Source organism: Cereibacter changlensis JA139 (genome assembly GCF_003034985.1).
GTDB lineage: Bacteria > Pseudomonadota > Alphaproteobacteria > Rhodobacterales > Rhodobacteraceae > Cereibacter > Cereibacter changlensis.
The window spans coordinates 1-55,632 of sequence record NZ_PZKG01000008.1 but is presented as its reverse complement, the minus strand read 5'-3'; the positions used below and the strand labels follow the sequence as shown (position 1 = coordinate 55,632).

Sequence of the window (55,632 nt, the reverse complement as noted above, 5' to 3'; positions counted from 1 at the left end):
CCGACGCAGGGCCGGATGTCGTCCTCGCGCCCCTCGATGACCTTGCGCACCAGATGCGGGTCGGCCATATGCGCCCGCGTCATCCCCACCATGTCGAGCTTGCCGCTGGCGATGGCGTGGCGTGCGGTCGCGACATCCGGGATGCGCGCGGCGTGGAAGACCGGGAAGTTGGTCGCGGCCCGGATCTCGCCCGCGAAGTCGAGATGCGGCGCGCTGCGCATGCCCTGGATCGGGATCAGGTCGGTGAGACCCGGATCGGTGTCGATATGGCCCTTCACCACGTTCAGGAAATCGACGAGGCCGCTGGCCTTCAGCTTCTGCGAGACCTCCATCCCCTCGGCCTTCGCCATGCCGCCCGGCAGGTCCTGATCGCCGGTGTAGCGCAGGCCGACGATGAACTCGTCGCCGCAGCGCTCGCGGATCGCGCGCAGCACGTCGAAGGTGAAGCGCAGCCGGTTGTCGAGGCTCCCGCCGTAAGGCGCTTCGAGGTCGTTGGTCAGCGGCGACCAGAACTGCTCGAGCAGGTGGCCGTAAGCCTCCAGCTCGATCCCGTCGACGCCTGCCGCCTTCATCCGCTCAGCCGCATCGGCGAAGTCGCCGATGATGCGGGCGATGTCCCAGTCCTCCATCCGCTTCGGGAAGGCGCGGTGCGCGGCCTCACGCTCGTGGCTCGGCGCCACCACCGGCAACCAGTCGGCCTTGTCCCAGCGGGTGCGGCGGCCGAGGTGCGTCAGCTGGATCATCACGGCCGCGCCGTGGTCGTGACACTCGTCCACCAGCTGCTTCATCCAGCCGACCACCTCGTCCTTCCAGACGAGGATGTTGTTGAACACCGGCGGGCTGTCTCTGGCGACCGAGGCCGATCCCGCGGTCATCGTCAGCGCCACGCCCGCCTTCGCCCGCTCCACGTGATAGGCTCGGTACCGCTCCTTCGGCATCCCGTCCTCGGGATAGGCCGGCTCGTGGCTGGTGATCATGATCCGGTTGCGAAGCGTCAGATGCTTGAGCTGATACGGCTGCAGGAGAGGATCGTTCGACATCGCATCTGCCTTTTCGGTGGAGCTTCACACCAATGTCATCGCGCAAAATGTTCACAGGTGTCAATTAAAATGTCGCAGGTGACCAGAGGCCATACATGCTTGAAATCTTGGCGATTGAAACGGGCATGGGAAGGCTCTATCCCCTGAGCATGAAAGCACGCGACAACACAGAGACCGGGTGGCGCGGATCGCGCGAGGGCTGGCTCGAGGCGGGCTATCGCGCGCTGGTCGAAAACGGCGTGGACGCCGTGAAGATTCAGATACTTGCCAAGCAGCTGGGCCTGTCGCGGACCAGCTTCTACTGGTTCTTCCAGGAGCGGGAGGAGCTGCTGGATGCCCTTCTGGAGATGTGGGAGACGCGCACGACCCAGCCGCTGATCGGCTCGGCCGCACAATATGCCGAAACCCGGGCCGAGGCGATGCTGAACGTCCTCAGCTGTTTCCTGTCGGACGGGTTCGATTCGCGGCTGGAATTCGCGGTGCGCAGCTGGGCGCTGCAGAACGCGGCGGTGGCGGCCCGGATCGAGAGCGCCGACGCCGCCCGCCTCGCCGCGCTTCAGGCGATGCTCGTGCGCTGGGGCCACGCCCCCGGCGAGGCCGACGTGCGCGCCCGCACGATCTATCTCGTTCAGATCGGCTATATCTCGATGCAGGCCAACGAGACGATCGAGACCCGCCTGCTGCGCATCCCGACCTATGTCGAGATCTACACCGGCGCCGCCCCCACCGACCGCGAAATGGCCCGTTTCCGCGCCCGGTTTTCCTGAGGGACCAGCCGAACGCGATGGCGGGGCTGCCGCCGTCACCGATCTTCTCGAACCGGTCATCCTGGCCTGCCCGTCGCACCATTGCCCCGCTCAGCGCCCGGATCTGCGGATCGCGACACCTGTGCGGGCTTTGCCGGGGCAAGTCGCTTCAGAGACCGGCATGGCTTGCACGGCAGCGCCCTGATCGGCGCTGCGGGCAAGGTTCCTGGTCACCGGCGCGGGGCGCAGGCCCCGAAGACATGGCCGGCAGCGCCGGCGGGAGCCAGTTCTCTGTCGCGCAGGATCAGGCTTGCCGGACGATCCGGATCGGCGCAGGCATCGGCAAAGCTTCCGCGCAGGTCATCCGCATATTCGATGCCCAGCACCTGCCCCGCCCCGTAGATGTCCGTATAGGCCGCACATTCCCCCCAACGATGACATTCCTCGACCATGGTGAAGCCGAACCCGACCTCGTCCCTGCCCCTTCTGCCCAGCTCCGGGGTGTTCTTCTGGCCCGAAGCCAGCCCAAGGCCGCGCGCCGCGCTGACGAGAAGCGAAGCAAAGGACAGCGCGTCGTCCAGCGACAGTCTCCCTTCCGCCCGCGTATAGCTGTCCAGATTGTCGAACTCGATGGCGTCGAACCCCTTGTCCGCGCAGGCCCTTATCGCAGGCAGGACCAGATCAAGGTTCGCCGCCCTGCCCTCATCAGTCGAGATGTCGAGGAGGAACTCATCAGGCCAGCCCGGATCGGCCAGCGGCGCCCCGCCCGGTCCCGGGACCAGAAGATCGACCGGCCAATCAACCCCCGGCTGGGTCTGGAAGCCATTGACATAGCAGATGCTGAAATAGCCGGGCGCTGGCTGATCGGTACTGTCGCGCACGACGACGGTGACGCCGGCAGGCGGCGGATAGCCGCCCCCGAGTTGGTAGTCGGCCAAGGCCCCGGCAGGCAAAGGACCGCCATGCGCCAGCGAAGGCTGCAGCAGAACGGCAAGGATCACGGTTACGATACGCATGGCGTCCTGTTGTGTACCTGATGGTATCAATAGCGAAAGATGCGCCACCGCATCAGCAATGAAGTTCGTACGCTTTCAGCGCTCAGGTGACCTTGCCAGTTCGGGGTTGTATCCAACCGGCATCCTATTGGCAGCCGTCGTGAGGGCCGTGAACCGACGCACACATTCGGCTGCGCTCCGTTCGAGCGGAAGCCAAGGCGGGAGCAGGAGACCGGCAAGCGCCATTCTGACGAAACGATTGCAGCGCCTGACGACGCACCCAGGCGGCCGCCTGATGGCTTTTCACATCGGTCGTGGCAGGTGCAGTCGCCAAGCGCCGGACCGCCTCCGTCCCGATCGCAGTGCGTCATCTGAAACGACGCACTGCCGAGCCCTCTCTGCTGCCGCTCTGGCTCAGCTCTTTCTAGACGTCGAAGTTGCTGGGCAGCACGATCATGTCGCGGATGGTCACGTTGCGCGGGCGCGTCAGCATGTACATGAGCGCGTCGGCAACCTCGACCGGTTCCATCAGTGCGCCGGCGTCCTTCATGCGCTGCAGCCGGTCCGGCTCCCAATCGGCCAGCAGGGCCGAGATCACCGGGCCCGGCGAGACCTGCCCGACGCGGACGCCCTGGCCCATCAGCTGGCGGCGCATGGTTTGGACGAAGCAGGTCACCGCCCATTTCGAGGCGGAATAGACCGGCTCGACATGGATCGGCGCATGGCCGGCGATGGAGCTGGTGACGATGATGTCGCCCGAGCCGCGCGCGGTCATATGCGGCGCGACCGCGTGGACGTTCTTCATCACCGCATTCACGTTCAGGTTCAGCATCCGGTCGATGGCGGCGGGATTGGTATCGACCAGATCGCCGCCGATATAGCTGCCCGCGTTGCAGATGAGGATGTCGATCTGGCCGACCTTCTCCAGGATCTCGGGCACCATCGCATTGCAGCTGTCGGCGTCCAGCAGGTCGGTCACCTGCGCCACGGCGTTCGGACCCAGCTCGCTGGTCAGACCGGCCAATGCGTCGGCATTGCGGTCCACCAGCACCACGCGGGCGCCCGCCGCCAGCAGAGCGCGCGTGGCCGCCAGCCCGATGCCCGAGGCGGCCCCGGTGATAGCGGCAACCTTGCCATGCAGATCTTGCGACATCGTATTCTCCTTGGGTGTATGTATCGTCAGACGGCCAGGAAGCCGCCGTCGAGGGGCAGGGCCGCCCCGGTGATCATGGCCGCATCGTCCGACAGCAGCAGCGCGATGGCGCGGGCGACATCTTCGGCCTCGGCGAAGCGGCCCATCGGGTGGCGGGCCATCATCGGGTCGCGCCGGGTCGGTTCGCTCCAGGCGGCGGCTGCCAGTTCGGTGAGGGTGACGGTCGGGGCGATGGCCACGGCGCGGATGCCGTGCGGGCCCAGCTCGCGCGCCATGACCCGGGTTGCGCCTTCCAGCCCGGCCTTGGAGGCCGCATAGACGACATGGTCGGGAAAGCCGCGATGGCCCGCGATGCTGGTCACGTTGACGATGGCGCCGCCACCGCCCGCCGCGATCCGGGCGCGCGCGAATTCCTGCGCGCAGATCAGAGCGCTGCGCAGGTTGATGCCCATCACGGCGTCATAGCCAGCGTCGGACATGTCCAGCAGGCTTTCCAGCACGTTGGTGCCGGCGCAATTCACCAGAAAATCGCAGGTTCCCGCCTGCGCCATCGCGGCCCGCGCGGCTGCCGGATCGGAGAGATCGGCAACGATGGCCTCGGCTGCCGGCAGGCTGTCCAGATCGGATTGCGTGCGGCTGATGGCGACGACGCGCGCGCCGCGTTCGGCCAGCAGAATGGCGGTCGCCCGACCGATGCCCTTGCCTGCGCCGGTGATGATGACGGATTTACCCGTGAACGGCATCTTGGTCTCCTTTCAATGCGGCGTCCACCACGCCTCGCAGGTCACGCGCGGTGGCCTGGAGCGTCAGGAACGCCTGATAGCGTGCGGCGTGCAGCGCCCGACTGTCGGGCGCGGGATGATGCGTGGTCTGCACGCTCGACATGGCGGGCATCGCCGCTTCCAGATCGGAGAAGATGCCACCGGCCACGGCGCCCAGCATGGCGGCCCCCAGCAGGACGGGCTCTTCGCTGCTCGCGGCGTCCACGGGCAAGCCGGTTGCGTCGGCCAGCAGCTGTCGGATCAGCGGATGGCGCCCGGCGCCGCCGCTGATGGCGATCCGCCGGACCTCGGCGCCATGCGCGGCCTGCGTCGCGATGATCTGGCGCAGGCCATACCCCAACCCGCAGATCCCCGCGACATACAGCGCCACCAGGGACGGCAGGCCCGTCTCCATCCCCTGCCCGCTGAGGATGGCGCGGGCCTGCGGTTCGGCGAAGGGGGCGCGGTTGCCGAGGAACTCCGGCACGACATGCAGGTGGGCTGCCTCCCGCACGGTCTCGGGGCTTGCCTGGTCTGCCAGCCATTCCGGCAAGGACAGGCCCTGCGCCTGCGCCAGTGCGACAGCCTGATCATGCGCCGGATGCAGCCGCAGCAGATGGTCGATGGCCGCGCCCGCCACCGATTGCCCGCCCTCGTTCAGCCACATGCCGGGCATCATCGCCGAGAAATACGGCCCCCAGACGCCGGGCACGAAGGCCGCTTCGCGTGTCGTCGTCATGGTGCAGGACGAGGTGCCGAAGACATAGCCGAGCGTCGCCACCGGCTCGCCAGCGGCGGCCACAGTGCCCACGCCTCCCGCATGCGCGTCGATCAACCCGGCGCCGACGGCGATGCCGGAGGGCAGGCCCATGGCGCACGCGGCGTCCGGGGACAGGCCCTGCTGCAAGGGGGTCGCGGGAGGAACGACCTCCGTGCCGATGCGGGCGAAGCCCTCCTCCGCCAGAACGCCCAGCCCGATCGCGCGGAAGTAGTCGGCGTCCCAGCGGGCCTCATGCGCAAGATAGGTCCATTTGCAGGTCACGGTGCAGGTGGATCGCGCCGTGCTGCCCGTGGCCTTCCAGGTCAGGAAATCGGTCAGGTCGAAGAAGTGCCGGGCCGCGGCAAAGACCTCCGGGCGGTTCTCTTGGAGCCAGAGCAGCTTGGGCGTCTCCATCTCCGGGGAGATGCGGCCACCGACATAGCGCAGCACCGCGTGGCCGCCCGCGTTGATCCGTGCAGCCTGATCCACGGCGCGGTGGTCCATCCAGACGATGATGTCGCGCTCTGGGTGGTCCGGATCGCCGACGCCCAGGGGCGCATCGCCCACCACGACCAGCGAACAGGTCGCATCGAACCCGATGCCCGCGACGCTGGCCGGGTCGATCCCCGCCTGCGCCAGCGCCTTGCGCGTCGCCGCGCAGACCGCATCCCAGACCTGCGCGCTGGACTGCTCGGCGATGCGCCCGTCGGGGCGGTGCATGGCGATGTCGCATTTCCCCGTGCCGAGCAGCGCGCCCCGCGCGTCGAAGACGCCTGCGCGGGCCGATCCGGTGCCGACATCGATGCCGATGACGTGACGATCCATCAGCGCCACTCACGCCCGATGTAGATCGCCAGCAGGATGATCAGGCCCTTGATGACGTCCTGCAGATAGGGGTTGATGCCCATCAGGTTCAGGCCGTTGTTCAGGATGCCCAAGAGCACCGCCCCGATCAGCGTGCCGAGGATCAGCCCGCGTCCGCCGGCAATGGCCGTCCCGCCCAGCACGACGGCGGCAATGGCGTCCAGCTCGAAACCCACGCCCGCATTGGGCTGGCCGCTCATGAGACGGCCGGTCAGCACGATGGCCGCCAGGGAGGCCGTCAGCCCCGAGATTGCATAGACCGCCAGCTTCACCTGCCGCGTGCGCACGCCGGACAGGCGGGCCGCGGTCTCGTTGCCGCCGATGGCATAGACATGGCGACCGAAGGACGTGCCCTGAAGCAGCACCCAGGCCAGCGCATAGACGATGATCATGATGATGACCGGCACCGGGATGATGCCGATGCGGCCCACGCCGAACCACGACACCCAGCCCGGCAGCCCGCTGATCGGATAGCCGCCCGAATAGATCAGCCCCAGACCGCGGGCGATGCCCATCGTCGCCAGCGTCACGATGATCGCGGGCATCTTGCCCCAGGCCACCAGCGCGCCGTTGAACAGGCCCAGGCCGACCCCGACCAGCAGAGCGGCGGCGATGCCGAGACCGCCGTGCAGGCCCATGTTCACCATCACGCCGGCCGCGGCCGTCCCAGCCAGGGCCATGACCGCGCCGACCGACAGGTCGATGCCGCCGGTCAGGATGACGAAAGTCATGCCTACCGCCAGAATGCCCACGACCGACACTTGCCGCAGCACGTTCAGGACGTTGTCAACGGTGAAGAAATTGTCGCTGGCGAAGGTCATCAGGACCGATACGACGATCAGGCCGACCAGCGGCAGCGCCAGCGGCGAATGCAGCAGCCAGTCGAGGGCGCGATGCCTTGCGGTGCTTGCGACAGTGGCGTCATGCGACATGGTGAACCTTCCCCGTGGTGGCGTGTGTCATGATCTGTTCGGAGGTGATCGCGCTGCCCTCGACCGTCGCGACGATTCCGCCGGAGCGGAAGACGCAGACGCGATCGGCCATGCCGATGATTTCAGGCAGCTCGGACGAGATCATGATGATGGCGTATCCCTGCGCGGTGAAGTCGCGCATCAGTTGATAGATTTCGGCCTTGGCGCCGACATCGATGCCCCGCGTGGGCTCGTCGAAGATCAGCACGCGCATGTCGTGGTTCAGCCAGCGGGCGATCACGACCTTCTGCTGGTTGCCGCCCGACAGCGTGTCGACGCGGGCGCGCGGCCCCTGCGCCTTGACGCGGACCTGATCCATCGCCGTCTGCGTGCAGGCCAGTTCCTTCTTGAAGTCGATGAACCAGTGGCCCCGCTGGTACTTGCCGTAATTGTTCAGGGACACGTTCTGCAGGATGGAGAAGGCGGTGATCAGCCCCTGATCCTTGCGGCTCTCGGGCAAGAGGCCGATGCCATGCGCCAGCCCGTCTGCAGCGTCGCGCAGGCGTCTTTCGGCTCCGTCGACGCGAACCGTGCAGCGCGCCGCCGCATATTCGCCGAGGATCGACAGCACCGTCTCGGTGCGGCCCGATCCGACCAGACCGGCGAAGCCCAGGATCTCGCCCGCGCGCAGCTGGAAGGAGGATACCGGGCCGCCGCGACGCAGCTGCACCTCCACGGCCTCGAGCACGATGCGGGCGGCGGGCTCCAGAGTGGGCTTGGGGGGAAAGCTGTTCTCGATCCGCCGACCGACCATCATCTCGACCAACTGGTCGACGGTCACGTCAGCCACATCGGTGCTGCCGACATACTGGCCGTCGCGCAGCACGGTGATCCGGTCGCAGATCTCGAAGATCTCGTCCAGGTGGTGCGAGATGAAGACGATCGCCACGCCGGAGGCGCGCAACTCGCGCATGACCTTGAACAGGTGTTCGGTTTCCGACGGGGTGAGGGTCGCGGTCGGCTCATCCAGCACGAGGATGCGCGCCTCCAGCGACAGGGCCTTGGCGATCTCCACGAATTGCTGTTCGGCGACCGACAGCCGGGCGATCGGCACGTCCAGCGGCAGATCGACTTCCAGCTTCTTCAGGATCGCCTGCGCCCGGGTGCGCATCGCCTTGCGGTCCAGCAGGCCGAAAGCGTTGCGCTTCTCCCGCCCCAGGAACATGTTCTCGACCGCGTTCAAGCCGGGGATCAGGCTGAATTCCTGAAAGACGATACCGATGCCGGCTGCAATCGCCGCGTCATAGGTCGGAAAATGCCGGGGCTGCCCGTCGATCAGGATCTGCCCCTCGCTAGGCTGAATGATGCCGCTGACGATCTTCATCAGGGTCGATTTGCCCGCACCGTTCTCGCCCAGCAGGGCGTGAACCTCGCCGGCGCGGACCTGCAGATCGACGCCATGCAGGACCTCGATCCGGCCGAAGCTTTTGCGTATTCCCCTGAGTTCCAGCATCACGTCTCCCCTGTGGCTGGCCGCGCCCCGCAAAGGGGCGCGGCCGGGTTCTTACCAGCTGAAGTCAGCGGCGTTTTCGGCGTCAACGGTGCGCACGTCGATCGGCACCTCGGTGGGAACCACGCGGGCGCCCCAGTATTGCGCCAGCGCCATGCCGAGACCCACGCGAACCTGGTCGCGCGGGAATTGCGCGGTGGTCTGGATGAAGGCCGTGCCGTCGGCGATGGCCTTCACCGCCTCGGGAGCGCCGTCGACCGAGGTCAGCTTGATGTCGCGCCCCGAGCCCTGGATGGCCGCCAGCGCGCCCATGGCGCCGCCGTCGTTGACCGAGAAGATGCCGGCCAGGTTCGGATGCGACTGGATCATGTTCTCGACCACGCCGAGAGCGACCGAGCGGTCCTGACGACCGTTCTGCGTGTCGACCAGGGTGATGCCCTCATGTTCCGCGAGGGCTGCCTTGCAGCCTTCGACGCGCTGCAGGATCGGCACGACCGGGATGCCGTCCAGGATCGCGACCTCGCCCTTGCCCTCCAAGGCCTCCGCCATGTAGGCGCAGGACTGGTAGCCTGCATCCCGGTTCTTCGACCCGACGAAGGTGTCGACCGGGCCGTTGGCATTGGCGTCGACCGCCACCACGATCACGCCCTGATCCTTGGCCATGCGCACCGCGGATTCCACACCGGCGCTGTCGGTCGGGTTCAGCAACAGGATGTCGATGCCCTGCTGCAGCATGTCCTCGACGTCGGAGATCTGCTTGGCCACGTCATGGCCCGCATCGGTCACGATCACCCGGGCGCCGATCTGCGCGGCGGCCTCGTTCAGGGCCTCCTGCATGGAGACGAAATAGGGGTTGTTCATCTCCTGGAACGTCATGCCGATGGTCAGCTGATCGTCCTGGGCTGCGGCCATGCCGCCCGTTGCGGCCAACGCCAAAGCAGCGACGGATGCGGTCTTGAGCAAGGTCTTCATGTTAGTCCTCCCGTTGAGTTGTGCAGTCGGTAGTCCCCCTCCGGTCGCAGGCCGAAGAGCCTGCGGGGTCGAAGGGTATGGGGTGGGGCGCCGATCCTAGCCAGCCATGCGGATCGTCTGGTTGGCGGCGAAGGTCGCGCGGAACTCCGATGGCGCCATCTTCTTCAGCTTGAGGAAATGGCGGTTGAAGTTCGACAGGTTCGAGAACCCGACGTCGAAGCAGATGTCGGCGACCTTGGCCTCAGGGTCCGACAGCAGCATGTGGCAGGCAAGGTCGATCCGCATCTGGTTGCGGTAGCGCACCAGCGTCGTGCCGGTATGGCGCTTGAAGGATCGCGAAAATGCGCTCTGGCTCTGCCCGGTCAGGTCGGCCAGCTCGGTTTCGCTGACCGGCTCGAGCAGGTTTTCACGCAGATGCCCGAGAGCGCGGTTCATGTCCGAGTCGCCCGAGCGCTGCAGATCCAGCACGAAGCTGAGGCTCGCCAGGGTCTGCGACTTCGGCGCGTTCGCCAGAAGGTCCAAGATCTGGAAGAACAGCCCCAGCCTGCGCACCCCCCGAGCCTCGATCAGCAGGCTCATGAGCGGCCGCACGGCGCGGGACGTCACATCATCGAACAGGATGCCCCGGCGGCTGCGCTCCAGCAGGCTCCGGACGCCCTCCATCTCGGGGAAGGCGCAGGCCCGGTCGACGAAGCTCTCGGGGAACTGGATGACCTCGGTGCGACAGGGCACGATCTCGCCGGGACTGATGTCGCTGATCCAGTTCTGCGGCAGGTTCGGGCCGGTCATGATCAACTGGCCGGGACCGAAGTCGCCGACGTGATCGCCGATGTAGAACTTGCCGGAGGTCGCAACGACCAGGTGGATCTCGTATTCGGGGTGGAAATGCCAGCGCACGGTCCGGAAGGGATAGCCGTGCTTCCAGGCCGCGAAGGACTCGCCCTTGCGTATATGAACCAGCTCCAGATCAGGCTGCATATCCTCCCCCTTTCCGCGCCAGCACGGGTCGTCAAGACGACGCCGGCTCCTCCAGGCACTGCCCTACAATTAACATGGATCAGCGGGTGCAGCCACGACGGCACGGGAAAAGTTCTGATACTTTTTTGACGCCGGACGCGTGATATTCATCAACGGCCAGCACCGGCCCGCCGTCAACACGAAGCCAGATTGCTGCCATGCAGCATAGCAGGCTGAAGCTCCGCGGGGAATGACGGAAAAGGCCGCATCCGAAGCGGATGCGGCCTTCCATAATCAGCCCAGTGCGGGCCTATACTTTTCGCTCACCCGCGATCAGCTCTCGGGCATCTCGATCTGGATCTTGACGTCGGTGTCCCGCGCCTCGACGGCGCGATCGAATGCCGCGATGCTGTCTGCAAACGGCAGCGTGGCGGAGATCAGCGGCTTCAGATCCACCTTGCCCGCCGCGATCAGCGCGATCGCCCGGTCGTACATGTTGGCGTAGCGGAAAACGGTTTCGATCCGCAGCTCCTTCGCCTGAAGCCCGACGATATCGACCGGGACCGGATCGACCGGCATGCCGACCAGAACCACCGCGCCGCCCGGACGGGCCAGCTGGGGCAGACCCAGAATGGCAGGCGCCGCGCCCGAGCATTCGAACACCACATCCGCTCCCCAGCCGCCCGTCGCATCGGCGATGGCCGTCGCGGCGGAGGTATTGCGGATGTTGATCGTCTCAATCCCCGGATAGGCGCCGATGATGTCGAGCTTGGGCTGCGCCAGGTCCGACACGAAGACCTTCGCGCAGCCCCCGGCCAGCGCCGCAAGCGCGGTCATCATCCCGATGGGGCCGGCCCCGGTCACAAGCGCGATGTCGCCCGGCTGGATGCGGGCGCGGGAGGCGGCCTGCATGCCGATGGCAAAGGGCTCGACCATGGCCCCTTCGGCAAAGGACACGGACTCGGGCAGCACATAGGTGAATGCCGCCGGATGGACGACCTCAGGCGTCAGACAGCCATGGATCGGCGGGGTCGCCCAGAACCGCACCGAGGGATCGACGTTGTAGATCCCCAGCTTGGAGGCGCGGGACGTCGGATCCGGTATGCCGGGCTCCATGCAGACGCGGTCGCCGACCTTCAGATGGGTCACGTCACGACCGACCGCGATGACGACACCCGAGGCCTCATGGCCCAACACCATCGGCTGCTCCACCACGAAGGGGCCGATCTTGCCGTGGGTGTAATAATGGACATCCGATCCGCATATTCCCACGGTCCTGACCGCGATACGGACGTCCGTCGCGGTCAGCTCCGGGACCGCATCGATGGAGCGAAGCGCCAAGCAGCCCTTCTTCTCCAGTACCAGTGACATTGCCATGATGGTTCCTCGACCCGACATTCCCAACAGATCACGATCAACACGCCGCAATGGGCAATGTAAATCCCTTGCCGCAGGCACATCGAAAAATTCCCCGGGAGCAGAAAAAACATACCACTTCTGATCGCCATCCTGCGCAGCGTCCTGCAGGGGGATGCCGCGACATTCCCGCTTCCCGCACGGCAGTTCCCTGCGGTGTTTTGTCAGCGGAACATCGACCGACGCGGGTTCTCCAGCAGCCTGCTGAAGAGGTCTGCGGGCTGAGGCCCCGATCCGAGGCGGTGGGCGCACTCCTGCATGCGCCCCTCGCCCCCTCCCAAAGCCACAACGCCTTACCAGTCCAGCGTCTTCGCCAGCGAGATGTGGAACGACCGGCCGGTCGCGTTGTCCTGCACCAGATTGTTGCGGTAGGTCGCGTCGAACAGGTTGTCGATGCCCGCGTTCAGGGAGAAGCCGCCGAAGGCGCCGTCCTCGGGCGTCCAGGTCAGGAAGACGTCATGCGTGTCGTAGCTGCCTGCGCTGGTCGCCGCCGAGGAGGTGGTGATTGCGTCGAAATAGCTCGCCCGCCAGGCAAGGGTCAGGTTCCGCGCCGGAAGCTTGCGGCCAAGGGTGATGGCCACATTCTCTGCGGGCGTGTCGGCCAAGGTCAGGCCGGTCTCGCCGTCGCGCGAATGGACATTGGAATAGGCCAGCTGCGCGAACCACGCCTCGGCGTCATAGGCGGCCTCCAGTTCCGCCCCCCAGATCTCGGCTTCATCGACGTTGGAGTAATAGGCCACCGATCCCGGCGTGCCGACCGGCACGATGGGGCGGTCGGTCGTGGCGATCAGGTTGGTCACATCGTTGCGGAAGGCGGTCGCCTTCAGCTTCAGGCTGTCGTCGCCGGAAATCAGCCCGTCGCGCTGGAAGGTGAAGCCGAGCTCGATGGTCTCGGCCTCCTCCTTCTCCAGATCGAGGCTGGCGGTGCGCGGCACGGCGATCAGACCGGGGCCGCGGGAAGCCGGGCCTTCGGTGGAATAGAGCTCGTCCAGCGTCGGCATCCGCTCGGTCCGCGCCAGCGATCCGAAGATCGACCAGCTGTCGTCGATCCGGTACATCGCCGCCAGCTTCGGCGAGACAGAGGTCTCCGACTGGTTCCTGCCTCCGGCGGCCGCCGCCGCGTCGCTCGGGGTGATGTCGCCCATGTCGATGCGCAGGCCGGGGATCAGCGTCAGCCGGTTGTTCCAGGTGAACTCGCCCTGCGCATAGAGGCCCAGCCGCCGGTCCGTGCCCTCGGGGTGGAAGGCCAGCGCGCCCTGCGACGAGGTGGCGACGCGTTCCTGCTCCGACAGTTGCAGGCCGGTGGTCACGTAATTCTCCCAGACGCCGCTGCTGAGGTCGGAGGTGTTCTCGAGCTTCACCCCCTTGGTGCGATAGGCGAAATCCGACTCGCACAGCACCTGGGTCTGCCCCGGGGCGCAGAGGAAGCCGAAGGAGAAGTCGTCCTTCTTCACCTCGGTATCGGTCCAGAACGCCGTCGCGGTGATATCGAGCAGCGGATTGGCGGCGAAGCCGTGCCGATAGGTCAGGGTGAACGTGTCGTCGAGCGTGTGGAGATCAGCGGTGCCGAAGCCCGCCGCCGCCGCCCCGCCGGTCTGCGCGACGATGGTGTCGTCGAGATCGCTGTCGCTGCGCGAGACCGACAGGCTCAACGACTGCTCGCCCTCGTCGCCGAAGCTGAAGCTGCCCTTGGCGAGCCCCGACCAGCGGTCATAGGCGGTGCCGGCGATGTCGGTGCCGTCGCCGTCCTGCTGGTCCTGCCCGGTAGACCAGTTCAACGCACCGAGGAGTTCGGCGTTCTCGGTCGGTCGGGTGGCATAGATCACCCCTGCCCGCTTGCCGTTGCCGTTGCTGTCGTAGCCGGTCTTGAACCGGAGCGCCGTGGTCTTGCCCGGGGCGAGGAAATCCGACGCGTCCTTGGTGGTGAAGTTCACCGCGCCGCCGATGGCGCCCGAGCCGTAGAGCGTCGAGGAGGCGGGGCCGCGCAGCACCTCGACCCGCTTGAACAGCTCCAGATCGCCGAAGAACGACCCCATGCGGTATTGCTCGAAGAACTTCGGCGCGCCGTCCACCGTGACGGCGATGCGGGCTTCGCTGGCGGTCTGTTCGGTGTTGCCGATGCCGCGGATGTTGAAGGCCTGACCCGCAATGCGCGCCGAGGCGCCGGCTGCCTGCACCCCGGGAACCGAGGCGAAGAGGTCGCCGATGGTCAGCGGCTGCTCGCGGTCGAGGTCTTCCTGCTCGATCACGGTGACGGCCTGCGGCGTGTCGATAGCGACGCGCTCGGTCCCGGCGCCGAAGATGAGACGGGCAAGCAGGGTGATGGGGCCCTCGCCCTCCTGCGCCGCGGCAGGGCCGGCGCAGGCGAGGATCACGGCGGTGGACAGGAAGAGGCGCGCGCGGGGCGCGGGGAGAAGACCAGTGGACATGCGGAACCCTTGGGCAGGAGCACGGGCGCTGGCAGTCTCGCTGGCGATGCGGTTGAGGCTTGATCGACGATGCGGAAGGCGATACTTAACCTGACAGATAGAGTCAACAATCTCCGTGCTTCCGCACAACGCCGCCAGCCGGGGCCCTCGCCCGCAGCGCCAGTCACGCGTCTTTAATCCCCCGGGTCGCACCGACCCGCCGTGAAAGGACCGACCATGGCCGAGCGTTTCAGCCCCTCCCATATCCGGGCGCTCCGCGCCGAAGACCCCAAGGCCCGGCCCCGCGATTTCGCCGAAGCGCGGGGCCTGACCGAGGCCGATCTGGTCGCGGCCCATGTCGGCCATGGCGCGACGGCCATCGTCTCGGAGCCCGACCGGCTGATGCCGCTGATCGGCGATCTGGGCGACGTGCTGGCGCTGACCCGCAACGATCATTGCGTCCACGAGCGGCGCGGGACCTACAGCGACTTCCACAGCGGCGGCCACGCCGCGATGGTGCTGGGGGCGGAGATCGACCTGCGCATTTTCCCCGCCCACTGGCGCCACGCCTTCGCGCTGGAAGAGGGCGACAGGCGCAGCCTGCAGATCTTCGACGCGCAGGGCGACGCGGTGCACAAGGTGCATCTGACGCCGGAGTCGGATGTGACCGCCTTTGGGCGGCTGGTCGCGGCGCTTGCGCTTCCCGAACAGCAGGAGGATCTGCGGCTGTCGCCCCGCCTGCCTGTGGAGCCCGCAAAGGCCGATCCGGCCCGCGCGTCGCAGCTGCGGCAGGAGTGGGAGGCGATGACCGACACGCATCAGTTCCTGAAGCTGACCCGCAAGCTGAAGATGAACCGGCTCGGCGCCTATCGCATCGTCGGCGCGCCACACGCCCGGCTGCTTGCCCCGGAGGCGGTGACCCGGGTGCTGGAGGCGGCGGCGGCGCAGGCCGTGCCGCTGATGATCTTCGTCGGCAATCTGGGCTGCATCCAGATCCACGGCGGGCCCATCGAACGGATCGTGCCGATGGGGCCCTGGATCAACGTGATGGACCCGCGCTTCAACCTGCATCTGCGCGCCGACCGGATCGCCGAGGTCTGGGCGGTGGCCAAGCCGACCCAGCGCGGGATGGCGATCAGCGTCGAGGCTTTCGATGCGGCGGGCGGGTTGATCCTGCAGATCTTCGGTCAGCGCACCGAGGCCGGGCTGGATAACTGGAACGGGCTCGTCGCGGGGCTGGCCGCGTTGCAGGCCGTGCCGGCATGATCCGCGCGCTGATGCTTGCGGCGCTGCTGCCGTTTCCGGCCCTGTCGGCCGAGCGGGTCGTCGTGCTGGGCGGCTCGGTCGCCGAGATCGTCGCGGCCCTTGGCCGAACCGGCTCACTGGTCGCGCGCGACTCCACCTCCACCTTCCCGCCCGAGGTGACGGCCCTGCCCGATGTCGGCTATGTCCGGGCGCTGTCGGCGGAAGGCGTGCTGTCGGTCGCGCCGGATCTGATCTTGGCCGAGCAAGGCGCCGGTCCGCGCGAGGCGGTGGCCGTGCTGCAGGCGGCGGGCGTCGACTATGTGACCGTGCCCGAGAACCACACGCCGGCGGGTGTGCTGGACAAGATCAGGGTGGTCGCCGCGGCGCTGGACGAGGAGGACGCGGGCGAAGCGCTGGCGCAGCGCGTGGCCGAGGGGCTGGCGAGCGCCGAGGCCCGGGCGGCCAGTGTCCCGCAGCGCAAGCGGGTGCTCTTCATCCTGTCGCTGACCGGCGGGCGGGTCACGGCGGGCGCGGCGGAGACCGCGGCGGAGGGCATCCTCGAACTGGCGGGGGCCATCAACGCGGCGGAAGGCTTTTCCGGCTACAAGCAGATGACCGACGAGGCGGTGCTGGCGGCGGCGCCCGATGCGATCCTGATGATGGACCGTGAGGGCGACCGCAGCGTCACCGATGCGCAGATCACCGCCCACCCGGCGCTGTCGGCGACGCCTGCCGTGAAGACGGGCGACATCCTCCGCATGGACGGGCTGTTGATGCTCGGCTTCGGCCCGCGCACACCCGAGGCCGCGGCGCAGCTTCATGCCGCCCTCTATGGCGCGCGCTGAGATGACCGGGGGTCTTCTCACCCGCCACGCCCCTGCCGGCGACCGCAGCGGGCGGGCGACCACTACGCTCGGCCTGCTCCTGCTGCTCGTTGCGGCGATGTCGATACTGTCGATCGGCAGCGGCGCCTCCGGGGTGTCGCTGCCGCATGTGCTGCAGGATCTGCTGCGCGGGCAGGAGATCGAGGCGCGTGACCGGCTGATCCTCTGGGGCATCCGGCTGCCGCGGCTGGCGATGGGGCTTCTGGTGGGGGCGGCGCTCGCCGTGTCGGGCGTGCTGATGCAGGGGCTGTTCCGCAACCCGCTGGCCGATCCGGGCATCGTCGGTGTCGGCTCCGGCGCCGGGCTGGGCGCGGCGCTGGCCATCGTGCTGGGGCCGTGGCTGCCGGCCGTCCTGCCGACGCTCTGGCTGGTGCCGCTCGCGGCCTTCGCGGGCGGATGGGCGATGACGGTGCTGCTCTACCGCACGGCGACGCGAGGGGGACAGACCTCGGTCGCGACCATGCTGCTGGGCGGGCTGGCCTTCGGCGCGCTGGCTGAGGCGGCGCGGGGCCTCCTGACCTATCTTGCCGATGACCAGCAACTGCGCGATCTGACCTTCTGGTCGATGGGCTCGCTGGCCGGGGCCAGCTGGCGGAAGGTCGGCGCGGCGCTGCCCCTGATCCTGCCGGTGCTGCTTCTGGCGCCGCTGATGGCGCGGGGGCTGAACGCGCTGGCGCTTGGCGAGGCCGCGGCGCGGCATCTGGGCATCCCGGTGCAGCGGGTGAAGCGGCTGGCCGTGCTGGGCGTCGCCTCGGCCACTGGCGCGTCGGTGGCGATGGCGGGCGGGATCGGCTTCATCGGCATCGTCGTGCCGCATCTGTTGCGGCTGGCGACCGGGCCGGACCACCGCTTCCTGTTGCCGAACGCGGCGCTGCTCGGGGCGGCGCTGCTGGTGGGCGCGGATGTGGTGGCGCGGCTGATCGTGGCCCCCGCCGAAATGCCGATCGGCATCCTGACGGCGGTGATCGGCGCGCCGGTCTTCCTGTGGATCCTGCTGCGACAGGGCTACGGGCTGGATCTGCAATGATCGAGACCCGGGATTTCTGCGTCTCATTGGGCCGCCGCCCGGTGCTGCACGACATCCGCCTCCTCGCCCCAGCCGGAGAGCTGACGGCCATCGTCGGCCCGAACGGGTCGGGCAAGACCACCCTGCTGCGGGCGCTGGCGGGCGATCTGCCCTATGCCGGAAGCGCCACGCTGGACGGGCAGGAGATCGCCGGGATCCCCGTAGCCGAGCTGGCGCTGCGCCGGGGCGTGTTGCAGCAGGCGACCAGCCTGTCCTTTCCCTTCACGGTTCTGGAGGTCGTCCGGCTGGGACTCCTGCGCAGGGAAGACGCTTCGCTGGCGCATCAAGCGCTGCGGCAGGTCGATCTGGAGGGCTATGCCGGGCGGCTCTATCAGGAACTGTCCGGCGGGGAGCAGCAGCGGGTGCATCTCGCCCGGATGCTTGCCCAGGTCGGCGCGCCCGCGGGCCCCGAAGGCCAGCGCTGGCTCTTCCTCGACGAGCCGGTCTCGAGCCTCGACATCGGCCATCAGCTGCAGGTCATGCAGCTGGCGCAGGGCTTCGCCGCCTCTGGCGGCGGGGTGCTGGCCGTGATGCACGACCTGAACCTGACGGCGATGTTCGCGCAGCAGGTGGTGCTGATGTCGCGCGGGCGGGTGGCGGGCGCAGGGAGTCCGGCGCAGGTGTTCGACGACGGGCTGCTGTCGCAGGTCTACGGCCTGCCGCTGCGAGTGAACACGGCGCCGCGCGACCTGCCCTATGTGCTGCCGCAGACGGCGTTGACGTTTTCGGACCGGTAGCGGCGAGCTCACCCACTGCCGGCGGCCGCCCTCCCCCCGGCATGCGGCGGGACGAGGTGCAGACCCGGCACGGGCGACATGGCGGCGCTGCAGCGCAACCTTGCCCGGATGCGGGCTTTTGTCGATGAGCGCGGGCTGTGCCTGCGCCCCGATGCCAAGGCCCCTCGGCCAGTCTCGTGCGGCGGCAGATCGAGACCGACTTCAGGGGCGGCGGCGTCTGGCCATGGACCGGCCATGCAGCCCCTGCATACCCGGTCTGCCGATCCCGCCTGACGCGGCATCCCCGGTTGTGGTCGGCGCGCGGCGCTTCCACAGTCGCGCGACTGCGGAGGATTCTAGAGGAGGATGAGTGTGACCATCAATGCAGACGAGCGCATCCGGCATCCGGGACTGCGGCAGCGGGTGGTTTCGGCGGAGGCGGCGGCGGCCCATATCCGTGACGGCATGGTGGTTGGGATGAGCGGCTTCACCCGGGCGGGCGAAGCCAAGGCGGTGCCGATGGCGCTGGCCGAACGGGCGAAGACCGAGCCGCTGAAGATCACGCTGATGACCGGGGCGAGCCTCGGCAACGATCTCGACAAGACGCTGGCCGAGGCGCATGTGCTGTCGCGACGCATCCCGTTCCAGTCCGATCCGGCGCTGCGCCGCGCGATCAACGCCGGCGAGGTGATGTTCATCGACCAACACCTGTCGGAGACGGTGGAGCAACTGCGCACCCGGCAGATCCCGGCGGTGGATGTGGCGGTGATCGAGGCCGTGGCGATCACCGAGACCGGCGGCATCGTGCCCACCACCTCGGTCGGCAACTCGGCCAGTTTCGCCATCCTCGCCGAGAAGGTGATCGTCGAGATCAACCTGAACCAGCCTGCCGGGCTGGAGGGCCTGCACGACATCTACATCCCGACCTACCGGCCGAACCGGATGCCGATTCCCGTGGTGACCCCGGAAAGCCGGATCGGCCTGCCGTTCATCCCGATCCCGCCGGAGAAGATCGCCGCCATCGTGGTGACGGAAAAGCTCGACAGCTCCTCCACCATCCTCGATCCCGATGCCGACACCCGGGCCATCGCCGGGCATCTGAGCGAGTTCCTGCTGCACGAGGTGGCGCAGGGCCGGCTGGACCACACGCTGCAACCCTTGCAGGCCGGGATCGGCACCATCGCCAATGCGGTGCTGCACGGTTTTCTCGACACGCCGTTCCACGGGCTGAAGATGTATTCCGAGGTGCTGCAGGATTCGACCTTCGACCTGATCGATTCCGGCAAGATGACCTTCGCCTCGGGCTCGTCGATCACCCTGTCGGCGGAGAAGTACCGGCAGGTGCTGCCACGGCTGGCGGAGTACAAGCCGAAGCTGATCCTGCGGCCGCAGGAGATCTCGAACCATCCGGAAGTGGTGCGGCGGCTCGGCCTCATCTGCATCAACACGGCGCTGGAGTTCGACATCTACGGCAACGTGAACTCGACGCATGTTATGGGCACGAACATGATGAACGGCATCGGAGGATCGGGCGACTTCGCCCGCAACGCCTATCTGTCGGTCTTCGTGACGAAATCGGTGGCCAAGCACGGGCATGTCTCGTCGGTGGTGCCGATGGTGAGCCATGTCGACCATACCGAGCATGACGTGGATATCCTGGTGACCGAGATCGGCCTCGCCGACCTGCGCGGCCTCGCTCCGCGCGAGCGGGCTGCGGTGATCATCGCCAACTGCGTTCACCCGCAGTATCGCGACGCCTTGCAGGATTACTACCAGCGCGCCGTGCAGCGCGGTGGCCACACCCCGCATGTGCTGGAAGAAGCGCTATCTTGGCACATCCGCCTGCGGGAAACCGGCCGGATGGATTGAGGCGCGCGCCGTCAGGCGCAGTTTCGTCGCGGCGTCCGACAGAGGTCGCCAGAGAATGCCGAACCCCGGGAGATCGGCGCCCTCCCGGGGTCTCGCCCCGCCGCCGGATCGCCGCCAGCACCTCATAGCCGTCCTGCCCCGGCAGCTTGATGTCCAGAACCACGAGATCGGGGGGCAGGCGCTGGTGATGGGCGAGCCCGGTCGAGCCATCGCGGGCGCAGATCACCCGGAACCCCTCGCGGGCGAAGTAGGTCTGCGGCGACGTCATCCGCGCGGCGCGGAATGACCTGCATCGCAGCGCCATCGATGATGCGGTTGCCGATCGGGTCGCCGAGGCCTACGTCGCGGCGGCGCGCCTCGCCCTGATCGGAGACCACGACGACCTGCCCCGCACCGTCTCAGTGGCGCAGGACGGCATCCTCGGGCAGGAGCAGGGCGTCGGGCACGACGCCGCGCGCCAGCCGGGTGCGGACGAACATGCCGGGCAGCAGCTCACTTGACCCCGCGCGGAACAAGAAAGGCAAAGAGGCCGACGCGTGCTGGGTGTCCTCGCCTTCGGGGCGCCCCTCGCTTTCCCCCGGGGCGAGGCCGCCGATGCGCTCACCCCGCGGTCCAGCCCCCGTCCAGCATCAGGGCGCTGCCCGTCATCAGCGCGGAGGCGTCGGAGGCCAGGAAGACCGCCGCCCCGATGATGTCATCCGCCACGCCGAGCCGGCCGAGCTTGATCTTGGAGAGCACCTCGTCGCGGAAGGCGGGGTCGGCGAAATAGGGTCGCGTCAGCGGGGTGTCGATGAAGGTCGGGCAGATCGTGTTGACGCGGATGCCGCGCGGGCCGAGCTCGATCGCCGCGGCCTTGGTGAAGCCCTCCAGCCCCCATTTCGAGGCGCAGTAGAGCGAGCGGTTCGCGGCGCCGACATGGCCCATCTGGCTGGACATGTTGATGACCGACCCGGCAAGGCCCTCGGCCAGCATCCGGCCGGTCACCGCCTTGACCACGAAGATGGCGGCGCGCAGGTTCAGCCCCAGGATCAGGTCGCAGTCCTCCGGGGTGATCTCCGACAGCGGCCGGGGGCGGTTGGTGCCGGCGTTGTTCACCAGGACGTGGAAGGCCGGGCGCGCCTCGATCTGCGCGGCGAAGCCCGCGATATCGGTGACATCCGCCACCAGGGCCTCCGCCGCCAGCCCGCGGCCGCGCAGCTCGTCCACCGCCGCCGTCAGCTCGTCGGCGCTGCGGGCGCAGAGCGTCACCTCGGCGCCACGCTCGGCATAGGCCCGGGCGATCGCGAGGCCGATGCCGCGCCCCGCGCCGGTGACCAGAGCCCGCTTGCCGTCGAGCCGGAACAGACTGTCGCTCATTCCGCCGCCCCTCCGTATGGCAGGTTGCGCCCGCCGTAGCGGCGCACCCGGATGTTGCATTGCTCGGCATGGCCGACGAAGCCTTCCAGCAGGCACAGGCGCGAACCATAGGCGCCGATCGAGGCCGCGGCCTCGTCCGTGGTGATCCGCTGGTAGCTGTGGGTCTTGAGGAACTTGCCGACCCAGAGCCCGCCGGTGTAGCGCCCGGCCCGCTTCGTCGGCAGCGTGTGGTTGGTGCCGATCACCTTGTCGCCATTGGCGACATTGGTCCGCGCCCCGAGGAACAGCGCGCCGTAGGAGTGCATGTTCTGCAGATACCAGTCGTCCCGGTCGGTCATCACCTGCATATGCTCGCTGGCGATGTCGTTGGCGACCGCCAGCATCTCGTCATGCGTGTCGCAGAGGATCACCTCGCCGTAATCCTCCCAGCTGCGCCGCGCCGTCTCGGCGGTGGGCAGGATCCGCAGCAGGCGCTCGATCTCGGCCAGCGTTCCCTCGGCGAGGGCGCGGCTGTTGGTGACGAGCACCGCCGGGGAGTTGTAGCCGTGCTCGGCCTGGCCCAGCAGGTCGGTAGCGCAGAGCTCGGCGTCGACGGTGTCGTCGGCGATCACCATCGTCTCGGTGGGGCCTGCGAAGAGGTCGATGCCGACCCGCCCGTAGAGCTGCCGCTTGGCCTCGGCGACGAAGGCGTTGCCGGGGCCGACCAGCATGTCGACCGGGCTGATCGTCTCGGTGCCGAGCGCCATCGCCCCGACGGCCTGGATGCCGCCGAGGACGTAGATCTCGTGCGCGCCCGCCATGTGGATCGCCGCGATCACCGCGGGGTTCGGCTCGCCGCGGAACGGCGGGGTGGCGGCGATGATGCGCGGCACGCCGGCGACCTCCGCCGTCAGCACCGACATATGCGCCGAGGCGACCATCGGGAACTTGCCGCCGGGCACGTAGCAGCCCACCGACTGGACCGGCAGGTTGCGATGGCCGAGGATCACGCCCGGCAGCGTCTCGATCTCGATGTCCTGCATCGAGGCGCGCTGCGCTTCTGCGAAGCGGCGGACCTGGGCCTGGGCGAAGCGGATGTCCTCCAGGTCGCGCGGCGCCACGCGGGCGATCAGCGCCTGGATCTCGTCTTCCGACAGGCGGAAGCTGTCGGTTGTGTAGTTGTCGAAGCGGGCGGCCATCTCGCGCACGGCCGCGTCGCCGCGCGCCTCGATCTCGGCCAGGGCGCGCTCGACGCTGCCGCGGACCTCGGCGTCGACGTCGGAGCGGGCAGAGGCGGGCATGCCGGTCTTCAGGTGCTGGACGGACATGGATACTCCTTCTGGGGAAACTGGGTCGCGGGAGGGCGATGGGGCGGGCGTAGCGTCACCCCAGCATCCCGGTGTCGCCGCAGACGGAAAGCGCCTGGCCCGAGATGGTGCGCCCGCGCGGGCTGGCGAGGAACAGGATCTGGTCCGCGATCTGCTGCGGGGTCACGTAGTCGCGGATCGAGGTGTAGGAGAAGGCCTCGGTCTCGGCCTGGGCGAAGCTGATGCCGCGCGCCTGGGCCCGCGCTTCGAGCACGCGGCGCTGCCGGTCGCCCGCCACCAGCCCCGGCAGGACGGCGTTCACCCGGATGCGGTCGGGCCCGAGCTCGATCGCCATGGATTTCGTCAACCCCACCACACCCCATTTCGCGGCGGCATAGGGGCTGCGCAGCCGGAAGCCCAGCCGTCCCGCCAGCGACGAGATGTTGGCGATCGAGGCATTGCCGCTGTCGCGCAGGAAGGGCACGGCGCGGCCGATGGTGACGAACTGGCTGGTCAGGCAGACCGACAGGCAGCGCTCGATGTCGGCCACGTCCAGCTCCTCGATCCGGCCGGTCGGACCGGCGATGCCGGCGTTGTTGACGAGGCAGTCGAGCCCACCCATCCGCCGGGCCATGCCCTCCACGAAGCCGCCGAGCGCCGCGTGGTCGGCGACATCGACGACCTCGGAAGCCACCCCGGGCGGCAGCGAGGCCAGCGCCTCGCCGTCGATATCGCAGGTGGCCACCGTGGCGCCGGCCTCGAGGAAGGCGTCGACGATGGCGCGGCCGATGCCCCCTGCCCCGGCGGTGACGATGACGCGCGCTCCGGCGAGTTGCAGATCCATCAGGTATTCCTTTTCGTCAGGGTCAACGGCCGGTCAGCGCCAAGGACAGCCACGGCACGAAGCTGATGATCATCAGCAGGACCAGCATCAGCGCCACGAAAGGCAGCACGGCGATCGACAGCCGGGCGATGCTGGTGCGCGACAGGGCCGAGGCGATGAACAGGTTCAGACCGACCGGCGGGGTGAACATGCCCATCGCCAGGTTGACCACCATGATGATGCCGAAGTGGACGGGGTGGATGCCGAAGCTCAGCGCGATGGGCAGCAGGATCGGCGTGAAGATCAGGATGGCCGCCGCCGCCTCGAGGAACATGCCGACGAAGAGCAGCAGGACGTTCACCAGGATGATGAACAGCCAGGCGCTGTCGATCGCGCCGATAACGAACTCCGAGATCACGGCGGGCACCTGCAGCGTCAGGATGATGCGGCCATAGAGCCCCGCCGTGGCGATGATGCTGAGCACCACCGCCGAGGTGATGGCGGAATCGCGCAGGATGGCCGGCAGGGCGCGCAGCGGCAGCTCGCGGTAGATCACCACGCCGACGATCAGCGAATAGACGACGGCGATCACCGCGGCCTCGGTCGGGGTGACGATGCCGCCGTAGATGCCGCCGAGGATCAGGCCCGGCATCAGCAGGGCGAGGATCGCCTTGCGCCCGGCGCGCAGGATGTCCCCGAGGCTGGACGGCTCGTCATGGTCGACCGGGTGGCGCAGCGCGTGCAGCCAGGCGAAGACCAGCAGGCCGCCGACCACGACGAAGCCGGGCAGGAAGCCCGCCGCAAACATGTCGCCGACCGACTGGTTGGCCGAGATCGCGAAGAGGATCAGCGGGATGCTGGGCGGGATGATGACGCCGAGCGCGCCGGACGCCGCCTGGTTGGCCGCCGCATAGGCCGGGCTGTAGCCCTGCGCCACCATGGCGGGAATGAGGATGGCGCCGACCGCCGCCGTCGTCGCGGCGCCCGAGCCCGAGATCGCCGCGAAGAAGGCCGAGGTCACGATGGCGACCATGGCGAGACCGCCGGTCATGCTGCCAACCAGCGTGCGCGAGAACAGCACCAGCCGCTCCGAGATGCCGCCGGCCTGCATCAGGTTGCCCGCCAGGATGAAGAACGGGATCGCCAGCAGCGGGAAGGAGTTGATCGAGCGGATCATCTCCTGCGGGACGATCAGCATGGGCATCAGCTCGCCCTGCCAGATGGTGACGATCGCCGCCAGGCCCAGGGCGAAGGCCACCGGCACGCCCGCGAACAGCAGGACCAGGAGGACGCCGAACAGGATTGCGGTCATGGCTGGGCCTCGGGTTGCGGACGCAGGCTGTCGGCGATCACCGCCAGCGCGTTCAGGAGGATCATCGCGGCGCCCGCCGGCATCGCGGCATAGAGCCAGGCCATGGAGACGCGGGTGCTCGGCGCGGTCTGCGGCAGGACGCGCTCGGTGATGGCGAGGCCATGACGCAGCAGGATGAGGGCGAAGGCGGCGGAGGCGAGCGCCACCACGATCTTGAGGACGATCGCCATGCGCCGGCCAAGGAGCCCGGCCAACAGCTCGACCGCGATCAGCGCGCCGTAGCGATAGGCATAGGCGGCGCCGAGCATGGTCAGCCATACCGTCGAGAACCGCGCCACCTCCTCGGAGAAGGTCAGCGAGTCGCCCATGACGTAGCGGGCGAAGACCTGCCAGCTGATCAGCACCGTCATGACGGCCATCAGCGCCGCCATCAGCCAGCCGATCAGCCAGTTGACCCCGTCAACCCCGCGCACCAGCGCGGAAAGCACAGCCTGCATCGCTTGTCCCCCCTTGGATTGGTCGCGGGCGGCATGGTCGCCGCCCGCCGTGGCGCGTCAGGACCCGCTGGCCTGCGCGGCCTCGACCAGCTCGGCGCCGACGGTGTCTTTCCACTGCTCGATCACCGGCTGCACGCGCTCGCGGAACGGCTCCAGATCGGGGCGGGTGACGGTCATGCCGAGCCGCTCCAGCTCGTCGATCAGCTCCTGCTCCATCCGCTGCGAAGCCTCGCGCTGCACCGGAACGGCGATGGCCGCGGCCTCCATCACCAGCGCCTGATCCTCGGGCGACAGCGAGTTGAACAGCTGCGCGCCCATCATCAGCGGCGCGGGCGAGTAGACGTGCTTGGTGAGGTTCAGATAACGCTGCACGTCGTAGAACTTGACGTCGTAGATGGTCGGCACCGGGTTTTCCTGGCTGTCCATCACGCCCTGCTGCAGCGCGGTGAAGACCTCGGTCCAGGCCATCGGCGAGGCATTGGCCCCCAGCGCGGTCCAGGTGTCGACCTGCACGCGGCTTTCCTGGGTGCGGTGACGGATGCCGGCCAGATCCTCAGGGCCGTTCAGCGGGCGGACGTTGTTGGTGTTGTGCCGGAAGCCGTTCTCCATCCAGCCGAGGATCTTGACCCCCGCCTCGGACTCGAGCTTGGCGGCCAGCGCGTCGCCGTGCTCACCGTCGAGGAAGCCGTAGGCCGCCTCGGGCGTGGTGAAGATGTAGGGAAGATCGAACAGCAGGAAGTCGTTCACGAAGCCGCCCATCGGCCCGGTCGAGGTGATGCCCATGTCGATCAGGCCGAAGCCCATGCCCTCGACCACCTCGCGCTCGGCGCCGAGAGCGTTGTCATACTGCGGGCGGATCGTCAGGCGACCCTCGGACAGGCGCTCGAGCTCCTCTCCGAACTTGTGCACCCCCACGGCCTGATGCGATTCCGGGCCCAGCGGCAGGCTGACCTCGAATGTTCGGCTTTCCTGGGCCATCGCCGCCCCTGCCGTCGTCGCCGCCAGAACGGCTGCCGACATGACCTTGGTGAAATCAAGCATCCTGTTTTCCTCCCTGTGAAACCACCCGCTGCCCGACCTCCATCGGCCGCAGGCGTGGTCCGAACCGTGACCTCACTTCAGCTAAGTCGCTGATCGGGGAATCGTCAACCTTTTAATTTTCAGCTTATTTGCTGGACAGAACCGGGCGGAGGCGACATCCTTGGGTTCTGTTGCAGTAAAGTGAGATCACGGAATGGGCGAAAAGATGGGCTCGCCGGCAGTGCAGGACGGGTGGTCGCGGCTGGGGCCGCTGGCGCTGCGGGAGGGCCAGACCACCCAGGCGCAGATCTACGCCACGCTGCGCGAGGCGCTGATCAGCGGCTATTTCCGCCCGGGCGAGGAGATCAGCCTGCGCCGCGCCGCCGCCGTCATGGGCACCAGCGTCACCCCGGTGCGCGAGGCGCTGCGCCAGCTGGAAAGCGACGGCGGGCTCGAGGTGTTCGGCGGCAACCGGGTGCTGCGCGTCCCGGTCCTGACCGCCGCCGAGCTGGAGGACATCCGCGACATCCGGTTCAACCTGGAGGGCTTCGCCGCGACCCTGGCGATCGCCGGGATGCGCAGCTCCCGCCTGCGGCTGATCGACAATGCCTGCCAGCTGATGCAGCGCGCCGCCGATGCGGGCGACGCCGACATGTATCTGGAGAACAACTGGCGTTTCCACTCGCTGATCTACGAAGCGGCGGGACGGCCGGTGCTGATGGGGATGATCTCGGGGATGTGGCTGCGGGTCGGGCCGCTGATCCGCACCGCCGTCAACGCGCCCCTGCACTTCCAGCGCTCGATGGCCAGCCACGACGCCGCCATGGAGGCGCTGCGCAAGGGCGACGGCCAGGCGCTGCGCGCGGCGATCATCCGCGACATCGGCGACGCCGCCGACGACCTGACCGCAACCCTGCAACAAACCGCCCGCTCGGCCTGAGCTTCAGGAGGAAGACCGCCAGATGACAAGAACCATCGCCGTGATCGGCTGCGGCCTCATCGGCCGGGCCTGGACCATCGTCTTCGCCCGCGCCGGCTGCGACCTGCAGCTGTGGGATCCCATTCCGGAGGTCCGGGCGGCGCTGCCCGACCTTTTGGCCGAGACCTGCCGCATCAGCGGCGATGACCCGGGGGCGCTGTCCCGGTTCCGGGTGCTCGACACTCTGGAGGAAGCCCTGGCCGGCGCCGAATGGGTGCAGGAGAACGGGCCCGAGCAGATCGCGGTGAAGCGCGACCTCTACGCCCGGATGGACAGGGTCGCGGCGCCGGAGACGATCCTGGCCTCGTCCAGTTCCGCCCTCGTCGCCTCGAGCTTCGCCGGCGATCTGGCCGGTCGGGGGCGCATCCTGGTCGCCCATCCTGTCAACCCGCCGCATGTGGTGCCGGTGGTGGAGCTGTGCCCCTCGCCCGACACCCGCCCCGAGATCATGGACCGCGCAGAGGCGCTGATGCGCGACGTGGCGCAGGTGCCGGTGCGCATGACGCGCGAGATCGACGGCTTCGTGCTGAATAGGCTGCAGGCGGTCGTCCTGGCCGAGGCGCTGTCGCTGATCGAGCAGGGCATCGTGACGCCGCAGGGCCTGGACGACACCATCTGCCACGGCCTCGGCCGCCGCTGGACGCTGATGGGGCCGATGGCCACGATCAACCTGAACGCCCCCGGCGGCGTCGCGGATTACCTCGAGCGCTATGGCCCGACCATGGCGCGGCTCGCCGACGGCGCGGCGCGGGGCGAGGCCTTCACCCCCGGCGCCGCGCGGATCCTGGCCGAGGCGATGCCCGGCCCCGAGCAGGTGCCCTCCCTCAGCCGGAGCCGCGACCGGCGCCTGGCGGCGCTGTCGCGCTACCTGAAGCAATCCCAGAACAAGGACCACTGACATGCCCGCAGCCCGCAAGGTCATCATCACCTGCGCCGTCACCGGCGCGATCCACACGCCCTCCATGTCGCCGCACCTGCCCGTCACCGCCAGCGAGATCGCGGAGGCCGCGGTCGGCGCCGCCGAGGCCGGCGCCGCCATCGTCCACCTGCACGCCCGCGACCCGAAGGACGGCCGCCCCGATCAGACGCCCGAGGCCTTCCTGCCCTTCCTGCAGGTCATCAAGCAGCGCAGTGACTGCGTGGTGAACATCACCACGGGCGGCGCCCCGACGATGAGCATCGAGGAGCGCGTGCGCCCCGCCGCCACCTGGCAGCCGGAGCTGGCGTCGCTCAACATGGGCTCGATGAACTTCGGCCTGTTCCCGATGCTGAAGCGCTTCGAGGACAAGCTGCAGCATGATTGGGAGCGGACCTACCTGGGTGACAAGGCGATCCTGTTCCGCAACACCTTCGCCGATATCGAGCACATCCTGACGACCCTCGGCGCCAATGGCACGCGCTTCGAGTTCGAGTGCTACGACACGGCGCATCTCTACAACCTGAAGCATTTCGTCGACGTGGGGCTGGTGAAGGGACCGCTGTTCATCCAGACGGTGTTCGGTCTCATGGGCGGGATCGGCGCGCATCCGGATGACGTGATGCATATGAAGCGCACGGCCGACCGGCTGTTCGGCGACAGCTACCGCTGGTCGGTGCTCGGGGCGGGCCGCAATCAGCTGCCGATTGCGGCGATGGCCGCGGCCATCGGCGGGCATGTCCGCGTCGGGCTCGAGGATTCGATCTGGGCCGGCCCCGGACAGCTGGCGGAAAGCAACGCCCAGCAGGTCCGCGCCGCGCGGCAGATCATCGAGGGCCTCGGCCTGGAGGTCGCCACGCCCGACGAAGCCCGCGAACTGCTGGCGCTGAAGGGCGCGGCCTCGACGCAGTTCTGATCACACGGACGCAACCGGCCGCTGGAGGCACATGCCCCGCCAGCGGCCGCAGCTGGCATCGCAGGCCGTCGGAGACTCTCCCCAGCGTTTCGCAGACAGAGCATCTCCCATGCTTCGGTCGGTGAGGCGGTGTCCAAGGACAGCGGGATCGGCGGTCTGGTGCCATCCTCAGGGCTGCGTGCGTGCAGGTGCAGGATCGCGGTTCCGGCCTCGGCGGAGCCACTGCATACTCGACGATCCGGTCGCGGGTCAGCGGCAGGTGCTCGGACATCGCGGGATTATGGACCGAGCCGGCAATGGCGCAGGTGATGATGACCTTGGAGCCAGGGCGCGCCATGGAAACTCCTTCATCATACTGGGCGAAAGCGGGCTGCAACCGGGTCAGGTCGACGAGACTGTGACGACGCGGCACGAAGCCTCGCTCGCCGCCGAGCGAACGACGCTGCTCGTCGTGATCGTGGTCGAGACCGAGGCCGCCTTCGGCCATATCGCCGGGCTGGCGGCCCATTCCAGCGGCGCATGCACCAAGAGCGGGGCCGCGCTGCGCGACGTGCCACAGGCGGAAACGTGGTCACCGCCAATCAGGCGCAGGTTCGGGCGTCGCATGGCCCGCCGCGCGGCGGACCAGTGTCGAGCACAGCACGTCTCCGCCAGCTGCGCCACACTTGAAGGCGGTGCGCGCGCTTCCAGCCTGTCCTGCACGAGGTGGAGGGCAGTCCCGCAGGATGCCGGGCCAAGGGGGCCTGTCGCCCCCCCGGCCCATGCTCAGCGATCCAGCACCGCGCGCAGCACGCGCGACAGATCAGCCTCTGGCGCCGCGCTCATGCCGGTTGCGCGCCAGGCGACATGGTGATCGGGGCGCACCAGCAGGCAGCCGTCATCGCCGATCTCCGACAGGCGCGCCCATTCGCCGCTGTGATCGACATGCGGCCGCCGCGGCCCGATGACATGCACCGCCAGATCGAGGCCAAGCTCCGCCGCCACCGCCTGCGCAGCCTGCACCCATGCCTCGCCACCCAGGCCGGTCAGCAGGGTGAAACGGCCATGACCGCAGAGATCGAGCGTCGACACCTCCGCCCCGTTGTCATGACGATAGAGCCAGACATGCGGCAGCCGCGCCCCCGGCCAGGTCGTGGGTTGCGCATGCAGATCGGGATCCAGCTGGAAGGCGGGTTCGATCTGGCCTTGGGTCACCACCGCATTGGAGCGGTAGCGCTGGTTCATCTCCACCCCATGGGCGTCGAATTCGTATTTCTTGAAGGCGATGGCCTTGCGGATCGCGGCGCGCTGCGCCTCGGCCTCGGGCGTGCCTTCGGTGCGGGCCTGCAGGTTTTTCTGCATCTGCTCGGGGCTGACGCCCTCGGCCATGCCGAGGGCGGCGAAGATCGGCCCGGTCTCGGCGATGGACTGGTTGGCGCGGGTCACGATCTGCTTGGCGATCGGCGCGCGCTCGGCGTCATAGCTGTCCAGCAGCCGCGCCCCGGCCTGGCCCTTCAGCACCATGGCCAGCTTCCAGGCCAGGTTGAACGCATCCTGGATCGAGGTGTTGGAGCCCAGCCCGTTCGACGGCGGATGGCGGTGGATCGCATCGCCCATGCAGAACACGCGTCCCTCGGCGGTCCGGTTGGCGTAATAGTTGTTCACCGTCCAGACATTGGCGGACAGAAGCTCGATCTCCAGATCCGGATCACCGATCAGCTGGCGCGCCACGCCGGTGGCGAACTCCGGCGTCACCTCGGGCTCCGGCCCGTTGATGTCATAGCCCCAGACGATCAGCCATTCGTTCCAGGGCCGCACCATCCGCACCAGCCCCATGCCGATGCCGCCCACATCGGCGCCGGGCTGCATGACCCAGTAAAGCACCGAGGGACGATGGGCGACATATTTGCTCAGGTCGGCGCGGAACAGGATGTTCATGCTGCCGCCCACGCCCATCCTGCCCTCGAAGGGCAGGCCGGCATGTTCGGCCACCAGCGATTTCGCCCCATCTGCGCCCACAAGATATTTGGAGCGGATGGTGATCTCCTTGCCGGTCAGACGGTCGAGGCAGGTTGTGGTCACCCCGGTCGCATCCTGTTCGTGGCGCAGGTATTCGGTCGACATCCGCGCCTGCGTGCCGCGCTGGCAGGCGGTCTTGAACAGCAGCGGCTCCATATAGGTCTGCGGCAGGTCGTTCATCCGGGTGGGCGAGGACATCAGATGTTCGGCACGCGACAAGGGATGGTTGCCCCAGGCCTTCATCCGGCCGATCTCCTCGCCCGCGAGGCTTTCGCAGAACACGTTTTCTCCCATCAGATCCTGATGGGCCGCGAACATGTAGGCCTCATCCTCGACCTCGCGGCCAAGGTCACGCAGCACCTCCATCGTGCGCTGGTTGGTGATATGGGCGCGCGGCGTATTGGCCAGCCAGCGATAGCGGTTCACCACCATGTTGGCGATGCCGTAGCTGGACAGCAGCGCCGCCGTGGTCGAGCCCGCAGGCCCGGTGCCGATGATCAGCACATCGATGCTTATGTCTGCCATGGATTCCTCTCCCTTTGCTCGGTGGCCGGGCCTCCCGCCCAACACCCGAATGTCAGATCGCCGGGTGCCGGCCGGCCCAAGCCGCCTGCAGCAGCGCGCGGATGCCCTCGCGCGTCACCGGGCGCGGGTTCCAGTAAGGATTGGCGGAGGCCAGATCGGCCGCGCGGTCCAGATCGGATTCGGCCAGCCCCAGATCCCGCAGCGCCATCGGAGCGCCTGCCGCCTTGGCGAAATGCCACAGGCCGAGGCCCGCATTGCCATGACCGAAGAGCTCGATGACCGGCGCCAGCAGATCCGGCACTGCGCCCGCGTTGAAGGCGATGGCATGCGGCAGGATCACGGCATGGCATTCGGCATGGGGCAGATCGAAACTGCCGCCCAGCGTGTGGCAAAGCTTGTGATGCAGCGCCATGCCGACCTGCCCCAGCACGGTGCCGCAGAGCCAGGCGCCATAAAGCGTCTCGCCACGCCCCGCCACATCCGCGGGCTGCGCCATCACCCCGGGCAGGCTGTCGCGGAAGGCGCGCAAGCCTTCGACCGCCATCAGCGACGACAGGGGCGAGCGGTCACGGGCATAGAGCCCCTCCGCCGCATGGGCCATGGCATTGAGCGCCGAGGTCACCGTCATCGCCACCGGCAGGCTGGTGACAAGCTCGGCGTCATAAAGGATCACCTCGGGCTGGACCGCGGCGCTGGTCAGGGTCGTCTTCACCCCGTTTTCGGTCTGGCCCAGAATGCCCGTGGCCTCGGACCCGGCATAGGTGGTGGGCACCACGATCTGCGGCAGATCGGTGCGCAGCGCGATGGCCTTGCCCAGACCCGTGGTCGACCCGCCGCCGACCGCGATCAGCACATCCGCCTGCAGCTCGCGGGCAAGCGCGGTCGCCTCTTCCGACACGTCGACGGGCGTGTGCATCGCGGCCCTGGTGTAGCGGCCGACCGCGCGTGGCCCGCACAGCGCCGCGAATTCTTCGGCCATCGCCGCCTGTTGCGGCGTGGTCAGGATCAGCGCCCGCCGGGCGTCGAGCGCGTCGATCTCATCCGCCACGGTCTTGCGGATGCCTGCACCGAAGCGCACGCGCACGGCCGCGCTGCGCGCGGTGAACTCCTCGCGGAAAAAGGACATCGGGCTCCTCCCCTGTATCGAAGTGAAACTAACCCCGGGCTTTATAAATATTGATCGGATCATGGGGTTATTATATGCCGTTGAGGCATGAAGCTGGACAGCGAACATCTGGAGATCCTCGCCGCGATCGTGGAGCGCGGCGGCCTCACCGAAGGGGCCGAGGCGCTTGGCAAATCGCAGCCCTCGGTGTCGCGCTCCATGGCGCTGCTGGAGGAACGCATCGGTCTGCCGCTGTTCGAGCCGGGCCGCCGCCCGCTGCGCCCGACCGAGCTTGGCGCCAGCCTTGCCCGCCTCGGCGCCCGCATCCATGCCGCCAACAAGGAGTCCAGCCTGCTGGTGCAGCGCTTCCGGCAGGGGCTGGCCGGGCGGCTGCGCGTCGGCGGGTCGCCCATCTTCATGGACGGGGTCGTGGCCTCGATGATCGCGGAGTTCCAGTCGCGTCATGCCGATGTGCAGATCGACCAGTCCTACGGCTATTCCGAACGGCTGGAGGCGGGGCTGCGCAATGGTGGGCTGGATGTCGCGATCCTGCCGCTGCATCCGGGTCAAGTGCCGCCGGATCTGGATTTCATGCCGCTTCTGTCGGGCAACAACGTCATCGCCTGCCGCGCCGGCCATCCGCTGACCCGCACCAAGGCGATCACGCTGAACGATATCGCGCCCTATGCCTGGATCGCGCCCCCGACGAACAGCCCGCTCTACCGCGACCTGCAACGCGCCCTCAAGAGCATCGGGCAGGAGGATTTCCGGATCAATTTCTCGGGCGGGACCCTGGCCTCGATCCAGTCGGTGCTGACGGGGTCGGATGCGCTGACGGTGCTGCCCTATTCGGTGGTCTTCCTGTCGCGCCGCACCATCCCGCTGGAGGCGCTGCCGCTGAAGATCGACCATGCCGAACGCCAGATGGGGATCCTCAGCGTCACCGACCGGCAGGCGCCGCCCGCGGTGCGCCAACTCACCGGATTTCTGCGGGCGGAATGCCAGAGGCTGGAGGAACGCATGCATCATGACCAGCAGATCACGCGCCGCCGGGGCTGACGGGGCGGGGGACGGTCATTTCAGCGCCACATAGGTCGCGGCATCCAGCGTCACGATCCGGACCGCCACCGTCAGGCCGCTGTCTTGCGCCAGCAGGGTGCGCAGTTCCGCCGCCACCGCCTCCAGCCTGTCCCGGCTGCGCGACGCGCGGGGCAGCACATGCAGCTCGGCATTGATGCCGGGCTGGTCGGGCAGCGCCAGCACCGGCAGGACCGCGAGCTGGCAGGCGGCCCGATCGACCTCCAACCGGGCGCAGAGCATGTCGCGCAGCCCGGGCAAGAGAGCGCTGATGCGGGGCCGGGCTTCGGCGTAGCGGCTGTCGTCGATATAGAGCTTCACATTGGGCATGGGGGCCTCAGGCAGGAACCAGAATGAAATCGAAGGGCGAGCGCCACAGCGTGTCCGCGCCCTCCAGCCGCTCATAGGGCGCAACAAGGCTGTCCTTCACCCCGAAGACCGCATCCGAAGTCAGGTATTCATCGCCGCCGACAAAGGTATGGGTGACCAGCTTCTGCCAGCCCGGCTTGGTGATGAGGTAATGCATATGCGCCGGGCGATAGGGGTGGCGGCCAAGCTGCGCCAGCATCTGCCCGACCGGCCCGTCATCGGGGATCGGATAGCTGACCGGCTTGATGCCGCGAAAGGCATAACGCCCGTCCGGCCCGGTGATGAAGCGGCCGCGGTTGTTCCATTTCGGCTGGATCCCCGGCTGCTGCACGTCATAGTAACCGTCCGCATTGTCGGACCAGACGTCGACGGTCACACCCTCGATCGGGTTGCCCTCCAGATCCAGCACCCGCCCCTCGAACAGGCAGCTTTCGCCCTTGCCATCCAGGCTGATGTTGTCGCCCATCGCCCGGATCGGCGCTCCCTCGACATGGAAGGGGCCGAAGACGGTATTCTCCGTCGCCCCCTCGGGGCGGCGGTTGCTGATCGCATCGACCAGCATCGACACGCCCAAAACGTCCGAAAGCAGGATGAACTCCTGCCGCTCGCCGGAACAGATCTGGCCGGTGCGGGTCAGGAAGCCCACGGCATAGTCCCATTCCGCGGGCGTGAGGGCGACATCCTTAACGAAGTCATGCAGATGCCGGGTCAGGCTGGCCATGACCTCGGCCAGACGCGCATCGGTGTCGGGACCGATGCGACCGTTCACGGTCGCGGTGGAATTGGCTTCGGTGAAATAGCTCATGATCCCTGTCCTTCAAAAAGATCGGTTGGCGGAACCGGCGCGCGGCGCCGCATGCGACAGTGGCAGCGGGTCGATGCCGGTGTGCAGCAGGAAGCTGCCCCAGAGGCCGCGGCGCGCGAACAGCATGATCGCGATGCCGATCAGCCCGAGGACGATCAGATAGACGGTGCCGAAATCGGCCAGCAGACGCTCCAGCCCGTAGAAGACCAGAACGCCGATGACCGGGCCGGGCAAGGTGCCGATGCCGCCGATCACGACGATGAAGATGACGAAGGCCGTCCAGTCCAACAGCGAAAACGCCGCATCCGGCGAGATCCGCCCGATCTGGATGAAGAGCAGGCCGCCGCAGATCCCGGTGCCGAAAGCCGTCAGCAGGAAGACCAGCGCCTTGAGGCGAGTGGGGTCGACCCCGACGGCGCGCGCGGCCACCGGATTGTCGCGCACCGCCTGCAACCCGAGCCCCATGCGCGAGCGCAGGAAGGCCCAGCTGGCGACCAGCATCACCACGACCAGCGCCAGCGCCAGCCAGTAGGTCAGCGCATCGACCGCTGCCGCTTTCGATCCGCCGATCAGGGCGCGCACGGTTTCGGCCCCCCACATCTCCTGCGCGGCGCCCTTCGGAAGCGAGGTCCCGGTGCCGCCGCCAAGCGCCTTCCATTGGCCGAGGCAGAGCCTTGCGATCTCGGCCACCACCCAGGTGCCGATGGCAAAATAGGCGCCATGCAGGCGGAAGGCGAAGAAGGCCACCGGCGCCGACAGCGCCATGGCGACCAGCCCGGCGATCAGAAGCCCCGCCAGCGGGTCCATCCCCCACAGGATGACGCAGGCATAGAGCGCATAGGCGCCAATGCCGACAAAGGCCTGCTGGCCGACCGAGACGAGCCCCGCAAAGCCGGCCAGCAGGTTCCAGTTCAGCGCCAGCACCAAGAGGCACAGCACCATGAACAGATCCTGCACCAGCGCCCGGCTGCCGATCACCGGCAGGGCGGCAAGCAAGGGGACGGCGATCAGCAGGATCAAGGGGAGCAGCGTCTTTCTCGTCATCACGGCCTCAATCATAGGCGCGCGGGAACAGCCCGCGCGGGCGCAGCAGCAGCACCGCGACAAAGGCCAGATGTCCGGCGAGGATCTGCCATTCCGGGTTCAGCGCCGCGCCGAAGGCCTGCGCCACCCCGATCACCAGGCCGCCCGCCAGCGTGCCCCAAAGACTGCCGAGGCCGCCGATGATCACCGCCTCGAAGGCATAGAGCAGCCGGGCCGGGCCGGCGGCCGGATCGAAATTCGCCCGCGCGCCAAGATAGAGCGCCGCAATCGTCGCCACGACCAACGCGATGCCGGTGGCGATGGCGAAGATCGAGCGCGGGCGGATGCCCATCAGCTGCGCGGTCACCGGATCATCCGAGGTGGCGCGGAAGGCGCGGCCAAGCGCCGTGCGATAGAACAGCTGGTTCAGCCCCCAGATCACCAGAATGGCGGAACCGAAGGTCAGGAGAGGCATCACCCCCACCGTGACCGGGCCCAGCGGCAGCGATTGCGCTTCGATCGGGCCCACCGGCAATTTGCGGCTGTCGGCGGAAAAGCCCATCAGCAGCGCGTTCTGGATCACCACCGACAGGCCGAAGGTCACCAGAAGCGGCGGCAGGATATCCTCGCCCAGCACCCGGTTCAGCAATGCGGTCTGCAACAGCCAGCCCAGCCCGAACATCAGGGGCAGCGCCAGAACGGCGGCCAGGAACGGATGCAGACCAAGCGCCGTGCAAAGCCCGAGGATCAGATAGGCGCCCAGCACGATCAGATCGCCATGCGCCAGATTGACCAGCCGCATGATGCCGAAGACCAGCGAAAGCCCGGCGGCGAACAGCGCGTAAAGCCCGCCCAGCATCAGCCCCTGGAGGAGTGTATCAAGCCAGATCATGCGTGCCGCACCCCGAAATAGGCATCATGGATCGCTTCGCGGCTGAGGCTTGCCGGAGGCCCCGACAGGGTGATCCGCCCCTCCATCATGCAATGCACCGCATCCGCCACTTTCAGCGCCTGAGAAATGTCCTGTTCCACCACCACGATGGCGGCGCCGCTGTCGCGGATGGTGGGGAAGGCCGCGTAGATCTCGCGGATCACCACCGGGGCGAGGCCGAGGCTCAGTTCGTCGCAGAGCAGGACCCGCGGGTTCGACATCAGCGCGCGGCCGATGGCGACCATCTGCTGCTGCCCGCCCGACAGCGCCGTTGCCGGCTGCAGGCGGCGGTCGCGCAGCACCGGGAACAGCTCGTAGATCCGGGCCAGCGTCCAGAAGCCGTTGCCCCGGCGCGCATGGGCCCCGATGCGCAGGTTTTCCTCCACCGAGAGGCTGGGAAACAGCCGCCGCCCTTCGGGCACCATGGCGATGCCCGCGCGCAGGATATCGGGGGCCGCCATCCGGTCGATCCGGGCCCCCGCCAGCGCGGCGCTGCCGCCCGAGACCCGGGCAATGCCGGTGATCGCCCGCATCAGCGTGGTCTTGCCCGCGCCATTGGCGCCGATGACGGCGAGAGTCCGGCCCTCCTCCAGCGCCAGATCGACGCCGAACAGCGCCTGAAAATCTCCGTAATGCGCGGTCAGCCCACGCAGCTCCAGCAGCGGGCTCATGCCTCGATCCCCAGATAGATCTCCCGCACTTCCGGAGCGGCCATCACCGCCTCCGGCGCGCCGATCATCAGCATCCGGCCGAAGTTCAGCACCATCAGCCGGCTGACCACCGAGGTCAGAGCATGCAGCACATGTTCGATCCAGATGATCGCGACGCCCTCGGCATGGATGGCGCGGATCGTCGCGACCAGCGCGACGCATTCGGCATCGGTCAGCCCGCCCGCGATCTCGTCCAGCAGGATGACGCGGGGGCGCGTGGCCATGGCGCGGGCCAGTTCCAGCCGCTTGCGATCCAGCAGCGGGAGACTCCCCGCCTTGCGGTCGGCATGCCGCGCAAGCCCGCAGCGCCGCAGGATATCCATGCATTGCGCCGGGGCCTCGGCCGCAGAGAGGCCGCCGCCGAAACGTGCTGCAACCAGCAGGTTCTCATAGACCGAAAGCTGCCCGAAGGGCTGCGGGATCTGGAAGGACCGCCCGATGCCGCTGGCGCAGCGCTGCATCGGGGTCTCCTCGGTGATGTCGCGCCCGTCCAGCAGGACCTGACCCCGGTCGGGGCGCAGATTGCCGGTAATCAGATTGAACAGGGTCGATTTCCCTGCGCCATTCGGGCCGATGATGCCAAGCGCCTCGCCCGGCTCCAGCGCGAACCCCACCTCATCGGTGACCTTGAGGGCGCCGAAACTCTTCGACACGCCCTGCAGCGACAGGATCGCCATGGATACTCCCCCTCGGTCCGCCCTCCCCGGCGGGCCTTCTCTGCCCATCCTAGGGCGACAGTTCAGGCAAGATGATCGGATGATCGGTCCTCAATATCGCATCGTGTTATGAACCGGGCGGCATCCCCGACGATGATCCCACGCCGGAGGTCATCGCCCTGCCGCGCCCACCGCCAGTCCATCGACGTCGCCAAAACCGGGGACGCGATCAGCGGAAGACATCGCGACCGTCATCCGCCATCAGGGTCAGGCTGGCATGGCCATCGGCCGCCTCGCGCAGGCGATGCCAGCGGCGGTCGAGGTAGATCAGCGATTCCAACTCCGGCGCGCCGGGAGACTGGCCCGCCGCCCCTTCCAGCAGTTCGGCCACGACCACTGTCGCGCCCTCCACCGGCAAGGAGCCCTTGATGCGGGCGCGGAACCAGGTGGCGACCCCCGGATAGTGCGGCTCGCCGCTGGGCAGGCGGGCCCATTGCACGTCGGGGCCGAAGCGGTCCGCACCCGGGGTGGCGCCAAGCCGCGCCAGATCGAGATCGGCAAAGCGCAGCAGATGGATGACCACCCCGCCCGCCGCCAACACCGCAGCCGTGGAGCCCGATTTCGACGACAGCGAGAACGCCACGGTCGGCGGATCGGAACTGACCGAGATCAGCGAGGATACCGTCATCGCCACCGGCCGATCGCCCGGATCGGCGGTGATCACCGCAACTCCGGCGGGATGGCAGCGGAAGGCCTCGCGGAAGGCCAGGGAAAGCGGTTGGTCGGTCATGTGCGGAGCTCCGGAAAGTCCGGGCCGGGGCTGTCCCCAGCCCGGCAGGTTGTGGTCACTTCTTCTCGATCAGGTCATAGAATTGCCAGACGCGATCCGACCACTGGCCGCCGATCTCGCGCCCCGCCGACGTCACGATCGAGGGCGCGATGGTGAAGTGGTTGGCCGCAACCATCATGTCGCGGAAGGTGCGCTGGATCACGCCCGCCCGCAGCCCTGCCCCGCCCGAGGCGCGATAGGCGAAGTTGCAGACCTCGGCGCCCACCTCATGGATCTGCGCCTTGGCCAGATGCACGAGGCTCACCTGACGGGTGGTCATCATCTGGCCGCTTTCCGCCATATGCTCGATCTCGCCCCAGACCTCCATCACGAAGGCGCGGGCGGCGCGATAGCTGGCCTCGGCGCGGCCGTAGTCATGCCAGAACTTCTCACTCTCGCCCAAGGCACCGGCGCGGCCGGATTTCGACCGGGCGAAGGTGGCGATCTCGTCCAGCATCCGCCGCCCGGCACCCATGGCCCAGCCGGTGTGGCCGATGGCGGCAAGACCGACGATGCCGAGCGAGAACAGCTCCTTCAGGCGCTGCGGCGAGGCGGTGAGGATCGGGAACACCAGATCCTCGGCGATGAATACATCCTCGGCGGCATAGTCGATCGACCCGGTGCCCTTCAGGCCCAGCACATCCCAGTTGCCCAGCTGTTTGTGTTCCGGGATCGGCGCATGGGCGCACATCACGATGACATTGCCCGCCTCGTCCTTGGCGGGTTTGCCTGTGCCGTCATCGACGAAACACGCCGAATGCGACCAGGTGGCGTGGCTGAAGCCCGACCCGTAGGACCATTTCCCGGTCAGCCTGTAGCCGCCTTCGGTCTTCTTCAGCATGCCCAGAGGCGCGCCCTGCCCCGAGAAGCGGTTGTCGGTGCCCGGCGCGAACAGCCGTTCCACCGCGCTGTCGGGCAGGAAAGCCGCCGACATCGCCCCGATGCAGCAATGCACCATCGACACCCAGCCGGCCGAGCCGGAGTGGTAGCTGACGGCTTCCAGCAATTGCAGCACTTCGCTCGGGCGCATCTGGGCGCCGCCCAGGTCCTCGGTCGCCAGAAGATGCGAGAAGCGCAGCGGCGCCAGCAGGTTGAAGCTTTCGGGCGTCAACTCTCCCGCCGCCTCATCCGCGGGCGCATTGGCCTCGAGCTGCGGGCCGATCTCGGCGATCTGCTTCAGCAGCGCGCGATAGTCGACGGTCTTGCCCCAGTAGCCGTGGTTCATGGGCTTGTTCATTTTGCTCCTCCTCAGGATGCGGGGATCAGGCGGCGAGGAAATCGCCGATGGTTTTCAGGGTCTCCGGGCGTTCCTGCGGCACCAGGTGGCCGGCGCCGGGAACGGAAAGGAATTGCGCGTTCGGCAAATGCTGCAGCCAGATCGGGGCCTGGGAGGCCGGCAGCAGCCGGTCTTCCGCGCCCCAGACCAGCAGGGTGGGGTTGGTGATGCGCGCCATGAAGCGCTTCAGGTTCGGATGCCCCATGCCGAAGGCTGCGCAAAGCCGGGCCACCGTCTCGCCCTCGCGCGCACGGTCGGCGCCGAACTGTTCGGCGAAGACCGGATCGGCGCCATCGGGGAAGTATTTCGCCGCGATCCCCGGATCATGCGTCAGGTAGCCGGGGAACTCCTGCGGCGCGATGTCGGACAGCGGCGTGGCGGGATGCGCGGGATCGTTCAGCCCGGCCGGGGCGATCAGCACCAGCTTGTCGAAACGCTCACGCGCAACGGCGGCGAGCTCCGTCGCCATCCAGCCGCCCATGGAAAAGCCCATCAGATGCGGCTTTTCCTCCGGCGCCAGCGCATCCAGCAGGTTCAGATAATGCAGCAGCATATCCGTCATATCGGCGATATGCGGCGCCGGGCCCGAGAGGCCCATGCCCGGGTGGCTGGGGCAGAGCACGCGGAAGCGGTCTGCAAGACCGGCCGCGAAATCGAAGCCTTCCAGCGTGGCTGCGCCATGCAGGTACAGAACCGGCTTGCCCTGCCCGAAGGCCCTCACCACCGTCTGCACGCCGCCGATGTCGAATTCCAGCGTCTCGTAACTTGCGGACATCTCGTTGCTCCTCCTCAGGAAAATTCGGGCTGGATCAGCACCTTGCATTGCGTGATCCGGCGGCGCAGCGACTCGAACACCTGCGGGACGGGCGACAGGCCGATCCGGTCGGTGATCAGCTGTTGCGGGATGCCGCTGGTCAGCGCATCCAGAGCGACGCCGAATTCGTTCTTCTGGTGGAAGAAGACCGAGAAGATCAGGTCGATCTCCTTCGACAGCGCGATGAAGGGATCCCAGTCGTCGCCGCCGATGCAGAGGCCGACGCCGATCACCTTGCCCTGAGGCCGCACGGCTTGAGACGCCGCCTGCAACAGCCCGCGCTTGCCCACGCATTCGAAGACGATGTCTGGCGGACCCTCGCAAAGATCCGCCAGGTTTTCGGCCAGCACTTCGCCCGACATCGCGAAACCGGTCGCCCCCAGCGCCAGGGCCCGTTCGCGCTGATGCGACTGGATATCGGCCACCACCACATGGCTCGCGCCCATGCGGCGCGCCCAGAAAGCCACCAGCAGCCCGATGGGGCCTGCGCCGACGATGGCCACCCGGTCGCCCGGCGTCATGCCGGACCGCACGATGCAGTGCAGCGCAACCGACAGCGGCTCTGCCAGCGCGCCATCCGCCAGGGCGACATCCGCGGGCATCCGGCGGCACTGGCGCGCGGCCACGGTGACATATTCCGCATAGCCGCCGCCGATCAGCTGCATCGAGGGGCAGCGCGCCGGATCGCCGGCCAGACAGCGGGCGCACTGCCCGCAGCCCCGCATCGGCGCCACCGCCACCCCGTCGCCGACCTGCAGCACCGTGACATCGCGGCCCACCGCCACCACCTTGCCGGAGATCTCGTGTCCCAGCACAGAACCGGCCCCGACGCCGAAGGTCGCCGGATCCTCGGTGATATGCAGATCGCTGCCGCAGATGCCGCAGCCCGCGACCCGCAGCACCACCTCATCGGGTGCGGGGGTCGGGTCGGGGCGGGTCTCGACACGCAGCGGCGCCCCGACCGCGTCAAAGATGACGGCCTTCATGGCGTTTCCTTCGTGAGGGTGAGATGGCGGCGGATCGGGAACCAGGGCGCATCCCAGCGTTTCGAGATCATGCCCCAGATGCCGCTGCGGGCCGAAAGCGCGACCAGCACGGTCATCAGCCCCAGCACGACGAAATAGCTGGCGCCATATTCACCGAACCAGCGATCCGCGATGAAATAGATCAGCGCGCCGATCAGCACCCCTTCGATCGAGGCGATGCCGCCCACCATCACGATGAAGATCGCGATGTTGGACCACATCGGATCGAAGGCCGACGGCGGATTGATGCGCAGCTGCGCCATGAAATAGACCGAGCCGACCAGGCCGCAGCCCACCGCCGCCGCGACGTAGATCATGAAGCGCAGACGTTTCACGTCGACGCCCTGGCTGGCCGCCGCCACCGGATTGTCCCGCATGGCGATCAGCGCCAGCCCGTAGCGCGAGCGCAGGAACCAGTAGCTGCCGCCGATGGTGACAAGGATCATCAGCGCGCAGAGCAGCGACATCGCCACATTGCGCTCGAAGGCCGAGTAATCCTTCATCACGGACAGCGACATGCCCGCGCCTGCGTTCAGCCAGCCGAGGTTCGAGGCCGCCAGCCGGAACACCTCGGCCACGACCCAGGTGCCGATGGCGAAATAGGGCCCGTCCAGCCGGTGCAACAGCAGATAGCAGGGCACCGCCAGCACGGCAGGCGCCAGCAAGGACAGGAAGATGGCGAGGAACGGGTTGATGCCGAAGGTCTGGGCCAGCACGAACAGCGCATAGCCGGCCGCCCCCATGAAGGCCTGTTGCCCCACCGAGACCAGACCGGCGTAGCCGGCCAGCATGTTCCACATCTGGGCCACCGCGATATAGCAGCACAGCTCGAGGATCATCCGGATGGTGCCGGTCTTGGCCCACCACGGCATCGCCACCAGCCCGATCACCGCAAGGGCGAACAGCACCAGCGCGATGCGCCCGGAAGAGGTCTGGCGGTGCACCTGCACCCGAGGCGGGGCAGACCCGCGAGGAAACGCAGTCATGTCTCAGACCTTTCCGAACAGGCCCTGCGGGCGGGTCGCCAGCACGAGCAGGAAAACAAGATGCCCGGCCAGCACGCCGAAACCGGGGTCGATGCGGAAGCCGATGGCCTGGGTGATGCCCAGCACCATCGACCCGGCGAACGCCCCCCAGATCGATCCCATGCCGCCGATGATCACCGCCTCGAAGGCGTAGATCAGCTGCGCCCCGCCATCCGCCGGGGCGACGGTCGACCGCAGCGACTGGAACACCGCCGCAAAGCCGAGGATGCCGACCGCGATGGCCGTGGCGGAGGCATAGACCTTGCGCGCGTCGATCCCCGTCATCGCCGCCGCCTCGACATCGGCCGCCGCGGCGCGCAGGGCCCGACCGAAGCGGGTCCGCTTCAGCATCAGATCCAGCCCCCAGGTCAGGCCGATGGCGAAGACGAGCACGATCACCGGCAGCAGGCCGATATAGATGCCGCCGATCTCGATCGATCTGCTCTCGATGCCGCCGCCGGGCAGCGACCGGCTGTTGGCCGACCAGATCTGCAGCATCAGGTTCTGCAGCGCCAGCGACAGGCCGAAGGTCGCGATCAGCGATGGCAGGGGATCCTCGCCCACCACCTTGTTCAGGATCGCCTTCTGCAGGATCCAGCCCAGGGCCAAGGCCAGCGGCACCAGCGCCACCATCACCGTGAAGGGCCCGAGGCCGAATGACGAGGCCAGCGAGATGCCGACCAGCGACAGCAGGATCACCAGATCGCCGTGGCTGACATTGACGATCTTCATCACGCCGAACATCAGCGCCATGCCGAGCGCGTATTGCGCATACATGCCGCCCAGCAGCACGCCCTGCACCAGCGCATCAAACCACTGCATGCGAACCTCCGAAATAGGCTTGGGAAATGGCGTCGCGGGTGACCTCGGCGGATGGGCCGGTCAGGGTCACGCGGCCCTCGAGCAGGCAATAGAGCCGGTCGCTCGCCTGTTTCGCGAGCCCCACGTCCTGCTCGACCAGAATGATCGAGGTGCCCTGCGCCCGCACCTCCGGCAGGGCGGCGTAGATCTCGCGGATCACCTTGGGCGCGAGGCCGAGGCTGATCTCGTCGCACAGTAGGAGCTTCGGCTGGCACAGGAGCGCCCGCCCGATGGAGACCATCTGCTGCTGCCCGCCCGACAGGCTCTGCACCGGGGTGCGGGCCTTTTCCTTCAGGATCGGGAACAGGTCGTGCAGGCGTTGCAGCGACCAGCCGCCCTTGCGGCCCAGCCGCTCGGCCTGATCCATTGCGACGCGCAGATTGTCCTCGACCGACATGCCCGCGAAAAGGCGCCGCCCTTCGGGCACGATGGCCACGCCCATCTGCACCATGCGGTCGGTGGCGGTGCCGCCGATGGGCGTCCCCTCCATCCGCACCATGCCGGCGGCGACAGGCAGAAGCCCCATGAGCGCGCGCAGGAAGGTGGATTTTCCGGCGCCATTGGCCCCGATCAGGGCCACAGCCTCGCCGGCATCGATCTCGAAATCGATGCCGTACAGCGCCTGGAAATCGCCGTAGCGCGCGATCAGCCCATGGGTGGAGAGAATGGCCCCGCTCATCCCTCGATCCCCATGTAGACGCGCTTCACCTCCGGGTCGGCGATCACGGCGTCGGGCGCGCCTTCGGCGATCTTTTCGCCGAAGTTCAGCACCATCAGCCGGTCCGCCACGGCGAGCAGCGCATGCAGCACATGTTCGATCCAGAGGATGGTGACGCCCCGGTCGCGGATGCGGCGCACCAGCGCGACAAGGTCCTTCGACTCCTCATCCGTCAGCCCGCCCGCGATCTCGTCGAGCAGCAGGAGCTTGGGGTCCGAGGCCAGCGCGCGGGCCAGCTCCAGCCGCTTGCGGTCCAGCAGCGTGAGGCCGCCCGCCCGCAGATTGGCCTTGTCGGCCAGCTCGCATTCCTCCAGCACCTGCGCGCAGAAGGCATAGCTGTCCCGTTCCGACTTGCCGCCGCCAAAGGCCGAGGCGACCAGCAGGTTCTCGAAGGTGGTCATGCCGGAATAGGGGCGCGGGATCTGGTAGGTCCGCCCGATCCCCATCTTGCAGCGACGGAAGGGCGGTTCGCCCTTCAGCGTCACCTCCCCCAGGCGGATTTCGCCGCCGGAGGGTTTGATGTCGCCGCTGATCATGTTGAACAGCGTGGTCTTGCCCGCACCGTTGGGGCCAAGGATGCCCAGCACCTCGCCCCGATGCACATCGAAGCTGACGCCATGCAGAACCCGCACCGCGCCGAAGCTCTTCGACACATCGCGCGCGCCCAGCAGAATGTCCCGGGTCATCCCGGCCCCCAGATCCAACATGATCACCAGGAGATCGGCACGATCTTCTGTTCCGGCGGGAACAGCTGGTTGACCGAATTGTCGACGATCTTCAGGTCATAGGGCCATTTCTCGCCCTTGACCCATTGGCCGCCGAAGATCGGCATGGTACAGATGTTCTTGTGCGGGGCGCCCGCGAATTTCACCGGGCCGCAGACGGTGGTGATGTCGGTCGCCGCCATCGCCTCGCGGTTGGCCTCGCGGTCCAGCGGATCGGCGGAGCGTCTCAGGATGTCGATCGCGACCTCGAGCAGCGCATGGGAATAGCCGAGCGGCTGGGTCCATTGCCGCTTCTGATCGGTCTCCCACTGCTCGGCCAGCGCGCGGCTGTCCTGCCCGGTCAGGGTGGAGGGGAAGGGGAAGGCCGGCGTCCACCAGACTTCGGAGGACATGCCGTTGCCCAGAGGCCCCATGGCCTCGACCCCGCCCGGGAACAGGAGGGCCGCCGCCACAGTCACCGCCTTCGGCTTGAAGCCCTGCTGGTTGCACTGGGTCACGAAGGTCTTCAGGTCATCGGGATAGGTGATGCCGCCGATGATCTCGCAACCCGCCTGCTTGAAGGCGGCGATCTGGGCGGAGAAGTCGTTGGTCCGCGCTTGGAAATAGCCGGGAATGGTGACATCGTAGCCGGCGGCGCGGGTCGGCACCGGCAGGCCGTATTCGTCATTGCCCCAGGTCTCGCCATCGATGTTCTGCGGGAACAGCATGCCGACCTTCTTGTTGGTCTCCACCCCGTCCCAGAGCCCGACAAAGGTGTTCAGCGCCTCGTCCAGCCCCCAGAAGAAATGATAGGTCCAGTCGAACTCGCCGCCACCGCGCGGGAAGACCACCGCCTGCCATGGCGCGCCGGAGGAAATGCAGGGCGTCTCGTACAGCTCGGCCTGTTCCATCACCGGCAGGATCGTGTCGGTGGTCGAGGCGGGGACCACCAGATGCACCTCGTCGTTCAGGATCAGGTCGCCGGCGATCTCGGCCGCCTTGTTGGGGTTGGACTGGCTGTCGCGCTCCAGGATCTCCAGCTCGTAGACCCGGCCATCGACCGTCGTGATCTGCCCGCCCAAGGCCGCGCGGATCTTCTGCACGGTATAGCCGTCCGTCTCGCCGAACAGTCCGAGCGGACCGGTGGCGGGGGTGATGTAGGCCATCTTGATCCTGCCGGCGGTCTGCGCCCGCAGATAGCCCGGCAGCGCGAGGCTGGAGGCCGCAACCCCCGCCCCCATGCCGCGCAGCAGGGACCGGCGGCTGATGCCCGATCCGATCAGCTTGTTGTAATAGGTCATGTCTTCCTCCCTCGGGGTTGGCCTTGCCCCGAACCGCCCTCCTCCAGAGCGGGTCGGGGGGCGGAGCAGTCAGGTCATGCGGGTCAGCGAACCGCCGTCGATCACGATCAGCGAGCCGGTGAAGTAGCTGCCGGCCGGCGAGGCCAGCAGCAGCGCGAGGCCCTTGATGTCCTCGACATCGCCGATGCGGCCGATCAGCGACTGCGCCTCGAAGGCGGCGCGGTCGGCCTTGTTGCGCAGGCGGCCTCCGGCGATATTGGTGATGAAGGGGCCGGGCAGGATCGCGTTGACGCGGATGCCGTAGGCGCCCAGTTCCATCGCCATATGCCGCACGAAGTGGTTCACCGCCGCCTTGGCAGGCATGTAGCTGGTGCCGACGATGCTCTCGTTGATCTCCGCCGCGATCGAGGAGGTGACGATGATCTCTCCGCCGCCATTCGGCTTCATGTGACGCACGGCGTTCTTCACCGTGGTGTAGACCGAGGTCAGGTTGATCTCGATGCCGCGGTCCCACTGGCTGTCGGGGATGTTCTCGATGGCCCCATCGGGATTGCGCTCGCCTTCGGGCGTCATGAAGCCCGGCCCCGGATCGATGCCGGCATTGGCGAAGACCGTATCGATGCGGCCATGACGGGAGGCCACCTCGTCGAAGGCCCTGGTCATTGCCGCGCGATCAGCCACATCGACCACCTGACCCCAGACCTCGCCCGCGATCCCGGCCACGGCGCGGTCGATCCCCGGGCCGTCGATGTCGAAGATGCAGACCCTGGCGCCGCCTTCGGCCATGATCTCGGCATAGGCCCGGCCGAGGCCGCTGGCGCCGCCGGTGACGATCACGGATTTCCCGCGCACATCGAACATCGTTTCAAGTGAAGCCATGACACTCTCCTCCCCCGTTTGCTCCCGTCAGGCGCGGCGACAGGCGGCCGACCTGCCCCATGGGCAGGACATGCGCCTTCGCCCGAGGAAAGCCCCGGATGCCGCTGAAAACTTGACGAGAAGCTCCCACCCCCCTCCCAGAGGGCGCGATTACCGACAGCATGAAGCCGTGCGATGGCCCGCCAAGTCAAATGCGGAAAACAGGAGTTTTTATAGCGAACCGGTATATACCCGATATGCCGGCTCTGCCGATGCTGCCGGATCGCCCTGCCACGGGTCGCCGGGGAGCGGGATATGTCATTGAGGCAATGGGGAAATTGCCTGACTGTCTCGTAGAATCCATCAAGTCGGATCAGGAAACCCACGTCCCTCCGCGGCGACGCCGGGTCGGCTGCCCTGCCGGATCGCGGCGATGCCCAGCCGCCGGCACAAGGAGGCGGGCGAGGCGCCGGGACAGTCGGCCCGTTGTCTATGCTTCGGGTCCTGCAGAGCATTCCTTCGGCGCGCTGAGGATCTGTGAGGAAACCGCCTGCGGCACAGGGCCATCGCGCCTGCCGGGTGATCGGCAAGCTGGCCCAAGGCCGGGGTGAGGATGATCCGGATGTTGTGCTGTTCCGCAGCTGCATCCGGCCCGCAAACCCAGGCGAAAGCAGCGAAGCTGAGGGGCTGCGCAGGCCCGACGGCTCCGTTTCAGCCCCGGCGCTGGCTATAGCTGCCCGGCTGCCGGAGGCGGCAATTCCTGCCCGCGCAGGCAGCACGCCGCCGCGCCATGGCATCGGCGCAGGCCGGCGGCCCTCTGTCGGGGCGCCGCGTGGCCGCAGCTGGCCCGTCGCGAACGTCAATTGATCCGGGCGGCCGGGGCGGGAGCGGCCCCGCCGCCCGGAGGCGGGTTCAGGCCAAGGCCTCCATCTGCCCGCCGGTCGGGATCTCGCTGGCGCCGCCATTCTCCACTATGACGAGGTCGTAACCGCCAGCCTCTTTCATCCGCCATTGCCCGCCGACGAGCGGGGTCTTGCAGACGTTCCTTGCGGCGAAATCCGGCACGCCCGCGCCGTTCCAGGCAACCTTGCCGACCACGGTGGTCATGTCGGTCGCGGCCACAGCTTCGGCCACCGCGTCGCCATCGCCCGGGTCCTCCACGCGCCCCATGACATCGGCGGCCACCTCGAACAGCGAATGGACAAAGCCGATCGGCTGGGTCCAGGGCCGCGAGGTTTTCGCGGTGAAATCATCGGCCAACTCGGCCGAGCTTTGCCCGGTCAAGGTGGAGGAGTAGGGATGCGAGGGCGACCACCAGACCTCGGACGAGAGGTTGTGCCCCGCCTCCCCCAGCGTCTCCACCGACTGCAGGAACAGGAGCGCCTTGGCCACCGTCACCGCCTTGGGCCTCAGCCCCTGCTGGCGCAGCTGCGCCCAGAAGGTGGCGAAATCGGGCGGGATCAGCACGCCGGTGATGATATCGGTGTTGGCCGCCTTGAACGCATTGATCTGGGCCGAGAAATCATCCGACAGGTTCTGGAAGCTCCCCGGATTGGTCAGGGCATAGCCCTTTTCCGCCAGACCCGGACGCAGGCCGTTGTCATTGTCGCCCCAGGCATTGCCATCGGCATCATTGGGGAAGAGCCCGCCCACCGCCTTGTCGGTCGCCAGTTGATCCCACATCGCGGTATAGACCCGGATCACATCCTCCATGCCCCAGAAATAGTGGAAGGCATAGTCGAAGGATTGCCAGCTCGCAGGGTCGCGCGGATTGCCCTGCTGGCCGATGAACCACGGCTGCCAGGGGGCCACCGTGGTGATCACCGGCACCCCCTCCCCCTCGCAGACGCCCGCCACCGGATTGGTGTTTTCGGGGGTGGAGGCCGCAAGCATCAGGTTGACGCCATCACTCAGGATCAGCTCTTTCGCCACCTCCGCCGCGCGGTTGGGGTTGGACTGGCTGTCCTTCACCACCACCTCAAAGTTCCGCCCGAGATCGGAGGCCAGAAAGGCCTGGATGTTCCAGGCATCGCTTTCGGCGAAGCCCGCAAGCGGGCCGGTCTGCGGCGAGACATAGCCGAGCTTGATCTTCGCCCCCTGCGCAAGACTGGGCGCGGCAAGGCCCGAGGCTGCAAGGGTCACGCCGCTGGCCGCCGATGCATGCAGGAATTTCCGTCTGGTAAACATGTCATCCTCCCTGATGAGCTTCGGGCGCGACCCTTCCCGCCCGCGCCGTCCCCGCGCCAAGCATGTCCGCGGGCAGGCGGCTTTTGTTTAGGATCTTGGCCGGGCAGCATAACCCGGCGTTATGAAGCCGCCGGGTCATGCCGTGATGGTCAGCGGCGCGGCGCGGCCAGCACGCCTTGCAGCAGCGCGATTTCGGGATCCGAGACCTCATGCGCCCGGCCGGGATAGAGCGCAGCCTGCAGCCGGGCGCGGCCGCGCCCCAGTTCCAGCGCCGCCTCGGCAAAGGCGGTCACCGGGATCCAGGGATCATCGTCCGATCCGGTCAGCCAGACGGGCAATTCCGGCGCCAGCGCCCTCGGGCGGCAATCCTGCAGCGCCCCCACGCGGCAGCCGGTCAACGCCACCAGCGCGTCAGCTGCAGGCAGGCCCGCGAAGGCGTATTCCAGCGACAGGCAGGCGCCCTGCGAAAAGCCCGCCAGCACCAGCGGCAGACCGGGGTAAAGCGCCCGGGCCGCCGCGATGTCGGCCGCCAGATGGTCGCGCGCCACGGCCAAGGCCGCGTTCGTCTCCCCGGTCAGCGGATCGACCGCCCTGGCCGCATACCACGCGCCGCCGAGCGCGCGCGAGCCGGGCGCACGCGGCAGGATGAAGGCCACATCCGGCGCGGCAAGCCGCGCCAGAACATGCGACTGCATCTCTTCGGGCGACTGGCCGCGACCGTGGACAAGGACGCAGACCGCCCTTGCCCCTGCCTTGGCGCCCGGCACTGCCAGATGCACCGCACCCGATGCGAGTGCCTCCGCCATCAGGCGAACTCGGCCTGTTCCAGACCTTCGCGCAGCTCGGCTTCGCGATCCTTGAACCACGGCGGGAAGACCAGGGTCTTGCCGATCTGGCCCGGCTCCTCGTCGCGGGCCCAGCCCTGCGGGGTGGTCCATGCCAGTTCGAAGAGCGCGCCGCCGGGCGAACGGACATAGCAGGACTTGAAGTAGTTGCGGTCCTTCTGTTCCGAGATGTCGGTGAAGCCCAGCCCCTCGATATGGGCGCGCAGCTTCATCTGGTTTTCCTCGGTGCCGGTGTTCAGCGCGAGGTGGTGGATGGTGCCGCCCGACAGAGTCCAGGTGCCCTGCGGGCTGGTGCGGTCCTCGATCACCTCGACGCGCTGGATGACGCCATTGGCGTCCGGCACGCGATAGACCGTACCTTCGTGCGTGTCGGCCTCCTTGGTCAGCGGCAGTGCTACGGTCATGAAATCATCCATGGCCGTGCGGTCGAAACAGGCGACCAGACCGCCATAGATCCCCTTGATGCCATGGGCGGCGCCAATGCCCTGCGCGTCATTGGTGATCGGCGCGCGGGGGTCGCTGTCGCTTTCCACCAGTTCATGCGGGATGCCGCAGGGATGGGCAAAGGCCACACGGTCGGCGCCGAAGCGGGTGATCTTCTCGGCAGGCAGGCCCAGACGGTTCAGGCGGTCCACCCAGAAATCGGCCGCCCCCATCGGGATCGACTGCATAATGGTCCGCGACTGATTGGTGCCGCGGCGGCCATAGACACCCGGCTTCTTGAAGGGGAAGGTGGTGATGATGGTCGAGGCGTCACCATCGGGCGAGCCATAGTAGAGGTGATAGACCGGCACCACGCCGTCGAACAGCACGGTGCGCTTGACCGAATGCAGGCCAAGGGTCTTGGTGTAGAAATCGAAATCCTCCTGCGCGCCGTCCGTGGACATCGTCAGGTGGTGGTATCCGCTGATCGTGGACATGGTCTCTCCTCCGTTTGTCGTGCAGCCCGGCATCGCCGGGCCGTTCTGGGTCAGCCTTGCCGCAACGGGCAAAGCACAAGGTCAAGGTCGAGCGCGCGGCCCGTCACACCTCCGTCGAGGGGCGCAGCGCGGAAATCGGCCAAGAGTTCGGGCTTCACCCCGAAGATCGCATCGCGACCGATGGCGGGATCCGCGCGGTCGAAGATGTGGGTGGTCAGCCGCTCATGCCCTTCGGCGGAGACGCGGAAGTGGATATGGGCGGGGCGGGCAAGGCACAGGCCGAGCCGCGTCATGAGCCGCCCCACCGGCCCGTCGGACGGCAGGTCATAGCCGCCCGGCATGACCGAACGGAAGGCGAAGCGTCCCTGCCCATCCGTCCTGAGCCGGCCGCGCAGGTTGTTTTCGGGCTGCAGGTCGGGTTCCTGATTTTCATATTTGCCCTGCCCGTCGGCCTGCCAGACTTCGACCGAGGCGCCGGGCAGCGCCATCCCGTCCAGCGAGAGCACACGCCCCCGCACCTGCAACGGCACCCCCTTGCCATCGAGGCTGATCGACCCGCCATTGTCGCGCAGCGGCGCGTCGGCGCGATAGAAGGGGCCGGCCACGGTATTCGGCGTGCAGCCTGCCGGGCGGGGGGAGTTCAGATCCTCGACCAGCATCGACAGGCCCAGGGTATCGGCCAGCAGGACCCATTCCTGCCGTCTGGCATCGGCGGCATGGCCGACCTCGGTCAGGTAATCCAGCACCTGCCGGAACTCCGCGGGCGTCAACTGCAGTTCGCGCACCAGCCCGTCCAGCGCATCGACCAGCACCGCCAGCCCCTGCCCCAGCCGGCCGGTCGGCAGGCCTGCCAAACGGGCCGAAAAGGCCGCGCCATCATGGTCCTTGACTGTGCTGCTGTCCGCCTGCGGGGCCGCGCCCACCGGCAGGACCGATCTCTCGCCCTGCATCCGCCGGAGCCTCCCCTCCCCGTTGCGTCCAGCTTTACCGCGCGGCGCGCTTTTTTGATTGAGTTGTTCGGAGGGCGGTATAACAGAGTGCTATGAAACTGAATGAACGCCACCTGATGCAGCTTGCCGCCGTCCTCGATGCGGGCGGCGTGTCGGAAGGGGCCGCCATGCTGGGGCTGACCCAGCCGGCGGTCTCGCGCTCGCTCGCCATGCTGGAGGACCGGGTGGGAGAGCCGCTTTTCGTGAAGGGCCGCCGGCCGCTGCAGGCGACGCCGCTCGGCATGCAGCTGGCGGTGCAGGGTCGCACGATCATCGCCGCCTCGCGCCGGGCCTCGGATGCCGTGCAGGGCTTCGTGCGCGGCACCAAGGGCGTGGTGCGGGTGGCGGGCGTGCCCTTCTTCATGGATGCGATGATCAGCCAGATGATCGGCGAGTTCCTCAATCAGGAGCCCGGCGTCACCGTCCAGCAAAGCTATATGAACCTGCCGGAAATGGCCGCGGCGCTGGAGGCCGGGCAGATCGACATGGGCGTCGTGCCCATCGGCGTGCTGGACCTCGGGGCGGGGTTCGAGTTCACCGAGATCCTGCCCGGCCGCAACATCGTGGCCTGCCGTCCGGGCCATCCACTGATGCGCAAACGCCCGCTCGAGGCGCAGGATCTGACGACCTATCCGTGGGTCGCGCCGCTGCCCGGATCGCCCCTGATGTCGGATCTGCAGATGATCCTGATGTCGATCGGCATGTCGGATCTGAACATCCGCTATTCGGGCGGCTCGCTGATGAGCGTGGTCAATGTGCTGGCCGAAACCGATGCGCTGGCGGTCTTGCCCTATTCCACCGTCTTCGCCCAACGCAAGGAAAGCCGCATCACCGTGCTGCCCTACAACATCCCGCAGCCGAACCGGTCCCTCGGGATCCTGCGGCGGGTGAATGTGGCCCGCGCGCCGGCAGCCGAGCGCTTTGCCGGCCATATCATAGGCGCCTTCGACAATCTCAAGCACGTCATCCGGCGGCATGAGCGCGCGGTCATCTGGGGCGCCGAGGCCCCCGCGGACCAACCGCTCTGATCATCCTTTCCACGGGCCTTCCAGCCCGTAGCGGCGCAGCAGGCTCGCCACCCGGTTCGCCGCCAGCATGAGGCCTTCGCCCGCCGTCGCCCCGCCCCACCGGCGCGTCCCCCTCCGGAAGATCGCCCTTGAGGTTGCGCACCGCGCCGGTCCCGGTCACATCAAGGATCTGATCCCAGATCAGCACTTTCATCACCATCGGCGCCGTGGCGCGGGCATTGATGCCGGGCGAGTTCATCAGGGGCGTGGCGCCCCTCGCACCGCCGCCGCAACTGGCCAATCCCATATTGCCCGTGCCGGCCCCGATCCGCACCCCGCCCGGATCAAAGCGCGTCTCTGCCGGCAGGAAGGGCGCCGCCGCGATCACCGCGTCATTGAGCCCGCCGCCGGCCTCGGCGGTCAGAGCCTCGCGGCTGGAAAGGTGCGGCAGAGGAGGCCGATCCGATCCGTTCACTGGCCGCGCATCTGCCGGCGAAACCTGCGGGGCGGGTCGTGATGGTCGGGCCGGCAAGGCCAGCGCCCGCATGGCCGCGGCGGTGGAGGTTGCATGGACGCCCGCGAGGGGCTGATGATCACCCAGCGTGGCCATGCCCGCCCGTGCGAGGGGATCGCGATCGTGGAGGCCCCGGCGCGCGAAGAGGGCGTCTTCGTCCGGCTGCTCACCGGAAGGGCGTAGCGCGACGCTCTGCTCGCTTTCGTAGTTGCGGGCAACAGCGCGCCGATGGACGATCCGGCCTTCGTCGAGGAACTGACCGGCTGGATCCGCTTCAGCCCCGCGAGCGCGCTGGAGACCGGCGACGGCCTGTTCGCTCCCTGCTCCGGCAGCCCGGCTATTCCCGACTGGCTCGGACACCTGCTGTTCCCGCTCACGCCCGGTCCGGCGGCCCGCGCTGGGGCGACGGCTGGCGGCCAGTCTGGCGCGGCGCTTGAGCGCTTCATTGTGGGCCGGCCAGTTCCTGGTCATGTAGGCGGGGGTGGGCCTAGTCATGCTGCCCGGCTACCATACTGGATTCACGAGAGGAATCCCTCAAGGGGTTTGTGCAACGGAGCCCGCAGACGGATCCGCGTGAGGCCAACGGTTGATGCAAGTCAATCAAAAGCATCAACTCTGCACTATTCTTGGCAGAACCCGAGCAGAAGCAGTGGACCATGCCACAGGACCAGCACCAGCCTGTCAAAGAAGGCGCCGACCGCCTGAAAGGCGCCAAGGCGACCGTGCGCCCTTGGATCAAGGGCGGCGATCTGCACGCCATCGACATCGGCAAGGGCTGGCGCAGCGCTGACACTGATCTTCAGGAGTTCCTGTCGGCCCACCAGACCGCACCCGAAAAGCTGGGCCTTGGTTTGAAAGGACAATCGGCCATGGGGCAAGCATAGTGGCGGACCTGACCCCTTTCGCCGAAGTGGCCCTGCTCCTGGTGATGGCTGCCGGCATCGGGCTCGTCGGCGCGCTGGCGCGGCAGCCGCTGATCGTCAGCTTCATCGCCGTCGGCTTGGTAGCGGGGCCCTCGGCGCTGGATGTCGTCCGGTCAGATGCGCAGATCGACCTGTTGTCGGAACTCGGGATCGCCGTGCTCCTGTTCCTGGTCGGCATCAAGCTCGACGTGAAACTGATCCGGTCGCTGGGTGTGGTGTCGGCGACGACCGGGCTCGGGCAGGTCATCTTCACGGCCTT

Annotated in this window: 55 protein-coding genes and 2 pseudogenes (1 of these 57 only partly in view); 13 read left to right on the top strand and 44 right to left on the bottom strand. The window is 67.9% G+C overall.

The window, feature by feature from the left end; all coding sequences use genetic code 11:
* Positions 1-1,040 carry the 5' portion of an N-methyl-L-proline N-demethylase HpbA gene (gene hpbA / locus C5F48_RS03265; RefSeq protein WP_107662468.1) on the bottom strand. The gene continues 997 nt to the left of window position 1, outside the view, so 1,040 of the gene's 2,037 nt are visible here — the first part of the coding sequence; it begins with the start codon at positions 1,038-1,040; the stop codon falls past the left edge of the window.
* A gap of 149 nt (positions 1,041-1,189) precedes the next feature.
* Between hpbA and C5F48_RS03260 the strand changes: the two genes are divergently transcribed.
* Positions 1,190-1,807, top strand: a complete 618-nt coding sequence (locus C5F48_RS03260; protein ID WP_107662485.1) for a TetR/AcrR family transcriptional regulator — start codon at positions 1,190-1,192, stop codon at positions 1,805-1,807.
* 209 nt (positions 1,808-2,016) lie between these two features.
* Here the strand turns inward: C5F48_RS03260 and C5F48_RS03255 are convergent, their stop codons facing one another.
* From C5F48_RS03255 to C5F48_RS03210, 10 genes are all read right to left on the bottom strand, one after another.
* Complete coding sequence (locus tag C5F48_RS03255; RefSeq protein ID WP_211314666.1) at positions 2,017-2,850, bottom strand: endo alpha-1,4 polygalactosaminidase; 834 nt, start codon at positions 2,848-2,850, stop codon at positions 2,017-2,019.
* Between the two features lie 355 nt (positions 2,851-3,205).
* The gene (locus C5F48_RS03250; protein WP_107662466.1) at positions 3,206-3,934 is read right to left on the bottom strand and encodes an SDR family oxidoreductase; all 729 of its coding nucleotides are present in this window, start codon (positions 3,932-3,934) and stop codon (positions 3,206-3,208) included.
* 26 nt (positions 3,935-3,960) lie between these two features.
* Positions 3,961-4,677 carry an SDR family oxidoreductase gene (locus C5F48_RS03245; RefSeq protein WP_107662465.1) on the bottom strand — a complete coding sequence of 239 codons (717 nt, stop codon included), beginning with the start codon at positions 4,675-4,677 and terminating at the stop codon, positions 3,961-3,963.
* Positions 4,661-6,280, bottom strand: coding sequence for an FGGY-family carbohydrate kinase (locus C5F48_RS03240; protein ID WP_107662484.1), 1,620 nt, complete (start codon positions 6,278-6,280; stop codon positions 4,661-4,663). Before C5F48_RS03240 ends, C5F48_RS03245 begins: the two co-directional genes overlap by 17 nt.
* Positions 6,280-7,251, bottom strand: coding sequence for an ABC transporter permease (locus C5F48_RS03235; RefSeq protein WP_107662464.1), 972 nt, complete (start codon positions 7,249-7,251; stop codon positions 6,280-6,282). The genes C5F48_RS03240 and C5F48_RS03235 overlap by 1 nt, the downstream gene beginning before the upstream one ends.
* Positions 7,241-8,743, bottom strand: a complete 1,503-nt coding sequence (locus tag C5F48_RS03230; protein WP_107662463.1) for a sugar ABC transporter ATP-binding protein — start codon at positions 8,741-8,743, stop codon at positions 7,241-7,243. Before C5F48_RS03230 ends, C5F48_RS03235 begins: the two co-directional genes overlap by 11 nt.
* A gap of 51 nt (positions 8,744-8,794) precedes the next feature.
* Positions 8,795-9,712, bottom strand: a complete 918-nt coding sequence (locus C5F48_RS03225) for an ABC transporter substrate-binding protein (protein ID WP_107662462.1) — start codon at positions 9,710-9,712, stop codon at positions 8,795-8,797.
* Between the two features lie 96 nt (positions 9,713-9,808).
* Positions 9,809-10,690 (bottom strand): AraC family transcriptional regulator, encoded by an 882-nt coding sequence (locus C5F48_RS03220; protein ID WP_107662461.1) that lies wholly within the window; start codon positions 10,688-10,690, stop codon positions 9,809-9,811.
* Positions 10,691-11,002: 312 nt separating this feature from the next.
* Positions 11,003-12,046, bottom strand: a complete 1,044-nt coding sequence (locus C5F48_RS03215; RefSeq protein ID WP_107662460.1) for an NAD(P)-dependent alcohol dehydrogenase — start codon at positions 12,044-12,046, stop codon at positions 11,003-11,005.
* A 332-nt stretch (positions 12,047-12,378) separates the two neighbouring features.
* Positions 12,379-14,514: a TonB-dependent receptor domain-containing protein gene (locus tag C5F48_RS03210; protein ID WP_170139718.1), complete on the bottom strand. Its 2,136-nt coding sequence runs from the start codon at positions 14,512-14,514 to the stop codon at positions 12,379-12,381.
* Positions 14,515-14,730: 216 nt separating this feature from the next.
* Between C5F48_RS03210 and C5F48_RS03205 the strand changes: the two genes are divergently transcribed.
* From C5F48_RS03205 to scpC, 5 genes are all read left to right on the top strand, one after another.
* Positions 14,731-15,759, top strand: coding sequence for a hemin-degrading factor (locus tag C5F48_RS03205; protein ID WP_107662482.1), 1,029 nt, complete (start codon positions 14,731-14,733; stop codon positions 15,757-15,759).
* Positions 15,756-16,583: a heme/hemin ABC transporter substrate-binding protein gene (locus C5F48_RS03200; protein WP_245941492.1), complete on the top strand. Its 828-nt coding sequence runs from the start codon at positions 15,756-15,758 to the stop codon at positions 16,581-16,583. The genes C5F48_RS03205 and C5F48_RS03200 overlap by 4 nt, the downstream gene beginning before the upstream one ends.
* Position 16,584: 1 nt before the next feature.
* Positions 16,585-17,649 (top strand): FecCD family ABC transporter permease, encoded by a 1,065-nt coding sequence (locus tag C5F48_RS03195; RefSeq protein WP_107662481.1) that lies wholly within the window; start codon positions 16,585-16,587, stop codon positions 17,647-17,649.
* Positions 17,646-18,425, top strand: coding sequence for a heme ABC transporter ATP-binding protein (locus tag C5F48_RS03190; protein WP_107662458.1), 780 nt, complete (start codon positions 17,646-17,648; stop codon positions 18,423-18,425). The genes C5F48_RS03195 and C5F48_RS03190 overlap by 4 nt, the downstream gene beginning before the upstream one ends.
* A 351-nt stretch (positions 18,426-18,776) precedes the next feature.
* Complete coding sequence (gene scpC / locus C5F48_RS03185) at positions 18,777-20,273, top strand: succinyl-CoA:acetate CoA-transferase ScpC (RefSeq protein WP_245941493.1); 1,497 nt, start codon at positions 18,777-18,779, stop codon at positions 20,271-20,273.
* Between the two features lie 103 nt (positions 20,274-20,376).
* Here scpC and C5F48_RS03180 read toward each other — a convergent pair.
* The 8 genes and pseudogenes from C5F48_RS03180 to C5F48_RS03150 form a co-directional block, all read right to left on the bottom strand.
* A pseudogene (locus C5F48_RS03180) lies at positions 20,377-20,541 on the bottom strand (response regulator); the annotation flags it as partial.
* 130 nt (positions 20,542-20,671) lie between these two features.
* A complete protein-coding gene (locus tag C5F48_RS25965) occupies positions 20,672-20,797 on the bottom strand; it encodes a hypothetical protein (protein WP_258186481.1) in 126 nt (41 codons plus the stop codon).
* A 76-nt stretch (positions 20,798-20,873) separates the two neighbouring features.
* The gene (locus C5F48_RS03175) at positions 20,874-21,629 is read right to left on the bottom strand and encodes an SDR family NAD(P)-dependent oxidoreductase (RefSeq protein WP_107662456.1); all 756 of its coding nucleotides are present in this window, start codon (positions 21,627-21,629) and stop codon (positions 20,874-20,876) included.
* Positions 21,626-22,936: a histidinol dehydrogenase gene (hisD, locus tag C5F48_RS03170; RefSeq protein ID WP_107662455.1), complete on the bottom strand. Its 1,311-nt coding sequence runs from the start codon at positions 22,934-22,936 to the stop codon at positions 21,626-21,628. Before hisD ends, C5F48_RS03175 begins: the two co-directional genes overlap by 4 nt.
* Positions 22,937-22,991: 55 nt before the next feature.
* Positions 22,992-23,759, bottom strand: coding sequence for an SDR family oxidoreductase (locus tag C5F48_RS03165; protein WP_107662454.1), 768 nt, complete (start codon positions 23,757-23,759; stop codon positions 22,992-22,994).
* Between the two features lie 22 nt (positions 23,760-23,781).
* The gene (locus tag C5F48_RS03160) at positions 23,782-25,050 is read right to left on the bottom strand and encodes a TRAP transporter large permease (RefSeq protein ID WP_107662453.1); all 1,269 of its coding nucleotides are present in this window, start codon (positions 25,048-25,050) and stop codon (positions 23,782-23,784) included.
* The gene (locus C5F48_RS03155; protein ID WP_107662452.1) at positions 25,047-25,547 is read right to left on the bottom strand and encodes a TRAP transporter small permease; all 501 of its coding nucleotides are present in this window, start codon (positions 25,545-25,547) and stop codon (positions 25,047-25,049) included. Before C5F48_RS03155 ends, C5F48_RS03160 begins: the two co-directional genes overlap by 4 nt.
* A 57-nt stretch (positions 25,548-25,604) precedes the next feature.
* Positions 25,605-26,588 carry a TRAP transporter substrate-binding protein gene (locus C5F48_RS03150; RefSeq protein ID WP_107662451.1) on the bottom strand — a complete coding sequence of 328 codons (984 nt, stop codon included), beginning with the start codon at positions 26,586-26,588 and terminating at the stop codon, positions 25,605-25,607.
* Between the two features lie 193 nt (positions 26,589-26,781).
* Here C5F48_RS03150 and C5F48_RS03145 point away from each other — a divergent pair, with 193 nt between their 5' ends.
* Genes C5F48_RS03145 through kce form a run of 3 tightly spaced genes read left to right on the top strand, consistent with a single transcriptional unit; the run spans position 26,782 to position 29,378 of the window.
* On the top strand, positions 26,782-27,507 hold the full coding sequence (locus tag C5F48_RS03145; RefSeq protein ID WP_245941494.1) for a GntR family transcriptional regulator: 726 nt from the start codon (positions 26,782-26,784) through the stop codon (positions 27,505-27,507).
* 22 nt (positions 27,508-27,529) lie between these two features.
* Entirely contained in the window at positions 27,530-28,444 is a 915-nt protein-coding gene (locus C5F48_RS03140; protein ID WP_107662450.1) for a 3-hydroxyacyl-CoA dehydrogenase NAD-binding domain-containing protein, read from the top strand.
* A gap of 1 nt (position 28,445) precedes the next feature.
* Positions 28,446-29,378, top strand: a complete 933-nt coding sequence (gene kce, locus C5F48_RS03135; protein ID WP_107662449.1) for a 3,5-dioxohexanoate:acetyl-CoA acetone transferase — start codon at positions 28,446-28,448, stop codon at positions 29,376-29,378.
* Between the two features lie 161 nt (positions 29,379-29,539).
* Here the strand turns inward: kce and C5F48_RS26600 are convergent.
* From C5F48_RS26600 to C5F48_RS03120, 4 genes and pseudogenes are all read right to left on the bottom strand, one after another.
* Positions 29,540-29,715: pseudogene (locus C5F48_RS26600) on the bottom strand (3-keto-5-aminohexanoate cleavage protein); the annotation flags it as partial.
* Between the two features lie 44 nt (positions 29,716-29,759).
* Entirely contained in the window at positions 29,760-29,984 is a 225-nt protein-coding gene (locus C5F48_RS25020; protein WP_170139716.1) for a hypothetical protein, read from the bottom strand.
* 159 nt (positions 29,985-30,143) lie between these two features.
* Positions 30,144-31,901, bottom strand: coding sequence for an FAD-dependent oxidoreductase (locus C5F48_RS03125; RefSeq protein ID WP_107662448.1), 1,758 nt, complete (start codon positions 31,899-31,901; stop codon positions 30,144-30,146).
* A 52-nt stretch (positions 31,902-31,953) separates the two neighbouring features.
* A complete protein-coding gene (locus C5F48_RS03120) occupies positions 31,954-33,027 on the bottom strand; it encodes a maleylacetate reductase (RefSeq protein ID WP_107662447.1) in 1,074 nt (357 codons plus the stop codon).
* 87 nt (positions 33,028-33,114) lie between these two features.
* On the opposite strand from C5F48_RS03120, the gene C5F48_RS03115 reads away from it, so the two are divergent.
* On the top strand, positions 33,115-34,065 hold the full coding sequence (locus C5F48_RS03115; RefSeq protein ID WP_107662446.1) for a LysR family transcriptional regulator: 951 nt from the start codon (positions 33,115-33,117) through the stop codon (positions 34,063-34,065).
* Between the two features lie 15 nt (positions 34,066-34,080).
* Here C5F48_RS03115 and C5F48_RS03110 read toward each other — a convergent pair whose 3' ends face one another.
* From C5F48_RS03110 to C5F48_RS03015, 20 genes are all read right to left on the bottom strand, one after another.
* Positions 34,081-34,413: a hypothetical protein gene (locus tag C5F48_RS03110; protein WP_107662445.1), complete on the bottom strand. Its 333-nt coding sequence runs from the start codon at positions 34,411-34,413 to the stop codon at positions 34,081-34,083.
* Between the two features lie 7 nt (positions 34,414-34,420).
* The gene (locus C5F48_RS03105; protein ID WP_107662444.1) at positions 34,421-35,257 is read right to left on the bottom strand and encodes an intradiol ring-cleavage dioxygenase; all 837 of its coding nucleotides are present in this window, start codon (positions 35,255-35,257) and stop codon (positions 34,421-34,423) included.
* Between the two features lie 12 nt (positions 35,258-35,269).
* Entirely contained in the window at positions 35,270-36,301 is a 1,032-nt protein-coding gene (locus tag C5F48_RS03100) for a branched-chain amino acid ABC transporter permease (protein WP_211314667.1), read from the bottom strand.
* 7 nt (positions 36,302-36,308) lie between these two features.
* Entirely contained in the window at positions 36,309-37,172 is an 864-nt protein-coding gene (locus C5F48_RS03095) for a branched-chain amino acid ABC transporter permease (protein WP_107662442.1), read from the bottom strand.
* The gene (locus tag C5F48_RS03090; RefSeq protein ID WP_107662441.1) at positions 37,169-37,882 is read right to left on the bottom strand and encodes an ABC transporter ATP-binding protein; all 714 of its coding nucleotides are present in this window, start codon (positions 37,880-37,882) and stop codon (positions 37,169-37,171) included. Before C5F48_RS03090 ends, C5F48_RS03095 begins: the two co-directional genes overlap by 4 nt.
* The gene (locus tag C5F48_RS03085; RefSeq protein WP_107662440.1) at positions 37,879-38,598 is read right to left on the bottom strand and encodes an ABC transporter ATP-binding protein; all 720 of its coding nucleotides are present in this window, start codon (positions 38,596-38,598) and stop codon (positions 37,879-37,881) included. Before C5F48_RS03085 ends, C5F48_RS03090 begins: the two co-directional genes overlap by 4 nt.
* A 208-nt stretch (positions 38,599-38,806) precedes the next feature.
* Positions 38,807-39,367, bottom strand: a complete 561-nt coding sequence (locus tag C5F48_RS03080; RefSeq protein WP_107662439.1) for a flavin reductase family protein — start codon at positions 39,365-39,367, stop codon at positions 38,807-38,809.
* A gap of 55 nt (positions 39,368-39,422) precedes the next feature.
* Complete coding sequence (locus C5F48_RS03075) at positions 39,423-40,643, bottom strand: acyl-CoA dehydrogenase family protein (protein ID WP_107662438.1); 1,221 nt, start codon at positions 40,641-40,643, stop codon at positions 39,423-39,425.
* Positions 40,644-40,668: 25 nt separating this feature from the next.
* Positions 40,669-41,457 carry an alpha/beta fold hydrolase gene (locus C5F48_RS03070; RefSeq protein ID WP_107662437.1) on the bottom strand — a complete coding sequence of 263 codons (789 nt, stop codon included), beginning with the start codon at positions 41,455-41,457 and terminating at the stop codon, positions 40,669-40,671.
* Positions 41,458-41,471: 14 nt separating this feature from the next.
* The gene (locus C5F48_RS03065) at positions 41,472-42,482 is read right to left on the bottom strand and encodes a zinc-dependent alcohol dehydrogenase (protein WP_107662436.1); all 1,011 of its coding nucleotides are present in this window, start codon (positions 42,480-42,482) and stop codon (positions 41,472-41,474) included.
* The gene (locus C5F48_RS03060; RefSeq protein WP_107662435.1) at positions 42,479-43,507 is read right to left on the bottom strand and encodes a branched-chain amino acid ABC transporter permease; all 1,029 of its coding nucleotides are present in this window, start codon (positions 43,505-43,507) and stop codon (positions 42,479-42,481) included. The genes C5F48_RS03065 and C5F48_RS03060 overlap by 4 nt, the downstream gene beginning before the upstream one ends.
* A gap of 3 nt (positions 43,508-43,510) precedes the next feature.
* Positions 43,511-44,368: a branched-chain amino acid ABC transporter permease gene (locus C5F48_RS03055; RefSeq protein WP_107662434.1), complete on the bottom strand. Its 858-nt coding sequence runs from the start codon at positions 44,366-44,368 to the stop codon at positions 43,511-43,513.
* Positions 44,355-45,086 carry an ABC transporter ATP-binding protein gene (locus tag C5F48_RS03050; RefSeq protein ID WP_107662433.1) on the bottom strand — a complete coding sequence of 244 codons (732 nt, stop codon included), beginning with the start codon at positions 45,084-45,086 and terminating at the stop codon, positions 44,355-44,357. Before C5F48_RS03050 ends, C5F48_RS03055 begins: the two co-directional genes overlap by 14 nt.
* Positions 45,083-45,811, bottom strand: a complete 729-nt coding sequence (locus C5F48_RS03045) for an ABC transporter ATP-binding protein (RefSeq protein ID WP_107662479.1) — start codon at positions 45,809-45,811, stop codon at positions 45,083-45,085. Before C5F48_RS03045 ends, C5F48_RS03050 begins: the two co-directional genes overlap by 4 nt.
* Before the next feature lie 23 nt (positions 45,812-45,834).
* Positions 45,835-47,130 carry an ABC transporter substrate-binding protein gene (locus tag C5F48_RS03040; RefSeq protein ID WP_107662432.1) on the bottom strand — a complete coding sequence of 432 codons (1,296 nt, stop codon included), beginning with the start codon at positions 47,128-47,130 and terminating at the stop codon, positions 45,835-45,837.
* Between the two features lie 69 nt (positions 47,131-47,199).
* The gene (locus tag C5F48_RS03035; RefSeq protein WP_107662431.1) at positions 47,200-48,009 is read right to left on the bottom strand and encodes an SDR family NAD(P)-dependent oxidoreductase; all 810 of its coding nucleotides are present in this window, start codon (positions 48,007-48,009) and stop codon (positions 47,200-47,202) included.
* Positions 48,010-48,900: 891 nt separating this feature from the next.
* Positions 48,901-50,175, bottom strand: coding sequence for an ABC transporter substrate-binding protein (locus C5F48_RS03030; RefSeq protein ID WP_107662430.1), 1,275 nt, complete (start codon positions 50,173-50,175; stop codon positions 48,901-48,903).
* Positions 50,176-50,324: 149 nt separating this feature from the next.
* Positions 50,325-50,981 (bottom strand): alpha/beta hydrolase, encoded by a 657-nt coding sequence (locus tag C5F48_RS03025; protein ID WP_107662429.1) that lies wholly within the window; start codon positions 50,979-50,981, stop codon positions 50,325-50,327.
* Positions 50,981-51,940, bottom strand: a complete 960-nt coding sequence (locus tag C5F48_RS03020; RefSeq protein ID WP_107662428.1) for a VOC family protein — start codon at positions 51,938-51,940, stop codon at positions 50,981-50,983. Before C5F48_RS03020 ends, C5F48_RS03025 begins: the two co-directional genes overlap by 1 nt.
* Before the next feature lie 50 nt (positions 51,941-51,990).
* Positions 51,991-52,890, bottom strand: a complete 900-nt coding sequence (locus C5F48_RS03015) for a dioxygenase family protein (RefSeq protein WP_107662427.1) — start codon at positions 52,888-52,890, stop codon at positions 51,991-51,993.
* A 92-nt stretch (positions 52,891-52,982) separates the two neighbouring features.
* Here C5F48_RS03015 and C5F48_RS03010 point away from each other — a divergent pair, with 92 nt between their 5' ends.
* On the top strand, positions 52,983-53,957 hold the full coding sequence (locus C5F48_RS03010; protein WP_107662426.1) for a LysR family transcriptional regulator: 975 nt from the start codon (positions 52,983-52,985) through the stop codon (positions 53,955-53,957).
* On the opposite strand, the gene C5F48_RS24745 is transcribed toward C5F48_RS03010, so the two are convergent.
* Positions 53,917-54,810, bottom strand: a complete 894-nt coding sequence (locus C5F48_RS24745; RefSeq protein ID WP_146170551.1) for a hypothetical protein — start codon at positions 54,808-54,810, stop codon at positions 53,917-53,919. The genes C5F48_RS03010 and C5F48_RS24745 overlap by 41 nt on opposite strands.
* 296 nt (positions 54,811-55,106) lie before the next feature.
* On the opposite strand from C5F48_RS24745, the gene C5F48_RS03000 reads away from it, so the two are divergent.
* Positions 55,107-55,334, top strand: coding sequence for a helix-turn-helix domain-containing protein (locus tag C5F48_RS03000; protein ID WP_107662424.1), 228 nt, complete (start codon positions 55,107-55,109; stop codon positions 55,332-55,334).
* Positions 55,334-55,632 (top strand): cation:proton antiporter domain-containing protein (locus C5F48_RS02995; protein ID WP_258186480.1); only part of this gene is annotated, 299 nt, incomplete at its 3' end. The genes C5F48_RS03000 and C5F48_RS02995, both read left to right, overlap by 1 nt.

Bases quoted from the DNA above. Each gene is read 5' to 3' on its own strand.
- C5F48_RS03110 (WP_107662445.1), bottom strand. From the start codon at position 34,413: ATGCCCAATGTGAAGCTCTATATCGACGACAGCCGCTACGCCGAAGCC.
- C5F48_RS03205 (WP_107662482.1), top strand. From the start codon at position 14,731: ATGGCCGAGCGTTTCAGCCCCTCCCATATCCGGGCGCTCCGCGCCGAA.
- C5F48_RS03060 (WP_107662435.1), bottom strand. From the start codon at position 43,507: ATGACTGCGTTTCCTCGCGGGTCTGCCCCGCCTCGGGTGCAGGTGCAC.
- C5F48_RS03225 (WP_107662462.1), bottom strand. From the start codon at position 9,712: ATGAAGACCTTGCTCAAGACCGCATCCGTCGCTGCTTTGGCGTTGGCC.
- C5F48_RS03080 (WP_107662439.1), bottom strand. From the start codon at position 39,367: ATGACCGACCAACCGCTTTCCCTGGCCTTCCGCGAGGCCTTCCGCTGC.
- C5F48_RS03030 (WP_107662430.1), bottom strand. From the start codon at position 50,175: ATGTTTACCAGACGGAAATTCCTGCATGCATCGGCGGCCAGCGGCGTG.
- C5F48_RS03050 (WP_107662433.1), bottom strand. From the start codon at position 45,086: ATGAGCGGGGCCATTCTCTCCACCCATGGGCTGATCGCGCGCTACGGC.
- C5F48_RS03210 (WP_170139718.1), bottom strand. From the start codon at position 14,514: ATGTCCACTGGTCTTCTCCCCGCGCCCCGCGCGCGCCTCTTCCTGTCC.
- C5F48_RS03245 (WP_107662465.1), bottom strand. From the start codon at position 4,677: ATGCCGTTCACGGGTAAATCCGTCATCATCACCGGCGCAGGCAAGGGC.
- C5F48_RS03140 (WP_107662450.1), top strand. From the start codon at position 27,530: ATGACAAGAACCATCGCCGTGATCGGCTGCGGCCTCATCGGCCGGGCC.
- C5F48_RS03085 (WP_107662440.1), bottom strand. From the start codon at position 38,598: ATGGCGATCCTGTCGCTGCAGGGCGTGTCGAAGAGTTTCGGCGCCCTC.
- C5F48_RS03220 (WP_107662461.1), bottom strand. From the start codon at position 10,690: ATGCAGCCTGATCTGGAGCTGGTTCATATACGCAAGGGCGAGTCCTTC.
- C5F48_RS03035 (WP_107662431.1), bottom strand. From the start codon at position 48,009: ATGGCTTCACTTGAAACGATGTTCGATGTGCGCGGGAAATCCGTGATC.
- hisD (WP_107662455.1), bottom strand. From the start codon at position 22,936: ATGTCCGTCCAGCACCTGAAGACCGGCATGCCCGCCTCTGCCCGCTCC.
- C5F48_RS03190 (WP_107662458.1), top strand. From the start codon at position 17,646: ATGATCGAGACCCGGGATTTCTGCGTCTCATTGGGCCGCCGCCCGGTG.
- C5F48_RS03240 (WP_107662484.1), bottom strand. From the start codon at position 6,280: ATGGATCGTCACGTCATCGGCATCGATGTCGGCACCGGATCGGCCCGC.
- C5F48_RS03000 (WP_107662424.1), top strand. From the start codon at position 55,107: ATGCCACAGGACCAGCACCAGCCTGTCAAAGAAGGCGCCGACCGCCTG.
- C5F48_RS03040 (WP_107662432.1), bottom strand. From the start codon at position 47,130: ATGACCTATTACAACAAGCTGATCGGATCGGGCATCAGCCGCCGGTCC.
- C5F48_RS25020 (WP_170139716.1), bottom strand. From the start codon at position 29,984: ATGCGACGCCCGAACCTGCGCCTGATTGGCGGTGACCACGTTTCCGCC.
- C5F48_RS03120 (WP_107662447.1), bottom strand. From the start codon at position 33,027: ATGTCCTTTTTCCGCGAGGAGTTCACCGCGCGCAGCGCGGCCGTGCGC.
- C5F48_RS03195 (WP_107662481.1), top strand. From the start codon at position 16,585: ATGACCGGGGGTCTTCTCACCCGCCACGCCCCTGCCGGCGACCGCAGC.
- C5F48_RS03010 (WP_107662426.1), top strand. From the start codon at position 52,983: ATGAAACTGAATGAACGCCACCTGATGCAGCTTGCCGCCGTCCTCGAT.
- C5F48_RS03100 (WP_211314667.1), bottom strand. From the start codon at position 36,301: ATGACGAGAAAGACGCTGCTCCCCTTGATCCTGCTGATCGCCGTCCCC.
- kce (WP_107662449.1), top strand. From the start codon at position 28,446: ATGCCCGCAGCCCGCAAGGTCATCATCACCTGCGCCGTCACCGGCGCG.
- C5F48_RS03150 (WP_107662451.1), bottom strand. From the start codon at position 26,588: ATGCTTGATTTCACCAAGGTCATGTCGGCAGCCGTTCTGGCGGCGACG.
- C5F48_RS03160 (WP_107662453.1), bottom strand. From the start codon at position 25,050: ATGACCGCAATCCTGTTCGGCGTCCTCCTGGTCCTGCTGTTCGCGGGC.
- C5F48_RS03165 (WP_107662454.1), bottom strand. From the start codon at position 23,759: ATGGATCTGCAACTCGCCGGAGCGCGCGTCATCGTCACCGCCGGGGCA.
- C5F48_RS03020 (WP_107662428.1), bottom strand. From the start codon at position 51,940: ATGTCCACGATCAGCGGATACCACCACCTGACGATGTCCACGGACGGC.
- C5F48_RS03015 (WP_107662427.1), bottom strand. From the start codon at position 52,890: ATGCAGGGCGAGAGATCGGTCCTGCCGGTGGGCGCGGCCCCGCAGGCG.
- C5F48_RS03125 (WP_107662448.1), bottom strand. From the start codon at position 31,901: ATGGCAGACATAAGCATCGATGTGCTGATCATCGGCACCGGGCCTGCG.
- C5F48_RS03145 (WP_245941494.1), top strand. From the start codon at position 26,782: ATGGGCGAAAAGATGGGCTCGCCGGCAGTGCAGGACGGGTGGTCGCGG.
- C5F48_RS03070 (WP_107662437.1), bottom strand. From the start codon at position 41,457: ATGTCCGCAAGTTACGAGACGCTGGAATTCGACATCGGCGGCGTGCAG.
- C5F48_RS03260 (WP_107662485.1), top strand. From the start codon at position 1,190: ATGAAAGCACGCGACAACACAGAGACCGGGTGGCGCGGATCGCGCGAG.
- C5F48_RS03095 (WP_107662442.1), bottom strand. From the start codon at position 37,172: ATGATCTGGCTTGATACACTCCTCCAGGGGCTGATGCTGGGCGGGCTT.
- C5F48_RS03055 (WP_107662434.1), bottom strand. From the start codon at position 44,368: ATGCAGTGGTTTGATGCGCTGGTGCAGGGCGTGCTGCTGGGCGGCATG.
- C5F48_RS03200 (WP_245941492.1), top strand. From the start codon at position 15,756: ATGATCCGCGCGCTGATGCTTGCGGCGCTGCTGCCGTTTCCGGCCCTG.
- C5F48_RS03065 (WP_107662436.1), bottom strand. From the start codon at position 42,482: ATGAAGGCCGTCATCTTTGACGCGGTCGGGGCGCCGCTGCGTGTCGAG.
- C5F48_RS03250 (WP_107662466.1), bottom strand. From the start codon at position 3,934: ATGTCGCAAGATCTGCATGGCAAGGTTGCCGCTATCACCGGGGCCGCC.
- C5F48_RS03025 (WP_107662429.1), bottom strand. From the start codon at position 50,981: ATGGCGGAGGCACTCGCATCGGGTGCGGTGCATCTGGCAGTGCCGGGC.
- C5F48_RS03045 (WP_107662479.1), bottom strand. From the start codon at position 45,811: ATGACCCGGGACATTCTGCTGGGCGCGCGCGATGTGTCGAAGAGCTTC.
- C5F48_RS03115 (WP_107662446.1), top strand. From the start codon at position 33,115: ATGAAGCTGGACAGCGAACATCTGGAGATCCTCGCCGCGATCGTGGAG.
- C5F48_RS03215 (WP_107662460.1), bottom strand. From the start codon at position 12,046: ATGGCAATGTCACTGGTACTGGAGAAGAAGGGCTGCTTGGCGCTTCGC.
- C5F48_RS03090 (WP_107662441.1), bottom strand. From the start codon at position 37,882: ATGAGCCCGCTGCTGGAGCTGCGTGGGCTGACCGCGCATTACGGAGAT.
- C5F48_RS03105 (WP_107662444.1), bottom strand. From the start codon at position 35,257: ATGAGCTATTTCACCGAAGCCAATTCCACCGCGACCGTGAACGGTCGC.
- C5F48_RS03155 (WP_107662452.1), bottom strand. From the start codon at position 25,547: ATGCAGGCTGTGCTTTCCGCGCTGGTGCGCGGGGTTGACGGGGTCAAC.
- C5F48_RS03075 (WP_107662438.1), bottom strand. From the start codon at position 40,643: ATGAACAAGCCCATGAACCACGGCTACTGGGGCAAGACCGTCGACTAT.
- C5F48_RS03235 (WP_107662464.1), bottom strand. From the start codon at position 7,251: ATGTCGCATGACGCCACTGTCGCAAGCACCGCAAGGCATCGCGCCCTC.
- C5F48_RS03230 (WP_107662463.1), bottom strand. From the start codon at position 8,743: ATGCTGGAACTCAGGGGAATACGCAAAAGCTTCGGCCGGATCGAGGTC.
- C5F48_RS03175 (WP_107662456.1), bottom strand. From the start codon at position 21,629: ATGAGCGACAGTCTGTTCCGGCTCGACGGCAAGCGGGCTCTGGTCACC.